The organism is Pseudomonas sp. MWU16-30317, assembly GCF_020515695.1.
GTDB lineage: Bacteria > Pseudomonadota > Gammaproteobacteria > Pseudomonadales > Pseudomonadaceae > Aquipseudomonas.
The window spans coordinates 346,030-391,958 of sequence record NZ_JAIWJA010000006.1; the positions used below are offsets into that span (position 1 = coordinate 346,030).

Sequence of the window (45,929 nt, forward strand, 5' to 3'; positions counted from 1 at the left end):
CGTCGGCGGCTTCGATGGCCGAGCGGCGCTGGCGTCGTTCGTGGTGGGGCGCACGGCGGTCGTGTTCGTCGAACTCGTCCTCCAGACGGGTCAGGGACGGCTCGGCGCGGGCGTCGGGCTGGGTAACGGGTGCCAAGTGCTCGTCGACCAGTGGTGCGGGGGTGTGCGCGTCTTCTGCCAGGTAATGGTAGACGGCGGGCTCTGCGTCTCGCTCGGCGCGCAGCCGCTCCGGTGGGAGTGGGCTCTGCGCGCGAAGTTCTTGTCGCCCCTGTGAAATGCCCTGGTGCTCACCAAGCCGCGGCTCGGTCAGCGAGTCATCATCATCGAAGTCGTGGTCGACCGCCTCTGGCTCATCACGGCGGGCACTGAGCTGGTCTTCGCGCCCCGGCCCCGGATGCTCGGCGTTGCCGGTGCTTGGCGTGAAGCGCTGCTCCAGGCGGGCCAGTTCGTTGTCGAGGTCGAGGTGTTCGAGGTCAATTTCAGCAGCGGCGGCCCAGCGCCGCTGGCTGATGGGTTCGACACGGCGGTAGGCGGGCGCTTCGGGCGCTTGTGGCAGTACCGGTGGCTGTGCGGCTGTTTGAGGCGCAGGCGCAGGCGCTTCGCCGAGCGTCGGCAACGGTGAGTGCGCAGGTGCCTCGCCGAACAAGGCGGCCGCCGACTGTCCCGTGCTCTTTTCGAGCAACTGGCGCGCCGCGTTGAACACCTGCAGGCACGAACCGCAGCGCACCGCACCGCGCGCCGCGCTCAGCTGGTGGTAGCTGACGCGAAAGCTGGTCTGGCAATGTGGGCACTGGGTGACGAAACTCTCGGTCATGCGCGGGTCCGGGCGGTAAGCGGCGCTCTGGCGGTGGCGAGCGATATCTTAAGAGGTCTCAGCGGCGTCGACCACTGATGCGTACCCAGCCATCACGGTTGGCGATCGGATCGAGGTCGAAATCCGCAGCATAGGCGGCGGCGACTTCTTCGCCCTGCTCGGCCAGGATGCCCGACAATGCGAGGCGGCCACCGGATTTGACCAGGGTCGACAGCTGCGGTGCCAGGCTGACCAATGGTCCGGCGAGGATGTTGGCGACCAGCACATCGGCTTGTTGGGCCGGCAGGTCTTCAGGCAGGTACAGCGGGAAAGAGTCCTCGGCAATGCCATTGCGCCCGGCGTTGTCGCGGGAGGCTTCGAGCGCCTGTACATCGATGTCGGTACCGACCGCATGCTTGGCCCCCAGCAACAGCGCGGCGATGGCCAGGATGCCCGAGCCGCAGCCGAAATCCAGTACTTCGCAATCCTGCAACGGCTGGCCATCGAGCCATTCCAGGCACAGTGCGGTAGTTGGATGGGTGCCGGTGCCGAACGCCAGGCCTGGGTCGAGCAGCAGGTTCACCGCGTCAGGCTCGGGGGCGTCGAGCCAGCTCGGGACGATCCACAGGCGCTGGCCGAAACGGATCGGGTGGAAGTTGTCCATCCAGCTGCGTTCCCAGTCCTGATCCTCGATCACCTCGGCGTGATGCTCGGGCAGTTGGGCGTCGGTCAGCAGTTGCAGGTGGGCGAACACAGCCTGCGCATCGGTATCGGCCTCGAACAGCGCGAGCAGATGGGTGTGGGTCCACAGCGGCGTGGTATTGAGCTCTGGCTCGAAGATCGGCTGGTCCTCGGCATCCATGAAGGTGACCGACACCGCGCCAACTTCCAGCAGGGCATCTTCATAGGTTTCGGCTTGTGCTGGGCTGATGGCCAGACGGACTTGCAGCCAGGGCATGGCGGGTACCTTTGATCTAAGAGCAAAGCGCGGAGTTTACGCGAGCGCGGGGTGTGTAGCGAGTAGGGCTTGTTGTCGGCAGGGTCATTGTCAAGCTGTCAGATTTGTGAGTACCCCGCGAGGGGGCAGATGTGCAGGATGGTTTATCCCCATATGCCAGAGCGCCACGGACATGAAACCCAGGAATGGTCGGCGGTATTTGTTGCAGTGTGATAGTCGGCAGTCGGTGCTATCCAATAGTGCTGGACTGTCGCTTGCTTATAGCTGTTTTGGTTGGTGCGCGCATGATAACGGCAGTCGAATAGCGTTCAACGGGAGATTCAAGGAGTTGCACGGCGGGTATTTGCTAGGAAATGGATATCGGCTGTATTCGTCGGTTCTGGGTCGGTTTGTGAGCCCAGACTCATTGAGCCCGTTCGATCAAGGGGGGATGAATGCTTATGTGTACTGCCACAGTGATCCCTTGAATGCTATTGACCCTACCGGCCATATTCCGGTTAAGCCGTTGCTGAACTCATTCGATGGTGCGGGTAACTTTCTCAGGCGTTTTTGGGGCGGCCTGCCTGATTTTTCAAGCGCCCTGAGTCGAGGTCGCGGGTCCAGCGCAAGTGGCCTCAAAAAAGTCTCATCGTTTGCAGGCGAGGGATTTGCTTTCGTGGGAGGAGCAGCAAAGCCTGAGATGCCGTATCGCAGCGGTAACGTGATGAGAGCTTTGAACAGTACTGAGGGGTGGATGCCTAGGCGCGCAGAGCTATTGGCAATAGATTTTGATTTGAATGTCCCAAAATTGAAGGCTTTGGATAAGAAGGAGTTGCTGGCCAGGCAAGCGCAGGTCGAGACTGGCTTGGCAGGTATGTTCCCTGGTTATGACTACAGAAGCGGGCTTGCGCTGCAGAGTGCGGCGGAGCAAAAAAGGATGTTCGTGAGCGATACCCGTTTTTCTCGCCGTATATTGTTCGAGGAGCTTCGTCGCATGGGCACCTTGCCAACAAATATGCGGAACATTCGCGCTGAGTACCTATAAAAAAACCGGCCATCTCTGGCCGGTTCTTGTCCTGCGTTGCAGCTATCGGGGGGCAAGCCGCCTCCGCTACAGAATCACTTCTCGCTAGCCAGCTTGTGCTCCAGGTAGTGAATATTCACACCACCCTCGCAGAAGCCTTTGTCGCGAACCAGATCCCGGTGCAGCGGGATGTTGGTCTTGATGCCGTCGACCACGATCTCGTCCAGCGCATTGCGCATGCGCGCCATGGCTTCGTCACGGTCTTTGCCGTAGGTGATCAGCTTGCCGATCAGCGAGTCGTAGTTCGGCGGGACCGCATAGCCACTGTACAGGTGCGAGTCGACGCGTACGCCGTTGCCGCCTGGGGCGTGGAAATGCTTGACCGTGCCTGGGCTCGGGATGAAGGTGCGTGGGTCTTCGGCGTTGATCCGGCACTCCAGCGAGTGACCGCGGATGACGACGTCGTCCTGGGTGTACGACAGCTTGTTGCCAGCGGCGATGCTGAGCATCTCCTTGACGATGTCGATACCGGTGACCATTTCCGAAACCGGGTGCTCGACCTGGACGCGGGTGTTCATTTCGATGAAATAGAACCGACCGTCTTCGTACAGGAACTCGAAGGTACCGGCGCCGCGGTAGCCGATGTCTATGCACGCCTTGACGCAGCGGGCGAAGACTTCCTGGCGAGCGGTTTCGTCGATGCCTGGTGCCGGCGCTTCTTCCAGGACCTTCTGGTGGCGGCGCTGCAGCGAGCAGTCGCGGTCACCCAGGTGGATCGCCTGGCCTTGGCCGTCGGACAGCACTTGCACTTCGACGTGACGCGGGTTGGTCAGGAATTTTTCCAGATAGACCATCGGGTTGCCGAACGCGGCACCGGCTTCGGTGCGAGTCAGTATGGCCGAGGCGATCAGGTCTTCTTCCTTGTGTACCACGCGCATGCCGCGACCACCGCCGCCGCCAGCGGCCTTGATGATCACCGGATAGCCGACTTCACGGCCGATGCGCAGGGCGGTTTCTTCGTCTTCAGGCAGTGGGCCGTCGGAACCCGGAACGGTTGGCACGCCGGCAGCGATCATCGCGTGCTTGGCCGAAACCTTGTCGCCCATCAGGCGAATGGTGTCGGCTTTCGGGCCAATGAACGCGAAGCCGGATTTTTCCACCTGTTCGGCGAAGTCGGCGTTTTCCGCGAGGAAGCCGTAGCCTGGGTGGATGGCCGTGGCGCCGGTGACTTCGGCAGCCGCGATAATGGCCGGGATGTGCAGGTACGACAGATTGGCCGGCGCCGGGCCGATGCATACGGACTCGTCGGCCAGGCCCAGGTGCATCAGTTCCTTGTCGGCCTTGGAGTAGACGGCGACGGTCTTGATGCCCAGCTCTTTGCACGCACGCAGGATTCGCAGAGCGATCTCACCGCGGTTGGCGATCAGTACTTTTTCCAGCATTGCTGCCTTCTCCTTATGGAGCTACGCCATTGAGGCGCAGCAGCATGGGTCAAACGATGGTGAAGAGAGGCTGGTCGTATTCAACCGGCTGGCCGTCTTCCACGAGGATCGATTCGATCACACCGCTGGTTTCAGCTTCGATGTGGTTCATCATCTTCATCGCTTCGACGATGCACAGGGTGTCGCCTTTCTTCACGGTCTGGCCGACTTCAGCGAAGGCTGGCGCGGCAGGCGAAGATTTGCGGTAGAAGGTACCGACCATTGGCGAGCGAGCGACGGTGCCGTTCAATTTTGGCGCGGCAGGTGCTTCAGCGGCGACCGGAGCGGCAGCGGCAACCGGGGCAGCGACAGGCGCAGGCATCGGTGCTGGTGCGTAGTACTGCTGGGCAGGGGTCTTGCTGTGGCGGCTGATCCGTACGGATTCTTCGCCTTCCTTGATTTCCAGTTCGTCGATGCCGGATTCTTCCAGCAGCTCGATCAATTTTTTGACTTTACGAATATCCATCAATCATCAACTCCCAAGGGTCGGTCAGGGGCGTGGTGTGTTCTGCCTCGGCGTCCCGGCGTGCCAGCGGCATGGCTGGCGCCTGGGGCGCGGATCACGGTGCAGCCTGCGAAGGCCGTGGCCGTGACAGCGGAAATCGGTGTATGCGCACACGGTTGAAAAAAAGCACATCGAAGAGTGGGATGCTCAGCAATCGCGACGCGTCACGTCCCTGAGTGCCGGGCAGTGCAAAACTGCCAGTGCCTAGCGGCTAAAAGCGCCATTGGCTGTCCCATCTCATGTCCGTCTGTGTCGTGCGCGGCGACTATGCCGCAAAGCACTGCCAACTGTCCAGTTAAGCACAATAGCCAGCACGTTGACCGATGATTGCGCAAAGTGCGTGACTATGTGGGCGGTTTTGGTCACGGGCGTGGCTGACGGCCCCAGTTTGAGGCCGTTGCGCGCTGTTGCAGCGCGCGTTCACGGAAGCGATTCAGCCTGGCACTTTGGCGAGAAAACTTTTCGCATCTATTTCGCCGACGATACGCGACGTTACTGTTTCCTGGCCTTGGGCGTCGAAAAACAGGAAGGCGGGAGGGCCAAACAATTTGTAACGATCCAGTATCGCGCGTTGCTCGGCATTGCTGTCGGTCATGTCGAAACGTATCCGGTCATACGGGGCCAAAGCAGCAACGACGCTTGGGTCGGTCAGGACCTTGGCTTCGATCACCTTGCAGCTGATGCACCAGTCGGCGTACCAGTCCAGCACCAGCGGGCGTCCTGCGGCCTTCGCCGCTGCCAGTGCACTGTCCAGTTGGGCTGCAGTGGTGATGGTTTGCCAACTGCTGGCGGCGGGATGCGCCGCACCGCCATTGGCGAGGGATGCGCTGCCGTTGCCCAGCGGCTGGAACGGATCGCTTTGGCCGCTAAAGGCACCCACCCAGCTGGCCAGGGCGTAGCTCAGCAGCAGCAGGCCGCAGAGCTGGGCCAGACGCTGGCGCGTGGTCTTGACGCCGAACTCGAGTGCGCCGAGGAACAGCCCGACACCGGCCGCCAGCAGCCCGACCAGCAACAGGGTGACAGGCCCGGGCAATACGCGACTCAGCATGCCCACTGCGACAGCCAGCAGCAGCACCCCGATCGCATTTTTGACCGAGACCATCCAGGCACCGCTTTTCGGCAGCCAGGCCGCGCCACCGGTGGCGACCACCACTAGCGGCACGCCCATGCCGACGCCGAGCGCGAACAGTTTCAAGGCGCCGCCGACGGCATCGCCGCTGGCGCTGATGTACAGCAGCGCGCCGGCCAGCGGTGCGGAGACGCACGGGGAAACCAGCAGGCTGGAAACCACGCCGAGCACGGCGGCACCCCATAGCGAACCGCCTTGCGCATTGCCCGCGATGCGGTCCAGGCGACGGCTCAGCGCCTGAGGCAGCTTGAGATCGAACGTGCCGAACATCGCCAAGGCGAATACCGCGAAAATCAACGCGAATGGCACCAATACCCAGACCGATTGCAAGCGTGCCTGCAGGTTGAACTGGGCGCCAAACATGCCCATCAACGCACCCAGCAGCGCGAAGCAGGCGGCCATCGGCAGTGCATAGGCCAGTGATAGCGACAGACCACGCAGGCCACCGACCTGTCCGCGCAACACGATACTGGAAACGATCGGCAGCATTGGCAGCACGCAGGGCGTGAACGTCAGGCCGATACCGGCAAGCAGGTACAGCAACAGTTCGTGCCAGCTCCAGCCTGAGGTGGCAGGGGCTGCGACATCACTGGCAATGGCCGGTGCGTCGGCAGCAGCGCTGTGGCCATCAATGCTCAACCGCTCGGTTTCCGGCGGATAGCACAGGCCTTTGTCGGCGCAGCCCTGGTAGGTCACCACCAGGGTGAACGGGCGTTGCGCGCTCTCGGGGCGGGGCAGGGTGACGTCGATGATGCCGTGGTAGACCTCGACGTCGCCGAAATACTCATCGTGCTTTTTTTCGCCGGCCGGCAACTGCGCCGCGCCCAAGCCGATGTCGGCGGGTTCGGTGCGAAACTGCATACGGTGGCGGTACAGGTAGTAGCCTTCGGCGGGGACGAAGCGCAGCGTCAGGTGGTCTGGCGTGCTTTCGCGCAGCTCCAGCTTGAACGCTTCGCGTACCGGTAGAAAGTCGCTGCTGTTGTTCAGCGATGAGGCACCAAGTACCGAGGTCGGGCGGCTGTCGAGCAGGCCTGCGCCCAAGACAGGCAGCGCAAAGGCGAAAAGCAGCAGGAAAAACAGGCGGCGCATGATGGCGTTCTCGCAAAGCAGTAAGGCGCCCATCATATCGATCCGGGGATTATGTGGCTGTTAACTTAGCTTCATCGGGATGTAACCTGATGTGCCGAGGGGGCCCTCAAACCGCTCGCATCACTCGATTGCGACCGGCTCGCTTGGCGCTGTACAGCGCTTCATCGGCCATGGCTGCCATCATCAGGCTGTCGAGGCGCTCATTGAACTGCACCACCCCGGCGCTGAAGGTGCATGAGAGGTCCTGAGGCTGCGCCGGGTAATGGATTTCGGCAAAGCGCTCGCGGATTTCGTCGAGTACACCGCAGGCGGCTTCGAGATCGGTGTCGGGCATGACGATGGCGAATTCCTCGCCGCCATAACGGCCGATGAAATCGGTCTTGCGCAAACGCTGCTTGAGGAACAGCGCCAGGCTCTTGATCACCCGGTCGCCCATGGGGTGGCCGTGGCTGTCGTTGACCTTCTTGAAGTGGTCGATATCGAGCATGGCGAAGCTCAACGGCTTGCTTTCGCGCACCGCCCGGAAACTGCAGTCTTCGAGCAACTGCAGGATATGCGTGTGGTTATAGAGCCCGGTCAGGCTGTCGCGCACCATCCGCGCCTTGAGATGGCGCGCGCGGGCGGCACGGTTGCGCACCGTGGTAATCAGGTGCCGCGAGCGGATCGGCTTGGTGAGGAAGTCGTCACCGCCCTCGCTCATGGCGTCCAGCTGTTTATCCAGATCGTCTTCGGCCGACAGGTAAATGATCGGCACGCTGACATAGCGATCGTTGTGGCGAATGACCTTGGCCAGCTCGGTGCCGGTGCAGGTGGGCATGTACATGTCGAGGATGATCAAATCGGGCTGGAAGTCCGCCAGCTCGGCCATGGTCTGGATCGGCTCGGTCAGGGTGCGAGTGACGATGCCGGCACCGTTGAGCAGGCGCTCGGTGTGCATGGCCTGGGCCCGCGAGTCGTCGATGATCAGCACTTTATAGGGATCGTACTGCGCTACCGAGGTCAGGGTCTCGATTTTCTCCAGCAGGCTCGAGGCTTCCAGCGCCCCGGTCAGGAACTCCTGACCACCGGCACGAACGGCGGCCAGGCGGGTGGGCGTGTCGGTTTCGTGCAGACTGAAAAACAGCAGCGGCAGTTTGTTTTCCAGGCCCTGCTGGACTTGCGCAGCCAGTTGCAGGCCGCGGCCGGTGCCGCCGAAATCGACGTCCATGACGATCGCCGACGGCAGGCGCTCGGCCATGGTCGCCAAGAACACCGTCGGTGTCGGCAACGCCTGGGCACTGAGCCCGAAGAACTCCAATTGGCGCGCCAGGCGCTCGGCGCGCTCGGCATCTTCGAGCAGCACGAACAGCGGCTTGCGCAGGGGCGGCAATGGCGTTTCGTCGAGTTTGTCGCCCTGGCGCAGGCCGGTGCGTGAAAGCCGTTGCATCAGCTGGTTGAGCTCACTGATCAACTCGCTATTGAGGCGGCCGCTATTGGCATCGACCGCGTCCAGGCAGTTGCGGATACCTTGGGCGAGGACAATGTGCTCCGGTTGTTCGAAGCGTTCGCCGAAGCGCTGCAGGCGCAGGCTCGCATCGCGCAGTTCGAGTTGACCGCTGCTTGACCATCCGCCCAGCTGCAGACGCTGCCAGATCTCGAGGATCTGACGGGCCTGATGAATGACTCGTTGCGCAAAAAGCTGCTTGAGCCGATCGCGATTGGGTTCGACAGGTTCTTTCATGGCCGACTGCGTATCTGGATGAACGAACGAATTGAGTAGTGGCTCTATGCTAGCAGTTCTCGGGATTTCATTCCGGGTCATACGTCACTTTGTAACTGGATTTTAATTATTCAATTTATGACTGTCCGGTCGGTTATGCCCGGTGGCCTGCTTGATTTATAGTGCAGGATTGCTGTGGTACGGCTGTCGCGCCTGCATGGCCTGAGCGTCGCAGCGAGCGCAACAATGTTTGCTGCGCTAAGGCACCCTGCGGGTACATGGCGGTCGAACCCCATGAACTCGGCGATTGAAAGGATAAAAACGATGCTGGACTGGAAAAACCGCACGGACAAAGCCGAGGCGCGCAGCAGCGCTGGCACGCCAGGCACCTCTCGTGGCGGGCGTGGCGGGTACTGGAAAACCCTGTTTCTGAGCCGCGCCCTGCTGTCGGTGGTGGCGGTGTACCTGATCGTCACCGGCCTGCTGGGCTGGTACTGGAGCCAGGAACCCGCTTTGTTTCCCGTCCAGCAGGACGCCCAGGCCGCCGCTCAGCGTGACGGCCGGCAGATGGTGGTGGGTTACACCACGGTCGAAACCCTCAAGGAGGTCGCCGGCACTTTGCTCAACAAGCCGGGCGGTTACCTGTCCAACGACCGCTTTCCGCCGGGCCTGTGGCTCGACAATATTCCGAGCTGGGAATTTGGCGTGTTGGTCCAGGTGCGCGACATGAGCCGGGCGATGCGCAAGGATTTCGCCCGCTCGCAATCGCAGTCGGCTGAAGATCCGGATCTGGCCCAGGCCGAGCCGCGCTTCAACTTCGACAACCGCAGCTGGTTGTGGCCATCGAGCGAGTCGGAATTCCAGCAGGGCATCAACTCTCTGAGCCGTTATCAAGCACGTCTATCCGATCCGGCGCAGAAGAACGCGCTGTTCTATGCCCGTGCCGACAACCTCAACAACTGGCTGGGGGATGTTGGTACGCGCCTGGGTTCGTTGTCTCAGCGCCTGTCGGCCAGCGTTGGTCGGGTCAAGCTCAATCGGCCGTTGAAGACCGATGTGCAACTGGCACCGGGCGAAGTGCCGCAGGTCGACGAGTCGGTGGAAGAGACGCCGTGGCTGCAGATCGACAACGTGTTCTATGAGGCCCGCGGTCAGGCCTGGGCGTTGTCCCATCTGCTGCGAGCGGTTGAGGTCGACTTCGCCGACGTGCTGGCCAAGAAGAACGCCACGGTCAGCGTACGTCAGATCATCCGCGAGCTGGAGGCCTCTCAAGAGCCGGTATGGAGCCCGATGATCCTCAACGGCAGTGGTTTTGGGGTCCTCGCCAACCACTCGCTGGTCATGGCCAACTATATTTCCCGCGCCAACGCCGCAGTCATCGATCTGCGCCAACTGCTGTCGCAGGGCTGACCCGTGGTTGTCTGCGAACGGGAGGCCGCCCACCGGGCCGCCTCCGACGCCGAGCTGGTAGCCTGGGTCGACGAGCACGACCAATTGCAGGGCGCGCTCGAGCGCGCGCAGTTGCGCGAGCGCGGCCTGATTGGCCGCGGTACCTTTATCCTGTTGTTCAATTCCACTGGCGAGTTGTGCGTGCATCGGCGCACGTTGAGCAAGGCTATCTACCCGGGCTACTGGGATGTGGCGGCTGGCGGCATGGTCCAGGGTGACGAGAGCTACGCTGAGTCAGCGGCACGCGAGCTTGAGGAAGAGCTGGGCGTTGGTGGCGTGGCGCTCACGGCTCACGAGCATTTTCTGTTCGATCAGCGTGGCAATCGGCTCTGGTGCGCGGTGTTTTCCGCCGTATGGGACGGCCCGTTGCGGTTGCAGCCCGAAGAAGTGCTGGAAGCCCGATTTGTGCCGGTGGAGCAAGCGCTGGCCGAGAGCGAGATCATGGATTACTGCCCTGATTCGATTGCGGCCTTGCACCGGGTATTGGCGGATCGGCGCTAGGCGCCACCGTACCGCCCCCTGCAAGCTGCGCCAGGTGTGACCAAGTCGCATTTTGCCCCAACGATGGCGCATCACTGCACTTAGCAGCGCCGACATTTGCCGTTACACTAGCGCGCCATGGTTCACCTCAGCAGAGGGGTCATTTTGGCCAAGAAAGCTTCATCCTTCGCCGCGCTCGGCGGCCTGGTGTTTTCCACCGACAGTGGCCGGCATTGCCCCGACTGTCGCCAGCCCGTCGACGCCTGCACCTGCAAGCAGACCGCCATCCCGGAAGGGGATGGCATTGCCCGTGTGCGCCGTGAAAGCAAAGGCCGTGGCGGCAAGACGGTGACCACCGTAACGGGTGTGCCCTTGGCGCCAGACGCTCTCAAGGAGCTGGCGACGACACTCAAGCGTCGCTGCGGCACCGGCGGGGCACTCAAGGATGGGGTGATCGAGATCCAGGGCGAGCATGTCGAGTTGCTGTTGGCCGAGCTGATCAAGCTGGGTTTCAAGGCGAAGAAGTCAGGCGGCTGAGGCCGTACTTTCTAAACTTGACGGCACGGCCAGGGTCTACCCTGCCACACGTCAACAATCGTCATCTTTATTTTCTACACTGAGCGGCCCGCGGGCCGGGCAGTGATATTCGACTTCTCACAGGGGACCTAGATGTCCGTACGACGCACACGCAAAGACGATGGCAGCCAATGGACCGTGGCCGACAGCCGCAGTGTTTACGGGATCCGCCATTGGGGCGCGGGCTATTTCGCCATCAGCGAGAACGGCCGTGTCGAAGTACGCCCCAACGGGCCGAACAGCGCGCCCATCGACCTCTACGAGCAGGTCGAGGAATTGCGTAAAAGCGGTCTGTCGCTGCCGTTGCTGGTGCGCTTCCCCGACATCCTGCAAGACCGCGTGCGCCAGTTGACGGGCGCGTTCGATGCCAATATCGCGCGTCTCGAGTACCAGTCGCAATACACCGCGCTGTACCCGATCAAGGTCAACCAGCAGGAGGCAGTGGTCGAAAACATCATTGCCACCCAGAACGTGTCGATCGGCCTCGAGGCCGGTTCCAAGCCAGAGCTGCTGGCGGTGCTGGCATTGGCGCCCAAGGGCGGGACCATCGTCTGCAACGGTTACAAGGACCGCGAGTTCATCCGCCTGGCGCTGATCGGCCAGAAGCTGGGGCACAACGTTTTCATCGTGATCGAGAAGGAATCCGAAGTTGCGCTGGTGATCGAGGAGGCTGCCGAACTCAAGGTCAAGCCGCAGGTCGGCCTGCGTGTGCGACTGTCGTCCCTGGCGTCGAGCAAGTGGGCGGACACCGGTGGTGAAAAGTCCAAGTTCGGCTTGTCGGCCGCGCAGTTGCTGTCGGTGGTCGAGCGTTTCCGCGCTGCCGACCTCGATCAAGGCATTCGCCTGCTGCACTTCCACATGGGCTCGCAGATCGCCAACCTGGCGGACTACCAGCACGGCTTCAAGGAAGCCATCCGTTACTACGGCGAACTGCGCTCGCTGGGCCTGCCGGTCGATCACATCGACGTCGGTGGCGGCCTGGGTGTCGACTACGACGGTACCCACTCGCGCAATGCCAGCTCGATCAACTACGACATGGACGATTACGCCGGTGTCGTGGTGGGCATGCTCAAGGAATTCTGCGATGCGCAGGGCATGCCGCATCCGCATATCTTCTCCGAAAGCGGACGCTCGCTGACCGCGCACCACGCCGTGCTGGTGGTGCAAGTGACTGACGTCGAGCGCCACAACGACGACGTCCCGCAAATCGAAGACAAGTCCAGCCTGCCGGAAACCCTGCAATGGCTGGTCGACCTGCTGGGACCGACCGATATCGAGATGGTCACCGAGAACTACTGGCGCGCCACTCACTACATCAGTGACATCGCCACCCAGTACGCCGACGGCAAGGTCACGCTGGCACAAAAGGCCCTGGCCGAGCAGTGCTACTTCGCCGTCTGCCGGCGTCTGCACAATTCACTCAAGGCCCGCCAGCGCTCCCATCGCCAGGTGCTCGACGAACTCAACGACAAGCTTGCCGACAAGTACATCTGCAACTTCTCGGTGTTCCAGAGCCTTCCCGATACATGGGCCATCGGCCAGGTGTTGCCGATCCTGCCATTGCATCGCCTTGACGAAGAACCGCTGCGCCGCGCCGTGCTGCAGGACCTGACGTGCGACTCCGACGGCAAGATCAAGCAGTACGTCGACGAGCAGAGCATCGAGACCAGCCTGCCGGTGCACGCGGTCAACGAGGGTGAGGATTACCTGCTGGGTATCTTCCTGGTGGGCGCCTATCAGGAAATCCTCGGTGACATGCACAACCTGTTCGGCGACACCGACTCGGTGAACATCTATCAGACGCCAAGTGGCGAGGTTTACCACGCAGGCATCGAGACTCACGACACCATCGAGGACATGCTGCGCTATGTGCATTTGTCCCCCGAGGAGTTGATGACTCACTACCGCGACAAGGTGGCCAGTGCGCGCATCAGCCCGCGCGAGCGTACTCAGTATCTGGACGCATTGCGCCTGGGCCTGACGCGCTCTTCGTATCTGTCGTCGTAAGTCGATGATCAAGGCACTCGGGGTCGCGATGATGGCAATCTTCATGGCGGCCCTGAGTGGCTGTTCGGGGCTACAGCTGCTGGACAGCATCACGCCATCGAGCGGTTATACCCGCACGGCGGACATTGCCTATGGCAGTGATCCGCGCCAGCGCCTGGATGTCTATCAGCCGTTGCAGACCGCCGCTGGACAGCCCGTGGTGGTGTTCTTTTACGGTGGCAGCTGGAACAGCGGTGCTGGTGGCCAGTATCGCTACGTGGCGCGTGCGTTGGCCAAGCGGGGGATTACCGTGGTGGTCGCCGACTATCGCCTGTACCCGCAGGTGCGTTACCCCGCCTTTCTTGAAGACAACGCCCAGGCCGTCGGCTGGACTCATCAGCATATCGGCGAATACGGCGGCAACCCGCAACGCTTGTTCTTGATGGGGCACAGCTCGGGCGCTTACAACGCCTCGATGCTGGCGCTCGATGGGCGCTGGTTGCAGGCGGTGGGCATGCGGCCGGCGGATCTGCGCGGCTGGATCGGCCTGGCCGGCCCTTACGACTTCTTGCCGATCGAAAACCCTGAAGTGAGGCCGGTGTTCTTCTTTCCGGATTCACCGCCTGATTCTCAGCCGATCAATCATGTCAGCGCCGACGGTGCGCCTGTGTTGTTGATCGCTGCCAATTCCGACAGCTACGTCAATCCGCAGCGCAACACCGCGGGCCTGGCCAAGCGTCTGCGGGCCGAGGGCGTGTCGGTGGAGGAGCGCTATTACGCTCGGGTCAATCACATGACCCTGGTGGGCGCCTTCGCCTGGCCGCTGGCCTGGATGGCGCCGGTCACGGATGAAGTGGTTCGTTTTGTCATGGCACCCCCAGGCGCTTGACCCTGTGGGACCGAGCATCGCGAGCGGCGGGCCCTGCGCTATCCCCTGATCCGGCGTTGGTGCTGAGGGCGTCTTCGCGGGTCAATACAGTCGTTGCGGCCAAGCACTGAGTCTCCACTGGGATGGCAGTTGTCGGTATCAATCGAACCAGGCGTGCCGCTGCTGCAAACGCCAGGCAATGATGCCCTGGGTGATCGCCCGCAGCGCCATGAACAGCAGAAAACTGATCCACAGCCCATGATTGCCCAGCCCTTGGGTGAGCCAGCCGACCGGCAACACCAGCAGCAGGCTGATGACCATGCCGTTGCGCATCTCCCGCGCGCGGGTGGCGCCGATGAACAGCCCGTCCAGCAAATAGCTCCACACCGCTATCAGGGGCAACAAGGCCAGATAGGCCAGATAGTGATCGGCTGTTTCGCGCACGGCGAGGATGTCAGTCTGCAGGGCGATGAACAGATGCCCACCGAGCAGGAAGAACGCCGCGAACGCTACGCTGGCCAACAATGACCAGCCACCGGCCACCACCATCGAACGTCTCAATGCCACTCGATCACGGGCACCGATAGCGTGGCCGCACAGGGCCTCCACGGCGTGGGCCAAGCCATCCAGCGCCTGGGCGGTGAGCAGCAGGCCGTTGAGCAGCAAGGCGTTGGCCGCCACGGTGGCATCGCCCAGGCGTGCGCCCTGCACGGTGATAAGGTAGAACACCGCCTGCAATGCCATGCTGCGGATGAAGATATCGCGGTTGACGGTCAGCAGCGGCTGCCAGCTGCGCCATAGCTTCAACGCTGCCCAGGCCATGTGGCCTGGGTAGGCCCGCAGTGCCGGGCGGGTGAGCCACAGGCCGATGAACACCGCGACCCACTCGGAAATCACCGACGCCTGGGCGCTGCCCACCACCCCCCAGTTGAGCCCCAGTACGAACCACAGGTTGAGGACGATGTTCAGGCTGTTGGTGGTCAGCAGTATGATCAGCGGCGCGCGGGCGTTTTGAGTGCCGAGAAACCAGCCCACCAGCGCGTAGCTCGCCAATGCGGCGGGCAAGCCGAACAGCCGGGTGTAGAAAAAGTCCAGGGTGCTTTGCAGCAACTCTGGCGAGGGATGCATCAAGTCCAGCGACACGCGCACGAAGGGCTCGGCACAAAGGGTCAGTACGGCGGTCAACAACAGCGCCAGCAGCAGGCCTTGCACCAGGACCTGGCGCAGCCTGCCGCCGTCGTTGCGCCCGGCGGCCTGAGCGGCAAAGCCGGTAGCGCCCATGCGCAGGAACCCCATCGACCACGCCAGCAGCCCGTACAGACTGCCGCCCACCGCCACGGCGCCCAGTTGATGGGCGTGGGGCAGGTGGCCGATCACGGTGCTATCGACCAGGGTGACAAGTGGGCCGGAAAGATTGGACAGGATCATCGGCGCTGCCAGCGCCCAGACCCGGCGGTGGGTCGGGCGATCGCGCCAGTCGTTGAGTAATTGGGACATGCAGGCTCCTTTCAGGCCCGCATTGTAGCCGTGTGTCAGGCGGTTGTAGATGAATCCAGCGTGCCCTTCCGCGAGCAAGCTGTGCTCCCACAGGCGCACGACCCCTGAGCTGCTTGCACGGTGCAAGCAAGGTTTGCCCGCGAAAGCGTCAGCCCAGGCGACCGCGTTTTCAATGCACTATCCAGCTCAACAACCACAGCCCCAGTACCGCCCAGATGATCCCGCTGATGATCGCGCCGCGCATGAATGCCCGGACCGCCGAATACAGCAACAACAGGCCGACGATCAGCGCGGCGATGCTGATCAATGAAGTGTTCATCCCCAGCGTGCGCGCCAGGCCGTCGACGAAGTTGCCACCGGCATGGCCGAGCATGTTGAAGAACCAGCCGAAGGTATCGATGATGAATTTGATCACTGCGCCGAATGCCTGGCCCAGCCATTCGAAAAAGCTTTCTACATACATTGAGAGTGTCGTCCTGATGAAAGTGCCGGAGTATGCGCTGGATCTCAGCCTTGGGCCATCTGACACCATGCGGAGTTCCCTGGGCGCGGGCAAGGACTATCGAAATGCATTGGGGATGACATCATGATTTTTCGCAAGCAGGGCCGGCCTCTTCGCGAGCGAGCGTTGCGCCTGTAGTGGAGCGGCGCAGTGCTCAGTACTCAGGGCTCAGTGCACCCAGGCGAGCGCAGCCAGAAATCCTGCCAGCAGAAATGGCGCCACGGGCAGCGTGGTCTGCGCATCAGGACCCAGATTGGCCAGGCGCAGGCGCCACTTCTTGTTGAACAGTTTCCACAGCCTGGGCATGACCAGCATCCAGGCGGCGGCGATGACCCCAGCGCCGACCAAAGTGCCGATCAGGTGCAATTCGTCGGTGGCCAGGGCCAGACTGCCCAGCAGTTTCACATCCGCAGCGGCCAGGCGGCCCATGAGGTGGGCGGGGAGTGTCAGGGCCATGCTCAGCGCCAGGGCGAAGGCTCCTTCTGGCACGCTGGCGCCCATCCAGGTATGGCCGGTAGTGAACAGGTAAAGGAGTGCGCATAGGCCGCCTCCCAGTGTCAGTCCATCGGCGATCTGCCGCAGACGGATGTCCTGTTCAGCACACAGGGTGAACCAGATCAACAAGACGAGGCTTTGCATCGGGTAATACACATCCCTGGCAAGCGTTGGATCGGAAAGCTCTGGATCGAAAAACCGGGCTTTGCCCGAGGGTGTTTCAAACACCCCCCTTATCGATTTAGTACGCAAACCGGTCCCGGTCAAGCTCGCCACTGAAATCCTTGCCGTGGCGGTCAGCTTTATCAGCGTGGCGGATAGTTGGACATGATCAGGCCCACACTCTTGGCGATGCTGGCACTGCGCTCCGCCGGGCCCTGTGGCGCATCGCTGAGCACGCTGTCGCGGCTGCCGCGCCACACCAGCTTGCCGTCGCGCGCGTCCAGCAGGTCGACCTGCAAGGTGGCGACACGGTAGTCGACGGTACGTGTTTCGTTATAGAAGCCTGCGCCCCAAGGCCCACCCCAAGGGCCGCCCCATGGTCCACCGTAAGGCGTGCTGATCTGCTGTTGACGGGTATCGACGATGTAATACGCCTGCACCAGCACATCGGTCTTGGCCCCAGGCTGTGCCAGGCGCAGCCCGCGCTGCTCGAGCTGGTCGCTGACCGACTGACGAATGCGTTGTTCGGTGAGGTCACTTTTGATACGCGGGTCATCTGGACGGTATTGCAGCGCCGGGGTTTTCCACGCCCAGCTGCGATAAGCGCCGAAGTCACGGCTGGCGTCGAAGTCGAGGTTGGCCTGTTGGGTCTGGCAGGCCGTCAACAGCAGCGCAAAGGCCAATAACGCAATACGACTGAACATGGGGTGTCTCCACGAACTCAACTGGGAGGATAGGCCATCAGGGCTTTTTCCACGGCTTGGCGCAATGCGTCGGCGCGCTGGCTCTCACTGCCCTGGGTGCCGGTCTCGGCGCTGGCACTCCACAGGGGTTGGCCACTGGCGCCATCGTACAACTGGATGCGGACGACGAGTACCTGGATTTCATATGTGCGTGTAACTGGCGGCGGCCCGTAGGCGCCATAGCCATAGGGGCCGCGAGGACCGTAGCCTGGGCCGTAGCCACCGCCGTAGCCGTAATCCTCGGTGACTTGCTGCAGGCGGCGCTCGACATGCAGGTCTGCAGCCACGCGCAGGTCAGGGATGCCACTGCGGGCCGGGCGCAGACCGCGTTGATCCAGGCCATTGCTGACCGCCTCGGCAATCTGCGCCGGGTCGGCCAGGTTGCTGCCGACCGGCAGTTGATTGTTGACCCAGGCCCAATTGCGGTAGCGCCCGTAGTCGCGTGGCGCCGCCGGGTAGGCACTGGCATCGAAGGTTTGCGCAGCCTGCGGTGGCGCGGGCGGCAAGGGATTGGAGCTGGCGACATACGGGTTGGGGCTCTGGCAGGCGGCCAGGCCCAGGCACAACAATACGACAGCGAAACGGCGTGGCATCAGGGTTCTCCCGTCAATTGGCCAGTGGCCGACAGATCCAGTGCAGATAACGCCCCAGCCCGGCGAAGGCCGGATGGCGGCGGTGAGCCAGTTCCATGTCCAGCAAGTCGGCGAGCGCCGCCTTGTCTTGAAAGTCTCTGGGCATGTAATCGTGAAAAACCCGCACGCCGCTGGAAGATTCGACTCGCCAGGCGCTGGCGAGTTGCGTGGCCAGCTCGCGAGGGTCCAGGGGCATTTGCGGGGTCAGGCTTTGTTTCATGCCGGCCAGGCTGTCGCCGCGCAACTTGCGAAAGTGGCCCTTGAGCAGATTGCGATAGACCAGCGCGTCACGGTTGTAGAACGCCAGCGACAGCCAGCCACCGGTCGCAGTGAAGTGCTGCAGCACCGGCAGGATGGCATGGGGTTCGGCCAGCCACTCGAGCACTGCGTGGCAGATCACCAGATCGTAGCGCTCATCCAGCAAGCCGGGCAGCGCCTGCCAAGGCGCATGGATGAACGTCGCCTCGAGCCCGGCTTCGGCGAAGCGCTGGCGTGCGCCTTCGAGCATTGGCGCCGCCGGTTCGGCGAGGGTGACCGCGTGCCCCTGCTGGGCCAGCCACAGCGACATGTGGCCAAGGCCGGCACCGATATCGAGCACCCGTAACGGACGGGTGGGCAACGCTTCGCTCAGGTCGGCCTGGAGCACGGCCAGGCGAATGGCGCCTTTGGCGCCGCCGTAGATTTTCTCGGCGAAGCGGGTGGCCAGTTCATCGAAATGGCGGTCTTTCATTGGGCGAAGCGCCGTTCGCTGTCGGCCAGTTTGCTGCGCACGACCGCGTCCATGTCCAGCCCCAGTTCGCTGCACAGCAGCAACAGATAGAGGACGATATCGCCCACCTCTTGGCCGGCATGGGCCAATTGCTCGGGGGGCAGGCTGCGTGACTGGTCTTCGCTGAGCCATTGGAAGATTTCTACCAGCTCGGCCATCTCCACGCTGGCGGCCATGGCCAGGTTTTTCGGGCTGTGAAATTGACGCCAGTCGTTATTGTCGCGGATGCGATGCAGGCGTTTGGTAAGTTCGACGAGGTTCATGGGGCGGGCTCCTGAAGGTGCATAGCTTCAGGGGGAAACGGAGCCGAATCAAGCGCGCTCGTTCAGCCTTCATGGCGAATTTATGCGAGCAGGCTGCTCCACGCCGAAATCAACAGCACCACCGCCAGAATCTTGTTCAAACGGCCTAGCGCAGCGGGTGATTTCAGCCAGCGCGCGGAGCCGGCGCCAAGCAATGCCCAGCTGCCCATGCAAGGCATCGCCACCAGGAAAAACGTCAGCGACAGCCACGCCACTTCGCGGCCCTGGTCAGTGGTGCTGGTGGTGAACACGCTGATGACCGCCAGCGCCATCATCCAGGTCTTTGGATTGACCAATTGCAGGCTGGCGGCATCGACCAGCCCGAACTTGCGCGGGGAATCCTTGGCGCTCAGGGCCTCGGCGGGGCTGGCGTAGATCTTCCAGGCCAACCAGGTCAGCCAGAGCAGGCCGACGGCGGTCATTGCCAGATGCACGCCCGGGACTTTGAGCAACGATTCGCCCAGGCCCGTGCCCACGGCCAGGACCAGCAGCGCGGCGCCACCGCAGGCGCCCAGCACGCTCGGCAGTGAGGCCAGCAGGCCGTAACGGGCGGCGTTGCTGAGGACCAGGATATTGGTTGGCCCTGGAGTGATCGAGGACACGAAGGCGAACAGCAGAAACGGCAGCAAGGTGGAGGGCATGGCAGTCAGGCTCTGTGGCGTGTAGAAACGTCATGGTGCCTTGGCCAAGGGGGTCAGTCTGGAAGGTTTGAGCAGCGTTTGCGGTAGGCCGCCGGGCTGATGCCATAGGCGCGCACGAACCAGCGGCCCAGATGGCTTTGATCGGCAAAGCCGAGGTCGCTGGCCACTTGCGCCGGGAAGTCGCCGTTGGCCAATTGCCGACGTGCCTTGGCCAGGCGCAGTTGTACCAGGTAGGCATGGGGCGGGAGGCCGAAAGCGGCCTTGAACGCGCGGGTCAGGCGAAAGCGGTCGACGTTGCAGGCCTGCGCCAGCTCGTCCAGCCCCACGTCCTGATGCACATTGGCCTGCAGATAATCCCGGGCGCGCAAGGCCACGAGTGGCAGACGCGGGTCAGGATTGTGCCGCTTGCGCCAATGGAGATGGCCGGTCAACTGTTCCAGCAGGCGATCGAGCGCACTTTGCCGCACGATCAGCAGCTCTTGGCTGTGCAGTGCAGCGAAGGCGTCGGCGATGGCCTGGCTCAGGCGCGGATCACGGGTGAGGTTTTGCGCGAAGGCCAGCACCTGTTGCGCGGGGGCATCTTCGAACAACTGGCTCAGCTCGCGCTCGATCCAGTGCGGCTCAAGGTAAAGCATTCGATAGGTGAAGCCTTCCTCGGTGGGCGCATCTCCATCGTGGATATCTCCTGGTTCCAGCAGGAATATCTGCCCGGGCGTGCTGGCGTGCTTCTGCCGTCGGCAATGAAACTGCTGCACGCCTTGCTCGGTAAAGCCCACCAGATAGCTGTCGTGCCAGTGTGGGTCGTAGGCATGGCCCTTGAAATGCGCGCGCAGGGTCTCGATCCCGGTGCTCCGGTCCTGGCTGAGATCGATCCAGTTGTGTGCGTTCATGGGTTCATGGCAGCGGTTGTGACGGGCAGGTAGTTATCGAGGGATACGGTGCGCCAGTCTAGAAGTTTTGTGCAAGCCCGCTGCGACCAGATGGCAGGCGCCATCTGGTCAGTCACCCTCACGCCGGGCTGGTGGCCTCTTCATCACCACTCAGCACGCCGGACTTCAGCCGGTTCGAGTAGTTTTCCGCCATGATCGAGCAGACGATCAACTGCAGCGGGTGGTAGATCATGATCGGCAGCAGAATCAGACCCAGCCCGGGGTTGTTGCCGAAAATCAGCGCGGCCATGGGCGCACCGGCTGCCAGTGATTTCTTGCTCGCGCAGAACACCGCCGCCACTTCATCGGCATGCTTGAATTTGAGCAGCTTGGCGGTACGGGTCGTGAGCGTCAGGATCAACGCCAGCAGAATGGCCACGCCAACGAAGGCGGTGAGAATCACCGAGGTGCCTTGTTGGTGCCACATCCCTGAGGTCATCGAGCCGCAGAACGCCGAGTAGACCAGCAGCAGGATGACCACTTTGTCGATGATGTTGGTGTAGCGCTTGTGGCGGGCAAAGAACTTGCCGAACAGCGGCCGTACCAACTGCCCGAGGACCAGTGGCAACAGCAGCATGGCGCAAAGGTCGATCAGCGTAGAACCCAGGTCGATACCCCCGGCGCCAGAGCCGAGCACCAGGCTCACCAGCCACGGCGTGATGAAAATACCCAGGACGCTGGACGCGCTGGCATTGAGAATCGCTGCGGGCACATTGCCGCCTGCGCTGCCGGTCAAGGCCACCGAAGACGAAATAGTCGACGGCAGCGCGCACAGGTAGAGGAAGCCGAGCATCAGCAGGGCCGGGATCTGCGTGCCCAGGGTGACCTTGCACAGCAGCCACAACAATGGAAACACCACGAAGGTGAAGCCCTGCACCATGATGTGCAGGCGCCAGTTCTTGAGGCCATGGCCGATCTGTTCGCTGGACAGGTTGACACCGTGCAGGAAGAACACCAAGAACACGCCGATATTGATCACTACCTCGGCGTGCATGCCTCCGCCCTTGCTGCCGAAGCTCGGGAACAAGTAAGCCAGCAGGGTGGCGAGCAACATGCCGCAAAGGAACCAGTCGGTTACCACGCGTTTGAAATGACGGAAAATATGCATGACAAGACCTGAAACGGATTTGTAATTAAGGTAGAGCGAGGATAACGTGGCACAACTTCCGCCGTCTTGCGACATAAGGCCAATCGATGCCGACTAACGGACATCTTGGTGAAGCGCGCAGCGTCCCCACCCTCAGCCGCTTGCCTCGCCCCCTCTACGCCCGCGCCGAAAGCCTGCGGGCTGGCTCCTGGACGCCCCGGCATCGACACGCCTGGGTGCAGTTTTCCTACGCTATCAGTGGCGTGTTGGGCGTCCATACCGACGAAGGCAGTTTTTATGCGCCCCCCCAATGGGGTGTGTGGATCCCGGGCGGTCTGGAGCATGAAGTTACCACGTCGACCCGTGCCGAAATGCGCAGCTTGTATGTCGGTATCGAGCACTCCCGCTGGGCGCCATCGCGCTGTCGGGTGCTGGAAGTCACGGCGCTGGCCCGAGAGATGATCAAGGCTTTCTGCGAGCTGCCAGTCGAATATCCGCAAGGCGATACGGCTGAATCGCGCTTGGTGGCGGTGCTTCTGGATCAACTGGCGGGGCTGCCTGAAGTCCAGTTTTCGCTGCCTTTGCCGCAGCACCCCCGTCTGCTGTCGGTGTGCAATCAGTTGATCGAGCAACCCGACAACGCCTTGACTCTGGGCGAATGGGCTGCGCACATGGGCACCTCGGAAAAAACCTTGATGCGCTGGTTCCAGAAGGAAACCGGCTTGAGTTTTCGGGCCTGGCGCCAGCGCATGCGTCTGCTGTCGTCGCTCAATGTTCTAGAGGAAGGCGGAAACGTTACCCGCGCGGCGTTGTCCAGTGGATATGAGTCAACTTCGGCCTTTATCGCAGCGTTCAAAGGGCTGTTCGGGGCGACCCCGGGCGAGTTGTTCAAGCCCTGAGTCGCAGATTTCTGGCGAAATTGGCCGAGGCTTTGCATTCTGTAATCACGGCAAGGTCGGAATCCTTGCCGGGCTGTGAGAGGATGGCTCGTCAATCGAGAGCATTTCGCGTGTTTGGCCACAAAGGACCCAGAATAAAAGCTGATGAAGACTCCAAAACGCATTGAACCCCTGGTCGAGGACGGCCTGGTCGACGAAGTGCTGCGTCCACTCATGAGTGGTAAGGAAGCAGCGGTCTATGTAGTGCGCTGTGGTAATGAACTGCGCTGCGCCAAGGTCTATAAGGAGGCCAACAAACGAAGTTTCCGCCAGGCGGCCGAATATCAGGAAGGCCGCAAGGTACGCAACAGTCGCCAGGCGCGGGCCATGGCGAAAGGCACCAAGTACGGGCGCAAGGAAACCGAAGACGCCTGGCAGAATGCCGAGGTTGCGGCGCTGTTCCGTCTGGCCAGTGCGGGCGTGCGGGTGCCCAAGCCATTCGATTTTCTCGATGGCGTGTTGCTGATGGAACTGGTGGCCGACGAGTACGGCGATGCAGCACCGCGGCTGAACGACGTGGTTCTGGAGCCTGATCAGGCCCGCGAATACCACGAGTTCCTGATCCGTCAGATCGTGCTGATGCTGTGCACTGGTCTGGTGCACGGCGACCTCTCGGAGTTCAATGTGCTGGTCGGGCCGTCGGGGCCGGTGATCATCGATTTGCCCCAGGCGGTAGATGCGGCGGGCAACAACCACGCGTTTACGATGCTGGAGCGTGATGTAGGCAACATGGCCAGCTACTTCGGTCGTTTTGCTCCGGAACTCAGGCAGACCCGCTACGCCAAGGAAATGTGGGCACTGTACGAAGCCGGCTCGCTGCACCCTGGCAGTGTGCTCACCGGTGAGTTCGCCGAAGAGGACATCGAGGCGGATGTCGGCGGCGTGATGCGCGAGATCGAAGCTGCGCGTCTTGATGAGGCGCGTCGCCAGGCCATTCGGGCGGCGGACGACAAGCCGGCGGACAAGTCCGAAGAGCCACCGCCGCCCTGGATGCAGTGACGCGGATCAGCGGCGGGCGGCTTGGTGACAGCCGCTCGAAGCGAGGTCCGCGAGGATCGGGCAATCTGGTCGGTCGTCGCCCTGGCAGTGGCTGACCAGATTTTGCAAGGTGTCCCGTAGGCCGAGCAACTCGTCGATGCGCCGGTTGAGGGTTTCGATGTGTAGCCCGGCCAGCGCTTTGACGTCGGCGCTGGCGCGACCCCGGTCTTGCCACAGCGTCAGCAAGCGGCCGATTTCCTCCAGCGAAAAACCCAGATCCCGCGAGCGTTTGATGAACGCCAGCGTGTGCAGGTCTTCGCTCCGATAAATGCGATAGCCGCTGTCGGTGCGGTGGGCAGCCTTGAGCATCCCGGTGGCTTCGTAATGGCGGATCATTTTTGCACTGAGGCCGCTTTCGCGGGCAGCCTGACCAATGTTCACGTGCGTTCTCCTGCTTCGGGGTCGACGTCATTGTGCAGCTGCGGTTTCCAGGTATTCAACAGCAGCGCGTTGCAGACCACGCTGACGCTCGATAACGCCATGGCCGCGCCCGCAAGCATGGGGTTGAGCACGCCGAAGGCCGCCAGCGGGATGCCGATCAGGTTATAGATAAACGCCCAGAACAGATTCTGCCGGATCTTCGCGCAGGTCCGCCGACTGATATCCAACGCGGCAGCCACCCATTGCGGATCATCGCGCATCAAGGTGATACCCGCCGCCTGAATGGCGACGTCGGTGCCGCTGCCCATGGCGATGCCGATGTCGGCGCTGGCCAGCGCGGGTGCGTCGTTTATGCCATCGCCGACCATCGCCACTCGAAGTGACAGGCGCAGTTTCCGGATCGCCTCGGCCTTGTCGGCCGGCAACACCTGAGCATGCACCTTGTCGGCATCGATTCCCAGGGCCGTGGCGACGGCCTCGGCGCTACCGCGATTGTCGCCGGTGAGCAGGTGCGTTTGCATTCCTTGCTGGCGCAGACATGTCAGTGCCGCCTTGGCGCCCGACTTGAGCGTGTCGCCGAACGCCAGCAGGCCCAGCACCTGCGGCTGTGGGCTCACCTCGATCAACCACGACAGGGTGCGGCCCTGACTTTCCCATTTCTGTGCGGTGGCTTGTAGCGCGCCCGCCGACACGCGGTAATCGTCCAGCAGCCGTTGATTGCCGAGCAACAGATCGCGACCGCCCAGCGTCCCGCGAATACCGCGTCCGGCCAGGGTCTCGCTCTGTTGCGCGGCCTCAGGCTGCGTCGGGCAGCAAGCCAGAACGGCCCTGGCCAGAGGATGCTCGCTGCCACGTTGCAGGGCGGCAGCCTCGCGCAACAGACGTTGAAGATCATACCCATCGATGGCTGCCACACTCATGTCGAGCAGTTCGGGATGCCCTGATGTCAGGGTGCCGGTCTTGTCAAATACCACGCAATCGATCTTGCTGGCGTGTTCGAGCGCCTCCGCATCCTTGATCAGAATGCCATGGCGCGCCGCCGCGCCCGTGCCGGCCATGATTGCCGTCGGTGTGGCCAGGCCCAAGGCACAGGGGCAGGCAATCACCAGGACGCTGACGGCATGCAATATGGCGATCTGCAACCCGGCGCCGCTGTACCACCAGCCCAGCAAGGTCAACAGCGCCAGCAGCAGGATCACCGGGACGAACACCTGGCTGACCCGGTCCACCTGCTTCTGGATCGGGGCCTTGGCGCTTTGCGCGTCTTCGACCAACTGAATGATTTTCGCCAGCAAAGTCTGGGTGCCCACTGCTCGCGTCTCGACCCGCAATTGACCTTCGCCATTGATGGCCCCGGCGCTGACCGAATCGCCGGCTTGTTTGCTGACGGGCAGGCTTTCGCCGCTGATCAGGGCTTCGTCGGCGTGGCTGCGGCCGTCGATCACCACACCATCGACGGCAAAACGTTCTCCGGGTTTGACCCGTATCTGATCACCGAGCCGCAGCGCGTCGATAGCCACGCGCTCCTCCCGATCGCCAACCACCCGCACAGCAAAGCTCGGCCGTAGTGCCTGCAACGCGCGCAGGGCATCGGCAGTGCGCCGCTTGGCATGACTCTCCATGTACTTGCCCACCAGCACCAGCGCAATGACCACCGCCGAAGCCTCGAAATACAAATGGGGCGACTGGCCAGGTGCAGGCTGCAGCCATTGGTAGAAACTCAAACCGTAGCCCGCACTCGTGCCAATAGCCACCAGCAGGTCCATATTGCCCGCGCGGGCACGCACAGCCTTGTAGGCCGAGGTATAGAAGCGCGCGCCGATAATGAACTGCACCGGTGTCGCCAGGCCGAACTGCAGCCATGCCGGCAGCATGAAATGCACCCCTAGCGGCTGTAGCAACATGGGCAGCAACAGCGGGGCGGCGAGCAGGATAGCGGCGATCATCATCCAGCGCTCGTGGCGCAGGTGCCGCTGGTGGTTGGCTTCCTCGGCCTGGACGCTGACCGGCAGGTGTGCGGTATAGCCCGCGTGCATCACCGCATCGATCAGCGCGGCAGGCGGCAGCGCGCGCTGCAGTTGCACATGGGCGCGCTCGTTGGCCAGGTTGACGCTGACCTCGCTGACGCCATCGACCTTGCGCAGCGCACGTTCGACGCGACCGGCGCAGCTGGCGCAGGTCATGCCATCAATCGACAGATCGAAGGTAGTGGGGTGCATCGGGCTGGCCATGGCGATCATCCTCTTGGCAGATGATCCACAGCATCAACCTTGCCACGTGGGCAAGGTCAAGGCCCCCATCAGTACTCGATCGGTGCCGGCCTCAGGGTCAACCCATAGGGACCGGGCGCGATGGAATACTTGAGGATGTCGCCGGCGTGCAGATCGATCACGGTAGCCTTGGCCGGGGTGATGCCCGACGAGTCGCAGCCAGGCGTCTGGCCCGGCAAGCGCTTGAGGCGTATCGATACCTTGCCCGGTGGCAGGTTCAGCGAGGTGTCGTCTTCCTGAAACAGCCGCGTCACCAACTGGTCTGCGACGTAAACGCCGATCTCGCACGAGGTCGACACCTGAATGGTCTGTCGGGAAATGATCACGATCCCATAGCCGTTCGGGCCATCGGCCAGCGCTACAGGGACCATCGAGGGAATAGCAAGGATGCCGAGCAGGGCGAGTACTGACCAGCGCATGGCTGAACTCCTGTTGTCACGAATACGGATACGAATAACAGTTGGACTGTCGCCCAACTTGCAGCTTGGCTGAGCGCGGTGACGATTTCCACCCCGGCCGCTATCTGGGAAACTTGACCTTGACCCGACGGCAAGCTTCAAACTGTCGCTGAATCTAACACGGAGGCTTCCCCATGCAGCATTTCGACGTAAAAGGCATGACCTGCCAGCATTGTGTACGCGCGGTCACCCAGGCCGTGCAAGACCAGGACCCGGCCGCCACGGTCGAGGTCGACCTGAAGACCGGCCAGGTAAATGTGCAAAGCAGCCTGGCGCCGGACGTGATCATCGGCGTGATCGGCACTGAAGGTTACGCTGCCAAGGCGCTGTAGTCGGCAGCATCGCTGCGGCCGGGCAGCGCCCCGGCCTTGCTCGGTGGCCTGCATTCAGCGTGCGGTGCTGACGGGGGTGTGTCGCAGCGCGTCAGGCGGCGTTATGAGGGTAAAGCTGCAGGGGGACAGTGTTTGTAAGCTTTCCGGCGTGGCGTTGTAGGTTTTTGCGCTGTGTTAACTGGGGAGGCGTTTCCTCTGGGGGATATATACCCCCGGTTTTACGAGGTCAGATGCCTGACTCAGGCGAACACTGACCTGGACTGATTTGAACACTTTTGTACAAGGGGGTATTTACCCACCGCACTCCGGGATTTTCTGCCCGTACTGACGAATATTTCGCCTGCTTTATCCGTGCTTATAATGCGTGACACAGCCTGCTGAACAGTGTGGCGCGGTTGTCAGACAAGGGATTTGCAGGCTTCGAAGAATGTCGGGACAGGGAGTGAACCATGGAATATGCACCTTGCATCAGTCGCATCGCCACGTTGCTGGCCGACCCCAAGCGCAGTGCAATGTTATGGGCGCTCATCGATGGCGGCACGCGAGGCGCCGAGGAGCTAGCCAATCTGGTCGGGGTTACGCCGTCTTCGGCGAGTGCTCATCTTGCCCGGTTGTCCTCAGCCGGGTTGCTGAAGTTCGAAGCCCGCGGACGCAAACGATTTTTCAAGCTGGCGGCGCCAGAAGTCGGCGCGGCGGTCGAGGCGCTGGTCAGCGTTTCTCGGGTACGCGCAGGCCCTGTCAATCGGGAGCCCCTGCCACGCGCGCCTGCTGCCATGCGCCGGGCCTGTCGTTGTGGCGAACACCTGGGAGGAGAGCTGGCGGCCGAGGTCTATCAGCGAATGCTGGTCGCGCAGTGGTTGATGCCCCGCGGCGAGTACCTCGACATTACCCAGAAAGGCACTGTACATCTGGCAAGCATGGGCATCTATCCCGAGGCCTTCGCCACCCGTGACGGGCATGCGGTCTGTTCTGGCTGGGATGGTGAGCGGGCACATATAGGCGGCGTCCTTGGGACCAGCCTGATAAAGCTGTTCATGCAATCAGGCTGGGTGCGCGAGCACAAGGAGTCCAGGGCGCTGTTGGTCACCGAGGCAGGAATGCTGCGGATTCGCAGCATCGCCAGTCAGTGAGAACTCATCAAGGCTTGATCAGGCGAGCATCGAGGCTGTTCTGCGCCAGGCGCTTGGCTTGATCCTGAGTCATGCCCAGATGGGTATGCAGGGCGTGGAAGTTCTCCGTCACGTAGCCGCCAAAGTAAGCAGGGTCGTCGGAGTTGACCGTGACCTTCACGCCACGCTCGAGCATGTCGAGAATATTGTGCTGGGCCATGTCGTCGAACACGCATAGTTTGGTATTGGACAGCGGGCACACGGTCAGCGGGATCTGCTCGTCGATGATTCGCTGCATCAGACGCTCGTCCTCGATGGCACGCACGCCGTGGTCGATGCGCTGGATCTTGAGCAGATCCAAGGCTTCCCAGATGTACTCGGGCGGGCCTTCTTCACCGGCATGGGCGACCGTCAAAAAGCCTTCGCTGCGGGCGCGATCGAATACGCGCTGGAATTTGCTCGGCGGATGACCCTGCTCGGAGCTGTCCAGGCCGACGGCGACGAAGGCATCGCGGAAGGGCAGCGCCTGGTCGAGGGTCTTCTGGGCTTCTTCTTCGCTGAGGTGGCGCAGGAAGCTGAGGATCAGGCCGCTGCCGATACCCAGTTGCTTTTTGCCATCCTCGAGTGCCCGGCTGATGCCGGTGAGCACCACTTCAAAGGGGATACCGCGATCGGTGTGGGTTTGCGGGTCGAAGAACGGCTCGGTATGGATGACGTTCTGTGCCTTGCAGCGTTGCAGGTAGGCCCAGGTCAGGTCGTAGAAGTCCTGCTCGGTGCGCAGTACATCAGCGCCCTGATAGTAGAGGTCGAGAAATTCCTGCAGGTTGTTGAACGCGTAGGCGCTGCGCAGTGTTTCGACGTCCTGCCAGGGCAAGGCGATCTTGTTGCGCTCGGCCAGGGCAAACAGCAACTCCGGCTCGAGGGAGCCTTCGAGGTGCATATGGAGTTCGGCCTTGGGTAACGCGTTGAGCCAGTCGTACATGGTGTTTTCTCATCAGGTGCAGAGGCGAGGATTCTACAGGGCTGAGGGCCGGTGGTCGAAAAAGCCTGACTTGCGGTTCAGGTTTTTGCTTGGGTATGGCGCCCGGCGAGGTGCTATTTGAGCTCCCGGCGATAAGCATAGGTGTCGGCGAAGCGCGACAGCAGGAAATCCGCACAGGTGGTCACCGGGTATTTGGCTGGATGCTCGGCATCCTGACAGCCCGGCAGGCATTCGATCAGGGTATCGGGGTGGGGCTCGGCGAAAAACGGCATCGAGTAACGGTCGACCCCCAACGGGCTGAGCACTCGATGCGGTGTGGACAGGTAACGGTCATTGCTCCAGCGGGCCATCATGTCGCCAAGGTTGACCACGAAGGTACCTTCGATGGGCGGCGCGTCGATCCAGCGGCCATTCACATCACGTACCTGCAGGCCGCCCGCATTGTCCTGGTACAGCAGAGTGACGCAGCCGTAATCGGTATGAGCGCCGGCACCTTGCTGGTCGGCAGAGGTAGCCGTCTGGCGCGGCGGATAGTGGATGAAGCGCAGCACACTTACCGGCTGCTCGAAGCGCTTGTCGAAAAAGTCTCGGGGCACCTCCAGCGCCAGGGTCATGGCGCGCAACAGTGTCTGCGCCAGGGCTTGCATGTCCAGGTAATGGGATTCCATCAGCTCGGCCCACCCGGGGATGTCCGGATGGCGATTGGGACCACGCAGAGGCTTGCCCGCCAGGACCTCGGGGTGATCGACGGGCAGATGCAGGCCCATGTCGAACGTTTCCTTGAGGTCGCTGGGCAGGTTGGGATCCAGTTGTTCGGTAGCGACGGCGCCGTAGCCACGGTGATGGCGGCTGGCAGTGATGTCGATCTGCAGTTTGTCGCTGCTCGGGAGGGCGAAAAAGGCACGGGCTTGTTGCTGTACGGCATCGATACGCGCCGCGCTGATGGGGTGGCCCTTGATATAGAAGAACCCCCATTCGCAGCACGCCTGGTCGATGGCCTGGGCGACTTGCTCCCATCCTTGTTGCTCGGGAAGGTAGAGGGGGCTGATGTCGATGATGGGAAGTTGTTGCATGGCTGTCTCCGCAACTTGGGGGCATAGCCGGGCAGTGTAGCGAGGGGCCAATCCCCCTCGCTATCGCGTAATTGTTACTTCGGCATCTGCGCCGTCATGCCTTCGATGTAGTAGTTCATCGAGGCCAGCTCGGCATTGCTGGCAGTCGCGCCGGCAGCGATCTTGACTGCGCCGCTCTGGTCCTTGATCGGGCCGGTGAACGGATGGAACTCACCGCTCTTGATGCTGGCGATGATCTGCTCGGCTTCGGCTTTTACCGGTGCTGGCACGATGTCGCTGATCGGCAATTGCACCGTGCCTTCTTTCAGGCCGCCCCAGTAGTCCTGAGGCTTCCAGGTGTGGTCGATGACCGCCTGGGTCGCCTGGATGTAGTGCGGGCCCCAGTTGTTGACGATCGACGTCAGTACCGCTTTGGGCCCGAAGTGAGCCATGTCGGACGCGTAACCGACGGCGTAGACGCCGCGACGTTCGGCCGTCTGGATAGGCGCCGGGCTATCGGTGTGCTGGAAGATCACGTCGGCGCCCTGGTCGATCAGGGCGTTGGTGGCGTCGGCCTCTTTGCCTGGATCGAACCAGGAGTTGACCCATACCACTTTCATTTCAGTACCGGGGTTGTACTTGTTCAGCGCCAACTGGATGGCGTTGATATCGCGGATCACTTCCGGGATCGGGAAGGAGGCCACGTAGCCGACCTTTTTGGTCTTGGTCATTTTCGCCGCCAGGAACCCGCCCACGTAGCGCCCTTCATAGGTGCGCGCCAGGTAGGTGCCCATGTTCTTGTCCTGCTTGTAACCCGTGGCGTGCTCGAAGATCACCTTGGGGAACTGCTTGGCGACTTTGAGCGTCGGGTTCATGTAGCCGAACGAGGTAGTGAAGATCAGATCGTAATTTTCCTTGGCCATGTTGCGGATCACCCGCTCGGCATCGGCACCTTCCGCGACGTTCTCCACGTAGCTGGTCTTGACCTTGTCGCCCAGCTGCTCTTGCAACGCCTGGCGGCCAACTTCGTGCTGGTAGGTCCAACCGTGGTCACCGATGGGGCCGATATAGACGAAGCCCACTTTCAGCGGGTCAGCGGCGCTGCTCATCAGGCTGGTGCCAAGGCCGATCACAGCCGTCATGGCGCACAACAGCTTTTTCAGGGAATAGCGTTTTTGCGTGGAAGACTGCATGCAGAGAAGCTCCATATGATCTTGTAGGCGTTGCGGGAAATGTGGCCCGCTGAGCAATGCAAAAAGCTGACCAAGAGGACAATTAATAGCCGGGGTGCCGACTTTCAGGAGAATGGGTGTGGGCACCCCGGCGCAGCGCGGTGCGTCTCGGTGCAGCAGCCGGGGCTGGCGCCGCTAACTGGTGCAGGGCTGGCCATGCGGCGACGAACCCAGGTTCGATCTGACACCTTTTGAAACCTTTACCCGGCCCATGCACTCTCAACGCCGGGAGCGAACACTGCTCTACCATTCAGTCGTGGCTGCAGGCCGCACCGCTCAAGGACGCTTCATGAACGCCATTCTGGTTCAGCTCAAACAGGAAAAATTCCTCCTCCTGGCGGTGATCGCCGCCTGTATCGCCTATCCGCTGGAGCACACGATGCTCGCGCACGGGCACGGCGTGGCATTGGCCGCCGGCCTGGCGCTGATCGCGGCAATCATCTGTGCCTCGCTCAGGGTGGCGCACCATGCCGAGTTGCTGGCGCAGAAGGTCGGCGATCCCTACGGCACCATGATCCTGACCCTGGCGGCAGTGCTGGTGGAGGTGGTGATTCTGGGGATCATGATGAGCAACGAGCCTTCGCCAACGCTGGTGCGGGACACCATCTATAGCGCGGTGATGCTCGATATCAACGGCATCCTCGGCCTGGCTGCGTTGATGGGCGGCCTCAAGCACGGCGAGCAGCAGTACAACGATGACTCGGCGCGCAGCTACAGCGTGATGATCCTGACCGCCATGGGCGTGTCGATGGTGGTGCCCGAGTTCATCCCCGAGCCGGACTGGAAGCTCTATTCGGGCTTCACCATCGGCGCGATGCTGCTGTTGTACGGTTTGTTTCTGCGCATGCAGGTCGGCCCGCACAGTTACTTCTTCAGCTACAGCTACCCGGAGAAGAAACGTCGTCGGCCTACCCCGCAAGACCTCGCCGAGGAGGATCCGCCCACTAGCCTGGGCCTGTCCATCGGCTTGCTGGTGTTTGGTGTCGTCGTGATCGGCGCCTTGGCCGAAGTGATGTCCAAGGCCATGGACCTGGGTCTGGAGGGCAGTGGTGCGCCGCCGGTAGTAACGGCGATTCTGGTGGCAGCGATCTCGGCGGCGCCCGAGATTCTCACGGCGTTGCGGGCTGCCTTGGCCAACCGCATGCAGTCGGTGGTCAATATCGCCTTGGGGGCGTCACTGTCGACTGTGATCCTCACTGTTCCGGTCATGGAAGGGCTGGCGCTCTACAGTGGCCAGGCGTTCCAGATGGCGATGACCCCGGTGCAGACGGTGATGATTTTCATCACGCTGCTGGTGTCCGCCATCAACCTCAACGACGGCGAAACCAACGCCATCGAAGGCATGACTCACTTTGTGCTGTTCGCGACGTTCATCATGCTGTCGCTGTTGGGGTTGTAGCGGCCGAGCGCCAACTGGGATCTTTGTGTTGTGCTTGCTGGCGCCTTCGCCAGCAAGCTGTGCTCCCACAGATGCAGGCTTGCCCGCGAAGAGCCCGGCGCAGTCAATACACAGATCAGCCCACCAACTCCCGCGCGGCCTCGCGGTGATGGGCGATCAGCTGCGCGATATCCAGCCCAGGCACCTGCCCGCCGATGACTCGCCACTGCCCGCCGACCATCACTCGATCCGCACGATCGGCGCCGCACAGCAACAGCGCGCTCAACGGATCATGGCTGCCGGAAAAACGCAGTTCGTCGAGCTTGAACAGCGCCAGATCGGCCTGTTTGCCCGGCGCCAGTTCGCCGATTTCCGTGCGCCCGAGCAGCTGCGCCGAGCCTCGCGTCGCCCAGCCCAGCACGCGTTCCGGAGTAATGGCCGCCGCGCCGTAACGCAGGCGCTGCAGATACAAGGCCTGGCGCGCTTCAAGAATCATGTTCGAGGCATCGTTGGACGCCGAGCCATCCACGCCCAGCCCAAGCGGTGCGCCGGCATCGGTCAGGTCCAGCGTCGGGCAGATCCCCGACGCCAGGCGCATATTCGAACTCGGGCAGTGACACACACCTGTGCCTGCTGCGCCCAGCCGGGCAATTTCATCCGCGTTGAAGTGAATGCCATGGGCCAGCCAGGTGCGTGGCCCTAGCCAGCCGACGCTGTCCAGATAATCAACGGTGCGCAGCCCGAAGCGTTGCAAGCAGAAGTCCTCTTCGTCGAGGGTCTCGGCCAGATGGGTGTGCAGGCGCACGTCCAGGCGTTCGGCCATCTCGGCGCTCGCACGCATGATCTCGGTGGTCACCGAAAACGGCGAGCAGGGCGCCAGGGCGATCTGGATCTGCGCCCCGTCGCCACGTTCATGGTAGCGCTCGATCAAGCGCTGGCTGTCGGCCAGAATCACTTCACCTTGCTGCACGGTCTGCTGCGGTGGCAGGCCGCCATCCGCCTCGCCCAGGCTCATGGAGCCACGTGTAAGCATGGCGCGCATGCCCAGTTCGCGCACCACACCGACCTGCACGTCGATGGCGTCTTCCAGGCCTTCGGGGAACAGGTAATGATGATCGGCTGCGGTGGTGCAGCCGGACAGCAGCAATTCGGTGAGCGCGACCTTGCTGGCGAGTGCGAGTTTTTCCGGGGTCAGGCGCGCCCACACGGGGTAGAGCGTCTTGAGCCAAGGGAACAACGGTTGATTGACCACCGGTGCCCAGGCGCGCGTCAGGGTTTGATAGAAGTGATGGTGAGTGTTGATCAGGCCCGGCAGCACTACATGCTCGCGGGCATCGAACACTTCATTGCAAGGGCGCGCGGGCTGTGCACCTGCGGCCAGGACTTGATCGATGATGCCGTTTTCCAGCACCAGGCCACCACGGGCGTCGAGGCCGTTGGCAGTGAAGATCGCGAGAGGGTTTTTTAACCAGATACGGGGCGCGGGCATGAGCCGACTCCTCTGAAAAGTGTGTTCAGGTAAGCCAGCTCAGTTTTGCCCTGTCTGCTGATCCAGGTGGTGCGGATTATAACGGTGCAATTGCTTATCTGTCCGCAAGCCGTTGCGGCCCCTTGGCGGGCGGCCGCACCCACCCTAATTCAATGCCCAGGCTGCCACGGTTGCCCCAGCGATACTGGCGCGTACAACCGCGTGCGAATCGCATCACGGGAAAGCAACACCAGCACCACGATGGTCGCCACATAGGGCAGCATCGCCAGCAGGTTGGACGGAATCGCCAACCCCAGGCCTTGCGCCACCAGATACAGGATGCTGGCGAAGCCGAACAGATAAGCTCCCAGCAGCAATCGCCAGACCCGCCAGCTGGCGAACACTACCAGTGCCAGGGCGATCCAGCCGCGGCCGGCGCTCATGTTCTCGGCCCACATCGGCGTATAGGCCAGCGACAGATAGGCGCCTGCCAGGCCGGCCATGGCGCCACCGAACAGCACCGCCAGCGTGCGCACCCGCAGCACCGGAAGGCCCATGGCGCTGGCGGCATCGGGATTCTCGCCCACCGCCTGGACGATCAGCCCGACGCGGCTTTTGAGGATCACCCAGGCAATCACCGCGAACAGCACGAACGACAGGTACACCAGGGCATCCTGAGCGAACAGCGCGCGCCCCAGCAACGGCAGGCCGCTGAGCAGCGGGATCGCCAGCGGCTCGAAGCCCGCCAGCGGTTTGCCCACCCAGGCTGCGCCGACGAAGGTCGATAACCCGACGCCAAAAATGGTCAGGGCGAGGCCGGTAGCCACCTGGTTGGCGTTGAAGCTCAGCGCCACCAGTGCAAACAGCGACGACAGCAACATGCCTGCCGCCATCGCCAGCAGTACGCCGAGCCACAAGCTGCCGGTGCTAGCGGCAACGATAAAGCCCACTACCGCGCCGAACAGCATCATGCCCTCCTGGCCCAGGTTGAGCACGCCGCTCTTTTCGCACACCAGTTCCCCCAGCGCCACCAGCAGCAGCGGCGTACCGCAGCGCACGGTGGCAAACAGAATGTTGCTGATCAGTTCCATATCCATGTCGATTTCCTCAGCCCAGAGCCGGAGTCGGATTGATAGCGGTGCGCCTTACCCAACGCCCCTTGAGGCGCGGGCGGTAAAGGATCAACACGTCACTGGCCAGCAGGAAGAACAGCATCATGCCCTGGAACAACTGGGTGATCGCCTGGGGCAGGTTGAGGTTCATCTGCGCGTTTTCGCCACCCAGATACAACAGGGCCATCAACAGGCTGGAAAATACGATCCCGATGGGATTGAGGCGACCGAGAAAAGCCACGGTAATGGCGGCATAGCCATAACCTGGCGACACCGCCGGTACCAGTTGCCCGATCGGCCCCGCCACCTCGCCCACGCCCGCGAGCCCGGCCAATGCACCGCTGATCAACAGCGCGAACCACACCAGGGACTTTTCCCGAAAACCGACGAACCCGGCGGCGCGCTTGTCCAGGCCGAGCACCTTGATCTGAAAACCCACGAAGCTTCTCTGCAGCAACACCCACACCGCCACCAGGGCCAGCAGGGCAAAATACAAGCCGGCATGCAGGCGGCTATCGGCGAACACCAGCGGCAAGCGGCTGGCATCGCCGAACATCGCCGACTCGGGGAAATTGAAACCGGCCGGATCCTTGAGCGGGCCGTGGACGAAATACAGCAGCAGGTTGAGCGCGATGTAATTGAGCATGATGCTGGTGAGGATTTCGTTGGCATTGAACTGCGTGCGCAGCCACGCGGTGAGCCCGGCCCAGGCCGCGCCGGCGAGGGTCCCGGCGCTGAGTACCATGACCAGGGCCCAGCGGCTGTCCATGTCGATGATATTGACCGCTACTGCGCTGCCGGCCAGGGCGCCGATGAGCAATTGTCCTTCAGCACCGATGTTCCAGATGCGCGCCTGGTAGGCCACGGCCAGGCCCAAGGCGCAGAGCAGGATCGGCAGCGCCTTGACCAGCAATTCACCCACACCGTAGAGGTCCTTGACCGGATCGATCAGCAAGGTCCGCAGGGTCAGCAGCGGGTCCAGCCCCAGCGCTAAAAACAACAGCGAGCCACAGCCCAACGTGAGCACGGCCGCCAGCAGCGGCGAGCACCAGAGCATGGCGCGCGATTGCTGGCCGCGGGGTTCGAGTGAAAGCAACATGACAGGCTCCGATTAGCTAAGGGCAGCGGTGTGATCGAAACGGCCAGCCATCCAGCCGCCGACTTCTACCGCTGAGGTGTCCGGGGTCGGCTTCAGGCGGCTGAGGCGGCCACTGCTGAGGGCGCCCAGGCGGTCGCTGATTTGAAACAGTTCGTCAAGGTCTTCGGAGATCACCAGAATCGCCGCCCCGGCATCGCGCAGGGCGATCAAGGCGCGGTGAATAGTGGCCGCGGCCCCTACATCGACACCCCAGGTCGGGTGCGCGGCGATCAGCAAGCGCGGTTGCTGAAGGATTTCTCGGCCGAGAATGAATTTCTGCAGATTACCGCCCGACAGGCTGCGCGCCGGTGCCTGTTCGCCAGCGCTTTTGACCCCAAAGCGGCTGATGATTTCGTTGGCCAGGGCCACGACCTTGTGTCGGCGAATCAGGCCGTTTTCCACCAGACCTTGCTGGAAAGCTGTGAGCAAGGCGTTGTCGCTCAGGCTCATGTCGGGCACTGCGCCATGGCCCAGGCGCTCGGCCGGCACGAAAGCCAGGCCCAGGCGACGGCGTGCATCGGGGCGCAGATGGCCAACCTTGGCCCCCGCGAAGCGCAGCGCCGCCGCTTGGGCGCTGGGCAGGGTAATCTCGCCGCTGAGCAACGCCAGCAGTTCGTCCTGACCATTGCCGGCGACTCCGGCGATACCGACGATTTCACCGCTGCGCACCTGTAGGTCGAGATCGCTGAGCGAGCAGCCAAAGGGATCGGGGTTGTGCCAGGACAGTTTGTCGATCTGCAGAAAGTCTGCGCCACCACTGACTTTCGGGTAATGGGCACTCAAGCCCTCGGCCTCGCCGACCATCAAGCGCGCCAACTCCAGGTCCGAGCATTGCGCTGGTATGCAGTGCCCCGACACCTGGCCACCGCGCAGTACGGTGGCGCTGTGGCACAGCGCGCGTACTTCGGCCAGCTTGTGGCTGATGAAGAGGATGCTGCAGCCTTCACTGGACAGGCGCCGCAAGGTCACGAACAGGTCATCGGCCTCTCGCGGCGTCAGTACCGACGTGGGCTCATCGAGGATCAGCAAGCGGATGTTCTGCATCAGGCAGCGGACGATCTCCACGCGCTGGCGTTCGCCGATCGACAGGCTGTGCACCAGGCGCTGGGGTTCCAGCGGCATGCCATAGCGCTGCGACACCTCGCGGATACTGGTTTCCAGTTGTGCCGGAGTTTGCCCATTATCCATCGCCAGGGCGATGTTCTGCGCCACGGTGAGGGTCTCGAACACCGAGAAATGCTGGAACACCATGCCCACGCCCAAGCCCCGCGCCTGGGCCGGATTGCGCATTTTCACCGCCTCGCCCTGCCAGAAGATCTGTCCGTCATCGGGCTGGGTAACGCCGTAGATGATTTTCATCAGGGTGCTTTTGCCGGCACCGTTCTCGCCGAGCAGCGCGTGGATCTCCCCGGGGGCGATGCTCAGATCGATACGATCGTTGGCCAGGCAGCCCGGGTAGCGCTTGCTGATGGCGGACAGCTGCAATCGTGGGACAGTGGCTGGGTTGGACATGACCTGCTCGACTCGAATGAGGACCGCTCGAATAAAGCAAAAACCTGGCCATGTAGTCAGGTTTGCCTATAGCGAGGTGGCGTGCCCCTGATAACGGTATGGGGGCCACTCATCATTGGCTGAATGCACCTCGTCGGGAGCACTGATTGGGTGCGCGTTGGGGTGTGGACGCCCTGAATCGAGCTGATCAAAAAACAACCAACCTTCTGCAGGCAATCTGTGGCCTACCCCGGATGCAGCTTTGCACGGATTATCCACAGGTTGATCCACAGCTTCTGTGCGCAACCTGTAACGCTGTGCATAACGTCCGCAACTATCGCTATAACACTGACGAATTCCGACTAAGCCTATGATTGAAACGGCAATTGATCGGTCCAGATCGCTAGTTGATCAAAAAATGATCGATCCGTTGAAAGGCACGGTCCAGAGGGCTCAGGCGCGTTTGCCAAGAGCTTATCCACAAGCAGATGCACAGTAGATGTGGGCAAATGTGCACGGCTATCAGTGTGGACTCAGCACCATGCGTCCACGGCTGATATCGGCGAGTTGCCGAGTCAGGGTCTCGACGGAGGACGGCACCAGCGCCAACTGCAACTCGACGCCATTGGCCGTGTAGTTTTCGTTTTCGATCACGCCATCCGCTTCGGCGACGCGCAACTTCACCAGAGCCAGCTCACTGAAAGTACACTCGCACGCGTAGGGTGCTCTGCTGACCAGCAGTTTTTTCGCGGCTTGTTGCAGGCACTTGTTGGCACACCCCCCATAGGCCCGCGCCAGGCCGCCGGTGCCCAATTGGATGCCGCCATACCAGCGAATTACCAGTACCACGACGCGATCGCAATCCTGCGCCTCGATAGCAGCAAGTATCGGACGCCCGGCGGTGCCGCCGGGTTCGCCATCGTCGCTGGAGCGGTATTGATCGCCCAGTTTCCAGGCCCAGCAGTTGTGCGAGGCTGCGAGGTCGCTGAACTGGTCGATAAAGGCCTGTGCCCCAACGGCGCTGTCGATGGGGGCGGCGAGGGCGATAAAGCGGCTCTTGCGAATATCTTCACGATATTCGCAAGCATCTAGCAGGGTTGAGGGCATTGCAGGAGTCCGCAGCAGGTCAGTCGATCGGGGGTGTGAGGCCACAGCCCTTGAGAACGATGCGGATCAGATTATCGCTCGCTTCAGTGAAATCTTGCTTGGTCAGGCGCGTCTTGCCGCTGACGCGACAGATCTGCGTGGCAAAGTCGGCGTAGTGCTGAGTGCTGCCCCACAGCAAAAAGATCAAGTGAACCGGGTCGACCGGGTCCATCTTGCCGGCTGCGATCCACTGCCTGAACACATCGGCCCGGCCCTGGAACCAGGCACGGTAGTCGTGGCTGAAATACTCGCTCAGGCACTCGCCGCCGCTGATGATCTCCATGGCGAAGATGCGCGACGCTTGCGGGTGGCGGCGGGAGAACTCCATCTTGGCGCGGATATAGCGGGTCAGTGCCAGGGCCGGATCGTCGTCGACGGTCAGGTTGTTGAAGGTGCTGTCCCAGAGTTCGATGATGTTGCTCAACACGGCGATATACAGGCCGAGCTTGTTGTTGAAGTAGTAATGCAAGTTGGCCTTGGGCAAGCCGGCGTTCAGCGCGATGGTGTTCATGCTGGTGCCTTTGAAACCATGGCGAGCGAACTCGTCTTCGGCGGCGATAAGGATCGCTTCTTCGTTTTTCTGCCGGATACGGCTGGCGGGTTTACCGTTGCTGTGGGCGCTGTGCGCAGGAACTTCAAGGGTCATGGACGGTTCCGAACAAGTCGTGTGGGTGCGGCTGATGCGTTGATAGCGCACCCACACATATCAAGACAAGCGCCGTTTGATAAAACTCTCAAACCTTTGTTTCAATTGCGTGTTTTTCGAGTTCCAGGGCAACGGCCGCGTCACTGGTCTGTGCTTCTGGCTCGGGCAGCACCAGGCACAGCACAAGGGCGGTGATGCCGCCGCTGGTAATGGCCGAGTCGAACAGGCTCTGCACCAGTTTGGGCATCTGGTGCAGCAGGTCCGGTACGGCCGCGATGCCCAGGCCGACGCCGAACGAGGTGGCGATGATCAGCATGTTGCGCCGGTCCAGCGCCGACTGCGCGAGGATGCGGACGCCCGCCGCAGCGACGCTGCCGAACATCACCAGGGTCGCGCCGCCGAGCACCGGCTTGGGGATCTGTTGCAGCACTGCACCGATACTGGGCACCAGGCCGAGCAGGAATAGCACCGCACCGATGTACAGCCCCACATAACGGCTGGCCACACCGGTCAACTGGATCACGCCGTTGTTCTGGGCGAAGGTGGTGTTGGGGAATGCGCTGAAGGTAGCGGCAATCATGCAGCTGGCGCCATCACCCAGGACCCCGCCCTTGAGGCGCTGAATGTAGCTCGGGCCGGTGATGGGCTGGCGCGAAAGCATGCAGTTGGCGGTCAGGTCGCCGACGGTTTCGATACTGCTGATCAGGTAGATCAAGGCGATCGGGAAGAACGCCGTCCAATCGAAGGCAAAGCCGAACTTGAACGGCACCGGCACGTTGATCAGCGGCAAGTCAGGCAGGGCGTGGGGCACCAGTTTGCCGGAGAACCACGCGGCGATACTGCCCACCAACAGGCCGATGATGATCGATGACAGGCGTATCCAGGGCGTGTTGGAGCGGTTGAGCACAATGATCACCACCAGCACCAGACCGCCGAGGGCCAGGTTGCCCGGGGCGCCGAAGTCCGGCGCATTGAAGCCGCCGCCCAGATCGGTGATGCCGACCTTGATCAGGCTGATGCCGATCAGGGTGATGACGATACCCGTGACCAGCGGGGTGATCACTCGACGCAACTGGCCGATGAAGCGGCTGAGGACGATCTGTACCACGGCGCCGAAAAAGCACACGCCGAAGATCATCGCCATGATGTCTTCCGGGCTGCCACCGCGTTGCTTGACCATGAAGCCGGCCGACAGCACGGCACCCAGAAAGGCGAAGCTGGTGCCTTGGAGGCAGATCATCCCGGCGCCGATGCCGAACGGCCGGCGCGCCTGGATAAAGGTGCCGACGCCGGACACCATCAGTGCCATGCTGATCAGGTAGGGCATGTGCGCGCCCAGGCCCAGCGTCGAGCCGATGATCAACGGCGGGGTGATGATGCCCACAAAGCTGGCCAGCACATGTTGCAGGGCGGCCAGAAACGCAGGCACGGGCTTAGGGCGATCGTTGAGGCCGTAGATCAGGTCTTGGGTGATGGGTGCTTCTGGTGGCATGGTGGATTCTCGGCACGAGTGTGTGGCGTAGTGTGTCCATGCCTTTGCAAAAAGCTGTCCAAGTGTTCAGGAATAGTTTTTATTAAGGTTTATTAATCGATATTTTTCAATGAGATAAATATTTATATGACGGTTTCGGAAGGCACTATCGAGTGGTCGTGAGACTCTCCAGAAAGCTTTCAAGCACCAAATGGGGGCGCCGTCCTTTGCGTGTGACCCACGACAGACTCAAATCATAGAAACGCTCGCTGGCCTTCAATGCACGCAAGCGGCCTTGTTGCACCCAGAAGCTCGCGTAGTGATCCGGCAGGTAGCCGATATAGCGACCGGTGAGGATCAGGAATGCCATGCCTTCGCGATCCGATGCGCTGGCGGTGCAATGCAGTGCCTGGTAGTGGGCCTGGATCTCGGCGGGCAGGCGAAAGGTCGGGGCGATCGCGTCCTGCTGGTTGAGACGCTCGTCGTCCAGGGCGTCGTCAGCCGCATAGAACAGTGGATGGCCCACCGCGCAATACAGCAGCGATCGCTCGCTGTACAACGGTTGGTATTCAAGCCCTGACAACGGGCTGGCCTGGGGCACCACGCCGACGTGCAGGCTGCCATCGAGCACGCCTTGCTCCACTTCGCTGGGGGCGATCATGCGGATCTGGATACGGACGTCCGGCCCGCGGTCTTTCAATTGTGCCAAGGCGTGGGTGATGCGCATGTGCGGCAGGGTGACCAGGTTGTCGGTCAGGCCAATGTTGAGTTCGCCCCTCAGGTGTTGGTGCAAGCCGTTGACCTCGGTGCGGAAGCTCTCCAGAGCGCCAAGCAATTGCAATGCGGACTGGTAGACCTCGCGTCCTTCTTCGGTCAGCGAGAAGCCCGCACGCCCACGCTGGCAAAGGCGCAGCCCCAAGCGTTGTTCAAGGTCGCTCATTTGCTGGCTGATGGCCGAGCGGCCAATCCCCAGCACGTTCTCGGCGGCGGAGAACCCGCCGCACTCGACCACGCTGCGGTAAATCTTCAACAAGCGGATATCGAAATCGCTGACTTGCGCGAGGGGAGCGGGGCGGCGGCTGGTGGCCATAGTTTAGTAAACGCCTGACTGAAGATCTGAAAAGCAGGATTTTCCAGACTTTATCCCCGTGACAACGTAGGGGCAAGACTGAAGCGGCATCTACGCTTGTCACCTACGACTTTCATTGAGGAGGTGTTGATCATGAACTTGCCCGAGAATGCCCCTGTCGGCATTACCCACCAGCTCAAGCTGGATGCGCACTGGATGCCTTATACGGCCAATCGCAGTTTCCAGCGCGATCCGCGCATCATCGTTGCTGCCGAAGGCAGTTGGCTGACCGACGACAAGGGTCGCAAGATCTATGACAGCCTGTCGGGCCTGTGGACCTGCGGTGCGGGCCATACCCGCAAGGAGATTCAGGAGGCAGTCGCCAAGCAACTCGGCGTGCTCGATTACTCGCCAGCGTTCCAGTACGGCCACCCATTGTCGTTCCAGCTTGCCGAGAAGATTACCGAGCTGACACCGGGCACACTCAATCACGTCTTCTATACCAACTCAGGTTCGGAGTGTGCCGACACCGCCGTCAAGATGGTCCGTGCCTACTGGCGTCTCAAGGGCCAGGCCACCAAGACCAAGCTGATCGGTCGCGCCCGCGGTTACCACGGGGTTAACATCGCCGGGACGAGCCTGGGTGGCGTCAACGGCAACCGCAAGATGTTCGGGCCGCTGCTGGATGTCGATCACTTGCCGCACACCGTGCTGCCGGAAAATGCTTTCTCCAAGGGTGAGCCGGAACTGGGCGGCGTCGCGCTCGCCAATGAAATGCTCAAGCTGATCGAGCTGCACGATGCGTCCAACATCGCGGCCGTGATCGTTGAGCCGATGGCCGGGTCCGCTGGTGTGTTGCCACCGCCGAAGGGTTATCTGAAACGTCTGCGCGAGATCTGCGATCAGCACAACATCCTGTTGATCTTCGACGAGGTGATCACCGGGTTCGGTCGTACCGGGGCAATGTTCGGTGCCGAGAGCTTTGGCGTGACTCCGGACCTGATGTGCATTGCCAAACAAGTCACCAACGGCGCCATTCCGATGGGCGCGGTAGTGGCCAGCAGCGAGATCTATCAGACTTTCATGAACCAGGCCACGCCTGACTACGCTGTCGAGTTCGCTCACGGCTACACCTATTCGGCTCACCCGGTGGCTTGTGCCGCTGGCCTGGCAGCGCTCGATTTGTTGCACAAGGAAAGCCTGGTGCAGAGCTCGGCCGAGTTGGCGCCCCATTTCGAGAAGGTGCTGCACGGCATCAAGGGCGCGAACAATATTCTCGACATCCGCAACTACGGTCTGGCGGGTGCTATTCAGCTGGCACCGCGCGACGGCGATGCCATTGTGCGCCCCTATGAGGCATCGATGAAGCTCTGGCAAGCCGGGTTCTATGTGCGTTACGGCGGCGACACCCTGCAGTTCGGCCCGACTTTCAACGCCAATCCGCAGGACCTTGATCGCCTGTTCGATGCCGTGGGCGTCGCACTCAACCAGATCGACTGATTACCAGGGAGTTTTACATGAGCACTATTCAACACCTGATCAATGGCGATCTGGTTTCTGGCGGCGAGCGTTTTGCCGATGTTTTCAATCCGTCGACCGGTGCCGCCATTCACAAGGTGCCATTGGCGTCGCTTGAAACCGTGCAGCAGGCGATTGATTCAGCCAGGGCCGCGTTCCCTGCCTGGCGCAATACGCCGCCGGGCAAACGTGCCCAGGTGATGTTTCGCTTCAAGCAGCTGCTGCAGGACAACGAAGCCAAAATCGCGCAGTTGATCAGTGAAGAGCACGGCAAGACTTTGGAAGACGCTGCCGGTGAGCTCAAACGCGGTATCGAGAACGTCGAGTACGCGTGCGCGGCACCAGAGATCCTCAAGGGCGAGTACAGCCGTAACGTGGGCCCGAACATCGACGCCTGGTCCGACTTCCAGCCCCTGGGCGTCGTGGCGGGTATCACACCGTTCAACTTCCCTGCGATGGTGCCGTTGTGGATGTACCCACTGGCGATTGCCTGCGGCAACTGTTTCATTCTTAAACCGTCCGAGCGTGACCCTAGCTCGACGCTGCTCATTGCCCAGCTGTTGCTCGAAGCCGGTCTGCCCGCAGGTGTGCTTAACGTTGTGCATGGCGACAAGGTGGCGGTGGACGCGCTGATCGAAGCGCCGGAGGTCAAGGCGCTGAGTTTTGTGGGTTCGACGCCGATCGCCGAGTACATCTATAAGGAAGCCACGGCACGCGGCAAGCGTGTGCAGGCGTTAGGCGGAGCGAAGAACCACGCTGTGCTGATGCCCGATGCGGACTTGGACAACGCGGTCAACGCCCTGATGGGCGCGGCCTACGGTTCGTGCGGCGAGCGCTGCATGGCGATTTCGGTGGCCGTATGCGTAGGTGACCAAGTGGCGGATGCCCTCGTAGCCAAGCTGGTACCGCAAATCAAGGCGCTGAAGATCGGTGCCGGTACTTCCTGTGGCCTGGACATGGGGCCGCTGGTGACCGGACAGCATCGCGATAAGGTGACGGGCTATGTGGATGACGGCGTAACAGCCGGTGCCAAGTTGGTAGTGGACGGCCGGGGCTTCTCGGTGCCAGGTAATGAAGAGGGGTTCTTCCTGGGCGGTTGCCTGTTCGATCACGTCACCCCTGAAATGCGCATCTATAAAGAAGAGATCTTTGGGCCTGTGCTGTGCATCGTGCGGGTCAATAGTCTGGAAGCGGCGATGCAGTTGATCAATGATCACGAATACGGCAACGGTACCTGTATCTTTACTCGCGATGGCGAAGCGGCGCGGCTGTTCTGCGATGAGATTGAAGTCGGCATGGTGGGCGTCAACGTTCCACTGCCGGTGCCGGTGGCTTATCACAGCTTCGGCGGCTGGAAGCGTTCGCTGTTTGGCGATCTGCATGCCTATGGCCCGGATGGGGTGCGCTTTTATACGCGCCGCAAGGCGATCACCCAGCGGTGGCCGCAACGGGCTAGTCACGAGGCGTCTCAGTTCGCGTTTCCCAGCCTTTGAGGAGCAGCTTCAAGCTTCAAGTGAAGGCCGGAGCGAGGTGCTTCTTCCCTTCCATGCAGCTTGAAGCGTGCTGCTTTCAACTCTTTCGAAAAAAGGGGTTGACGAGGGTTTCAATCTGTCTATAATTCGCCCCACTTCCGGCGCAGTCGGAACTTGAAAATCCTTGTTAATCAATGAGTTACAGGTTCAGGATAGCGAGGTAGGGTTTCGATCGGTTCTTAAATGAACGATTCGAAAGCGGTGAAAAAGGTGGTTGACAGCGGTTTGAAACGCTGTAGAATTCGCCTCCCGCTAACGAGAGATCGAAGCGAGTCAAGTGTTTGAAGTTGTTCAGGTTTCTAGCGAAACACTTCAAAATAAACGCTTGACAGGATGTGAGGCTAGCGTAGAATGCGCGCCTCGGTTGAGACGAAAGAATCAACCCACCGCTCT

Annotated in this window: 43 protein-coding genes (1 of these 43 running past the window's edge); 13 read left to right on the forward strand and 30 right to left on the reverse strand. The window is 61.8% G+C overall.

Annotated features, from left to right (window positions below):
- Positions 1-814: the 5' portion of a DUF3426 domain-containing protein gene (locus tag LIX93_RS19105; protein ID WP_226505611.1), read on the reverse strand. Its footprint begins 617 nt before the window's first position; 814 of the gene's 1,431 nt are visible here — the first part of the coding sequence; it begins with the start codon at positions 812-814; the stop codon falls past the left edge of the window.
- A 58-nt stretch (positions 815-872) separates the two neighbouring features.
- Entirely contained in the window at positions 873-1,751 is an 879-nt protein-coding gene (gene prmA, locus LIX93_RS19110) for a 50S ribosomal protein L11 methyltransferase (protein WP_226505612.1), read from the reverse strand.
- A gap of 172 nt (positions 1,752-1,923) precedes the next feature.
- On the opposite strand from prmA, the gene LIX93_RS19115 reads away from it, so the two are divergent.
- Positions 1,924-2,775, forward strand: coding sequence for an RHS repeat-associated core domain-containing protein (locus tag LIX93_RS19115; protein ID WP_226505613.1), 852 nt, complete (start codon positions 1,924-1,926; stop codon positions 2,773-2,775).
- Between the two features lie 74 nt (positions 2,776-2,849).
- On the opposite strand, the gene accC is transcribed toward LIX93_RS19115, so the two are convergent.
- The 4 genes from accC to LIX93_RS19135 form a co-directional block, all read right to left on the reverse strand.
- Positions 2,850-4,196, reverse strand: a complete 1,347-nt coding sequence (gene accC / locus LIX93_RS19120; protein WP_226505614.1) for an acetyl-CoA carboxylase biotin carboxylase subunit — start codon at positions 4,194-4,196, stop codon at positions 2,850-2,852.
- Positions 4,197-4,245: 49 nt separating this feature from the next.
- The gene (gene accB / locus LIX93_RS19125) at positions 4,246-4,701 is read right to left on the reverse strand and encodes an acetyl-CoA carboxylase biotin carboxyl carrier protein (protein WP_226505615.1); all 456 of its coding nucleotides are present in this window, start codon (positions 4,699-4,701) and stop codon (positions 4,246-4,248) included.
- A gap of 472 nt (positions 4,702-5,173) precedes the next feature.
- A complete protein-coding gene (locus LIX93_RS19130; protein ID WP_226505664.1) occupies positions 5,174-6,958 on the reverse strand; it encodes a protein-disulfide reductase DsbD in 1,785 nt (594 codons plus the stop codon).
- 106 nt (positions 6,959-7,064) lie between these two features.
- A complete protein-coding gene (locus LIX93_RS19135; protein WP_226505616.1) occupies positions 7,065-8,678 on the reverse strand; it encodes a diguanylate cyclase in 1,614 nt (537 codons plus the stop codon).
- 303 nt (positions 8,679-8,981) lie between these two features.
- Between LIX93_RS19135 and LIX93_RS19140 the strand changes: the two genes are divergently transcribed.
- The 5 genes from LIX93_RS19140 to LIX93_RS19160 all read left to right on the forward strand — a co-directional run bounded on the left by LIX93_RS19140 (position 8,982) and on the right by LIX93_RS19160 (position 14,037).
- On the forward strand, positions 8,982-10,067 hold the full coding sequence (locus tag LIX93_RS19140; RefSeq protein ID WP_226505617.1) for a DUF2333 family protein: 1,086 nt from the start codon (positions 8,982-8,984) through the stop codon (positions 10,065-10,067).
- Positions 10,068-10,070: 3 nt separating this feature from the next.
- Entirely contained in the window at positions 10,071-10,607 is a 537-nt protein-coding gene (locus tag LIX93_RS19145) for an NUDIX hydrolase (RefSeq protein ID WP_226505618.1), read from the forward strand.
- A gap of 144 nt (positions 10,608-10,751) precedes the next feature.
- Positions 10,752-11,123, forward strand: coding sequence for a translation initiation factor Sui1 (locus LIX93_RS19150; RefSeq protein ID WP_226505619.1), 372 nt, complete (start codon positions 10,752-10,754; stop codon positions 11,121-11,123).
- 132 nt (positions 11,124-11,255) lie between these two features.
- Complete coding sequence (gene speA, locus LIX93_RS19155) at positions 11,256-13,169, forward strand: arginine decarboxylase (protein ID WP_226505620.1); 1,914 nt, start codon at positions 11,256-11,258, stop codon at positions 13,167-13,169.
- A gap of 4 nt (positions 13,170-13,173) precedes the next feature.
- On the forward strand, positions 13,174-14,037 hold the full coding sequence (locus LIX93_RS19160) for an alpha/beta hydrolase (RefSeq protein ID WP_226505621.1): 864 nt from the start codon (positions 13,174-13,176) through the stop codon (positions 14,035-14,037).
- Between the two features lie 138 nt (positions 14,038-14,175).
- Here the strand turns inward: LIX93_RS19160 and LIX93_RS19165 are convergent, their stop codons facing one another.
- From LIX93_RS19165 to LIX93_RS19210, 10 genes are all read right to left on the reverse strand, one after another.
- Complete coding sequence (locus LIX93_RS19165; RefSeq protein WP_226505622.1) at positions 14,176-15,513, reverse strand: MATE family efflux transporter; 1,338 nt, start codon at positions 15,511-15,513, stop codon at positions 14,176-14,178.
- Positions 15,514-15,682: 169 nt separating this feature from the next.
- Entirely contained in the window at positions 15,683-15,976 is a 294-nt protein-coding gene (locus LIX93_RS19170) for a hypothetical protein (RefSeq protein WP_226505623.1), read from the reverse strand.
- A gap of 207 nt (positions 15,977-16,183) precedes the next feature.
- A complete protein-coding gene (locus LIX93_RS19175; RefSeq protein ID WP_226505624.1) occupies positions 16,184-16,654 on the reverse strand; it encodes a prepilin peptidase in 471 nt (156 codons plus the stop codon).
- 161 nt (positions 16,655-16,815) lie between these two features.
- Positions 16,816-17,376 (reverse strand): DUF4136 domain-containing protein, encoded by a 561-nt coding sequence (locus LIX93_RS19180; RefSeq protein ID WP_226505625.1) that lies wholly within the window; start codon positions 17,374-17,376, stop codon positions 16,816-16,818.
- A gap of 17 nt (positions 17,377-17,393) precedes the next feature.
- The gene (locus tag LIX93_RS19185; RefSeq protein WP_226505626.1) at positions 17,394-18,008 is read right to left on the reverse strand and encodes a DUF4136 domain-containing protein; all 615 of its coding nucleotides are present in this window, start codon (positions 18,006-18,008) and stop codon (positions 17,394-17,396) included.
- A gap of 13 nt (positions 18,009-18,021) precedes the next feature.
- The gene (locus LIX93_RS19190; RefSeq protein ID WP_226505627.1) at positions 18,022-18,777 is read right to left on the reverse strand and encodes a methyltransferase domain-containing protein; all 756 of its coding nucleotides are present in this window, start codon (positions 18,775-18,777) and stop codon (positions 18,022-18,024) included.
- Positions 18,774-19,079 carry a MazG-like family protein gene (locus LIX93_RS19195; protein WP_226505628.1) on the reverse strand — a complete coding sequence of 102 codons (306 nt, stop codon included), beginning with the start codon at positions 19,077-19,079 and terminating at the stop codon, positions 18,774-18,776. Before LIX93_RS19195 ends, LIX93_RS19190 begins: the two co-directional genes overlap by 4 nt.
- A gap of 80 nt (positions 19,080-19,159) precedes the next feature.
- Positions 19,160-19,759 (reverse strand): LysE family translocator, encoded by a 600-nt coding sequence (locus tag LIX93_RS19200; protein ID WP_226505629.1) that lies wholly within the window; start codon positions 19,757-19,759, stop codon positions 19,160-19,162.
- Between the two features lie 53 nt (positions 19,760-19,812).
- On the reverse strand, positions 19,813-20,649 hold the full coding sequence (locus LIX93_RS19205; RefSeq protein ID WP_226505630.1) for an AraC family transcriptional regulator: 837 nt from the start codon (positions 20,647-20,649) through the stop codon (positions 19,813-19,815).
- A 118-nt stretch (positions 20,650-20,767) separates the two neighbouring features.
- Entirely contained in the window at positions 20,768-21,796 is a 1,029-nt protein-coding gene (locus LIX93_RS19210) for a bile acid:sodium symporter family protein (protein WP_226505631.1), read from the reverse strand.
- Between the two features lie 86 nt (positions 21,797-21,882).
- Between LIX93_RS19210 and LIX93_RS19215 the strand changes: the two genes are divergently transcribed.
- Together LIX93_RS19215 and LIX93_RS19220 are read left to right on the forward strand one after the other, a co-directional pair.
- Positions 21,883-22,674: a helix-turn-helix transcriptional regulator gene (locus LIX93_RS19215; protein ID WP_226505632.1), complete on the forward strand. Its 792-nt coding sequence runs from the start codon at positions 21,883-21,885 to the stop codon at positions 22,672-22,674.
- 144 nt (positions 22,675-22,818) lie between these two features.
- Positions 22,819-23,712 (forward strand): PA4780 family RIO1-like protein kinase, encoded by an 894-nt coding sequence (locus LIX93_RS19220; protein WP_226505633.1) that lies wholly within the window; start codon positions 22,819-22,821, stop codon positions 23,710-23,712.
- Between the two features lie 6 nt (positions 23,713-23,718).
- Here LIX93_RS19220 and cueR read toward each other — a convergent pair whose 3' ends face one another.
- From cueR to LIX93_RS19235, 3 genes are all read right to left on the reverse strand, one after another.
- Positions 23,719-24,132 carry a Cu(I)-responsive transcriptional regulator gene (gene cueR / locus LIX93_RS19225; RefSeq protein WP_226505634.1) on the reverse strand — a complete coding sequence of 138 codons (414 nt, stop codon included), beginning with the start codon at positions 24,130-24,132 and terminating at the stop codon, positions 23,719-23,721.
- Complete coding sequence (locus LIX93_RS19230; protein ID WP_226505665.1) at positions 24,129-26,351, reverse strand: heavy metal translocating P-type ATPase; 2,223 nt, start codon at positions 26,349-26,351, stop codon at positions 24,129-24,131. The genes cueR and LIX93_RS19230 overlap by 4 nt, the downstream gene beginning before the upstream one ends.
- A gap of 80 nt (positions 26,352-26,431) precedes the next feature.
- Positions 26,432-26,821, reverse strand: coding sequence for a hypothetical protein (locus LIX93_RS19235; protein WP_226505635.1), 390 nt, complete (start codon positions 26,819-26,821; stop codon positions 26,432-26,434).
- 173 nt (positions 26,822-26,994) lie between these two features.
- On the opposite strand from LIX93_RS19235, the gene LIX93_RS19240 reads away from it, so the two are divergent.
- Complete coding sequence (locus LIX93_RS19240) at positions 26,995-27,192, forward strand: cation transporter (RefSeq protein ID WP_226505636.1); 198 nt, start codon at positions 26,995-26,997, stop codon at positions 27,190-27,192.
- 449 nt (positions 27,193-27,641) lie between these two features.
- The gene (locus LIX93_RS19245) at positions 27,642-28,322 is read left to right on the forward strand and encodes a metalloregulator ArsR/SmtB family transcription factor (protein WP_226505637.1); all 681 of its coding nucleotides are present in this window, start codon (positions 27,642-27,644) and stop codon (positions 28,320-28,322) included.
- Between the two features lie 7 nt (positions 28,323-28,329).
- Here LIX93_RS19245 and LIX93_RS19250 read toward each other — a convergent pair whose 3' ends face one another.
- The 3 genes from LIX93_RS19250 to LIX93_RS19260 form a co-directional block, all read right to left on the reverse strand.
- Positions 28,330-29,283 (reverse strand): adenosine deaminase, encoded by a 954-nt coding sequence (locus LIX93_RS19250; RefSeq protein WP_226505638.1) that lies wholly within the window; start codon positions 29,281-29,283, stop codon positions 28,330-28,332.
- 113 nt (positions 29,284-29,396) lie between these two features.
- The gene (locus tag LIX93_RS19255; protein WP_226505639.1) at positions 29,397-30,356 is read right to left on the reverse strand and encodes a 2-oxoglutarate and iron-dependent oxygenase domain-containing protein; all 960 of its coding nucleotides are present in this window, start codon (positions 30,354-30,356) and stop codon (positions 29,397-29,399) included.
- A gap of 74 nt (positions 30,357-30,430) precedes the next feature.
- Complete coding sequence (locus tag LIX93_RS19260; RefSeq protein ID WP_226505640.1) at positions 30,431-31,528, reverse strand: BMP family ABC transporter substrate-binding protein; 1,098 nt, start codon at positions 31,526-31,528, stop codon at positions 30,431-30,433.
- Between the two features lie 337 nt (positions 31,529-31,865).
- On the opposite strand from LIX93_RS19260, the gene LIX93_RS19265 reads away from it, so the two are divergent.
- On the forward strand, positions 31,866-32,966 hold the full coding sequence (locus tag LIX93_RS19265) for a calcium:proton antiporter (protein WP_226505666.1): 1,101 nt from the start codon (positions 31,866-31,868) through the stop codon (positions 32,964-32,966).
- A gap of 115 nt (positions 32,967-33,081) precedes the next feature.
- Here the strand turns inward: LIX93_RS19265 and LIX93_RS19270 are convergent, their stop codons facing one another.
- From LIX93_RS19270 to LIX93_RS19305, 8 genes are all read right to left on the reverse strand, one after another.
- Complete coding sequence (locus LIX93_RS19270) at positions 33,082-34,434, reverse strand: 8-oxoguanine deaminase (RefSeq protein ID WP_226505641.1); 1,353 nt, start codon at positions 34,432-34,434, stop codon at positions 33,082-33,084.
- Between the two features lie 149 nt (positions 34,435-34,583).
- Positions 34,584-35,510: an ABC transporter permease gene (locus LIX93_RS19275; protein WP_226505642.1), complete on the reverse strand. Its 927-nt coding sequence runs from the start codon at positions 35,508-35,510 to the stop codon at positions 34,584-34,586.
- Positions 35,511-35,520: 10 nt separating this feature from the next.
- Positions 35,521-36,624, reverse strand: coding sequence for an ABC transporter permease (locus LIX93_RS19280; protein ID WP_226505643.1), 1,104 nt, complete (start codon positions 36,622-36,624; stop codon positions 35,521-35,523).
- Positions 36,625-36,636: 12 nt separating this feature from the next.
- Positions 36,637-38,175 carry an ABC transporter ATP-binding protein gene (locus LIX93_RS19285; RefSeq protein WP_226505644.1) on the reverse strand — a complete coding sequence of 513 codons (1,539 nt, stop codon included), beginning with the start codon at positions 38,173-38,175 and terminating at the stop codon, positions 36,637-36,639.
- A gap of 501 nt (positions 38,176-38,676) precedes the next feature.
- Complete coding sequence (locus LIX93_RS19290) at positions 38,677-39,261, reverse strand: YigZ family protein (RefSeq protein ID WP_226505645.1); 585 nt, start codon at positions 39,259-39,261, stop codon at positions 38,677-38,679.
- A gap of 19 nt (positions 39,262-39,280) precedes the next feature.
- Positions 39,281-39,946, reverse strand: a complete 666-nt coding sequence (locus tag LIX93_RS19295) for a TetR/AcrR family transcriptional regulator (RefSeq protein WP_226505646.1) — start codon at positions 39,944-39,946, stop codon at positions 39,281-39,283.
- Between the two features lie 88 nt (positions 39,947-40,034).
- Complete coding sequence (locus tag LIX93_RS19300) at positions 40,035-41,438, reverse strand: nucleobase:cation symporter-2 family protein (RefSeq protein WP_226505647.1); 1,404 nt, start codon at positions 41,436-41,438, stop codon at positions 40,035-40,037.
- A 145-nt stretch (positions 41,439-41,583) separates the two neighbouring features.
- On the reverse strand, positions 41,584-42,507 hold the full coding sequence (locus LIX93_RS19305) for a LysR family transcriptional regulator (RefSeq protein ID WP_226505648.1): 924 nt from the start codon (positions 42,505-42,507) through the stop codon (positions 41,584-41,586).
- A gap of 132 nt (positions 42,508-42,639) precedes the next feature.
- Here LIX93_RS19305 and LIX93_RS19310 point away from each other — a divergent pair, with 132 nt between their 5' ends.
- The gene (locus LIX93_RS19310) at positions 42,640-43,986 is read left to right on the forward strand and encodes an aspartate aminotransferase family protein (RefSeq protein ID WP_226505649.1); all 1,347 of its coding nucleotides are present in this window, start codon (positions 42,640-42,642) and stop codon (positions 43,984-43,986) included.
- Positions 43,987-44,003: 17 nt separating this feature from the next.
- Entirely contained in the window at positions 44,004-45,497 is a 1,494-nt protein-coding gene (locus LIX93_RS19315; RefSeq protein WP_226505650.1) for a CoA-acylating methylmalonate-semialdehyde dehydrogenase, read from the forward strand.
- Positions 45,498-45,929: the final 432 nt, after the last annotated feature.

Bases quoted from the DNA above. Each gene is read 5' to 3' on its own strand.
- prmA (WP_226505612.1), bottom strand. From the start codon at position 1,751: ATGCCCTGGCTGCAAGTCCGTCTGGCCATCAGCCCAGCACAAGCCGAA.
- LIX93_RS19115 (WP_226505613.1), top strand. From the start codon at position 1,924: ATGAAACCCAGGAATGGTCGGCGGTATTTGTTGCAGTGTGATAGTCGG.
- accC (WP_226505614.1), bottom strand. From the start codon at position 4,196: ATGCTGGAAAAAGTACTGATCGCCAACCGCGGTGAGATCGCTCTGCGA.
- accB (WP_226505615.1), bottom strand. From the start codon at position 4,701: ATGGATATTCGTAAAGTCAAAAAATTGATCGAGCTGCTGGAAGAATCC.
- LIX93_RS19130 (WP_226505664.1), bottom strand. From the start codon at position 6,958: ATGCGCCGCCTGTTTTTCCTGCTGCTTTTCGCCTTTGCGCTGCCTGTC.
- LIX93_RS19135 (WP_226505616.1), bottom strand. From the start codon at position 8,678: ATGAAAGAACCTGTCGAACCCAATCGCGATCGGCTCAAGCAGCTTTTT.
- LIX93_RS19140 (WP_226505617.1), top strand. From the start codon at position 8,982: ATGCTGGACTGGAAAAACCGCACGGACAAAGCCGAGGCGCGCAGCAGC.
- speA (WP_226505620.1), top strand. From the start codon at position 11,256: ATGTCCGTACGACGCACACGCAAAGACGATGGCAGCCAATGGACCGTG.
- LIX93_RS19160 (WP_226505621.1), top strand. From the start codon at position 13,174: ATGATCAAGGCACTCGGGGTCGCGATGATGGCAATCTTCATGGCGGCC.
- LIX93_RS19165 (WP_226505622.1), bottom strand. From the start codon at position 15,513: ATGTCCCAATTACTCAACGACTGGCGCGATCGCCCGACCCACCGCCGG.
- LIX93_RS19170 (WP_226505623.1), bottom strand. From the start codon at position 15,976: ATGTATGTAGAAAGCTTTTTCGAATGGCTGGGCCAGGCATTCGGCGCA.
- LIX93_RS19175 (WP_226505624.1), bottom strand. From the start codon at position 16,654: ATGCAAAGCCTCGTCTTGTTGATCTGGTTCACCCTGTGTGCTGAACAG.
- LIX93_RS19180 (WP_226505625.1), bottom strand. From the start codon at position 17,376: ATGTTCAGTCGTATTGCGTTATTGGCCTTTGCGCTGCTGTTGACGGCC.
- LIX93_RS19185 (WP_226505626.1), bottom strand. From the start codon at position 18,008: ATGCCACGCCGTTTCGCTGTCGTATTGTTGTGCCTGGGCCTGGCCGCC.
- LIX93_RS19190 (WP_226505627.1), bottom strand. From the start codon at position 18,777: ATGAAAGACCGCCATTTCGATGAACTGGCCACCCGCTTCGCCGAGAAA.
- LIX93_RS19195 (WP_226505628.1), bottom strand. From the start codon at position 19,079: ATGAACCTCGTCGAACTTACCAAACGCCTGCATCGCATCCGCGACAAT.
- LIX93_RS19200 (WP_226505629.1), bottom strand. From the start codon at position 19,759: ATGCCCTCCACCTTGCTGCCGTTTCTGCTGTTCGCCTTCGTGTCCTCG.
- LIX93_RS19205 (WP_226505630.1), bottom strand. From the start codon at position 20,649: ATGAACGCACACAACTGGATCGATCTCAGCCAGGACCGGAGCACCGGG.
- LIX93_RS19210 (WP_226505631.1), bottom strand. From the start codon at position 21,796: ATGCATATTTTCCGTCATTTCAAACGCGTGGTAACCGACTGGTTCCTT.
- LIX93_RS19215 (WP_226505632.1), top strand. From the start codon at position 21,883: ATGCCGACTAACGGACATCTTGGTGAAGCGCGCAGCGTCCCCACCCTC.
- LIX93_RS19220 (WP_226505633.1), top strand. From the start codon at position 22,819: ATGAAGACTCCAAAACGCATTGAACCCCTGGTCGAGGACGGCCTGGTC.
- LIX93_RS19230 (WP_226505665.1), bottom strand. From the start codon at position 26,351: ATGCACCCCACTACCTTCGATCTGTCGATTGATGGCATGACCTGCGCC.
- LIX93_RS19235 (WP_226505635.1), bottom strand. From the start codon at position 26,821: ATGCGCTGGTCAGTACTCGCCCTGCTCGGCATCCTTGCTATTCCCTCG.
- LIX93_RS19240 (WP_226505636.1), top strand. From the start codon at position 26,995: ATGCAGCATTTCGACGTAAAAGGCATGACCTGCCAGCATTGTGTACGC.
- LIX93_RS19245 (WP_226505637.1), top strand. From the start codon at position 27,642: ATGGAATATGCACCTTGCATCAGTCGCATCGCCACGTTGCTGGCCGAC.
- LIX93_RS19250 (WP_226505638.1), bottom strand. From the start codon at position 29,283: ATGTACGACTGGCTCAACGCGTTACCCAAGGCCGAACTCCATATGCAC.
- LIX93_RS19255 (WP_226505639.1), bottom strand. From the start codon at position 30,356: ATGCAACAACTTCCCATCATCGACATCAGCCCCCTCTACCTTCCCGAG.
- LIX93_RS19260 (WP_226505640.1), bottom strand. From the start codon at position 31,528: ATGCAGTCTTCCACGCAAAAACGCTATTCCCTGAAAAAGCTGTTGTGC.
- LIX93_RS19270 (WP_226505641.1), bottom strand. From the start codon at position 34,434: ATGCCCGCGCCCCGTATCTGGTTAAAAAACCCTCTCGCGATCTTCACT.
- LIX93_RS19275 (WP_226505642.1), bottom strand. From the start codon at position 35,510: ATGGATATGGAACTGATCAGCAACATTCTGTTTGCCACCGTGCGCTGC.
- LIX93_RS19280 (WP_226505643.1), bottom strand. From the start codon at position 36,624: ATGTTGCTTTCACTCGAACCCCGCGGCCAGCAATCGCGCGCCATGCTC.
- LIX93_RS19285 (WP_226505644.1), bottom strand. From the start codon at position 38,175: ATGTCCAACCCAGCCACTGTCCCACGATTGCAGCTGTCCGCCATCAGC.
- LIX93_RS19290 (WP_226505645.1), bottom strand. From the start codon at position 39,261: ATGCCCTCAACCCTGCTAGATGCTTGCGAATATCGTGAAGATATTCGC.
- LIX93_RS19295 (WP_226505646.1), bottom strand. From the start codon at position 39,946: ATGACCCTTGAAGTTCCTGCGCACAGCGCCCACAGCAACGGTAAACCC.
- LIX93_RS19300 (WP_226505647.1), bottom strand. From the start codon at position 41,438: ATGCCACCAGAAGCACCCATCACCCAAGACCTGATCTACGGCCTCAAC.
- LIX93_RS19305 (WP_226505648.1), bottom strand. From the start codon at position 42,507: ATGGCCACCAGCCGCCGCCCCGCTCCCCTCGCGCAAGTCAGCGATTTC.
- LIX93_RS19310 (WP_226505649.1), top strand. From the start codon at position 42,640: ATGAACTTGCCCGAGAATGCCCCTGTCGGCATTACCCACCAGCTCAAG.
- LIX93_RS19315 (WP_226505650.1), top strand. From the start codon at position 44,004: ATGAGCACTATTCAACACCTGATCAATGGCGATCTGGTTTCTGGCGGC.